We start from the raw sequence: 57,671 nt of genomic DNA, 5'->3' as shown, positions 1-57,671 counted from the left end.
TCCGCCACTCCGCAATTGATTGTGGGCGGTACTCCCACTTTAAACTGGATCTTTACAGATCCTGACGCTGGAAATACGCAATCTGCCTACAACATCGTTATAAAGAATGGAGCAAATCCAATTTACGATTCGGGCTGGGTTGGATCTAGTGGGACGTCATTCATTGTGCCGGGGGGAATTATGGCCCCAAATGTGACGTACAATTGGCAAGTTAGCGTCCAAGACAACAAGGGGGCGATATCACCGTATTCGGCTCCGAGTTACTTTAAGATAAACAGCATTCCGACGCTGGCTATTACTTCATATTCGGATGGACAACAAGTGACAAATAATATCCTTACCTTCTCTTGGAATTACGGTGATTTGGACGGACAAGCCCAAACTGCTTATCAAGTGGTCGGAACGCAAGATAATTGGAACACATGGGCCTATAATTCAGGGGAAGTGAATTCATCGGCCAATAGTCACGTGGCTCCGCCGCTGGCATTTGGAGGATGGAGTTTTGCAGTCCGTGTATTTGACGGTATGGAATGGTCAAATTGGGTGTTCCGAAGCAATATCAGTATCGTTTACTTGGATACCGAACCGCCGACTACACCGTCCAATATCAGTATGACTGCCAGGAGCGAAAATTCGATTACGCTAACTTGGAATGCGTCTACGGATAACAAAGGTGTAGTTAGTTATGACATTTACGACAGTTCGATGTGGATAGGGAGCAGCCCAACCAATACGATCACACTTTCGAATGTACCACTCGGTCACGCGTATGTAATTACAATTAAAGCAAAAGATCCTACGGGCAATGTCTCTTCTTCAAGCGAAGTGTTTTATTATACCCATATATTTGGGCCACAAAAATATTACTATGATTCTGCCGGAAAAGTGGATTATATACTTTTCCCAAATGGAAGAAAGATAGATTATCAATACGACGCCAATGGGAATCTGATCGGTACGACATTACATTTACCGAATTAGTAGTAAATCTATACGCAATATACTACTTACCCGAAAGGACCAAATAGATGAAAAAATGGAGTCTTTATACGTTACTTATCGTTATACTGGTCACAACCGTTGTTCCTTCGATGACTTATGCCAAGGAGTCGTTTCCAACACAATTCGAAACCGGCAATAGTGTAGTTTCTTCCGTGTATAACGAGACTCTAGGAGTCGGAGGGATACTTCAACCAAGCGGAGGAACGTTTACACCTACCGAACTGGAGGGAATCAAAACCAACTACTCGGTTGAAATGCTGCAGCTTGCGTCTTTTTATTATCCAACGCTTTCCGCTTTGTTACGTACCAGTGAGCTGGATACCGTTTTACGCTGGACGAATGAAGAAGTGAGCAGCAAAGTGGCTTCGCTAAGTAGCGAAGAACAAAGAATCATGGCCCAGTATACACCGGCTGTGATCAACATCATGAAGGCGAAGACGGAAATCCGAGTACCGAATTCCTCGGGACAAGGAATCTCGGTCGTACAGAGTTCGGTTTATGGGAAAGGATTGGAGTCCAAATCGACGGTAACCGGTTCTGTTTACAAAGCAAACTTGACAAATACCACCCAAATCGACGATGCGACGTATCGGAAACCGATAGAGCCGGTTGTGTATAAAACTACGACTGATGGAAGTATCGATATGATCCATCGAACTAGCACCCAGCAGGATGCGGATGTATCGTTACCGGGTTTACACGGTCTTGATCTCAACCTGGTTCGCAGCTACAACTCCATTAGCGCACAGACGACCTATCTTCGGTCCATCTATAGTGGTTCAGGACCTGTTATCAGTTGCACGGAAAGCGGTCCTTCATTTTTTGACCCCGTTTACAATGAAGAGGATCCGACCACAGACTGTGGGGTTATGCGAGAACAGGACGACTTGTATGCAGGTATTCGGCAAAATGCAATTGCGACAGGATGGACGCTGAATATCCCGACCATTACGCAATCGACGAAACCCGTGTTCGAACATCAAATACATCCGCAACTAGGCTACGGCTTCTACAACGCCCGTGGATACGATATCGTGACAACCATCACCTTGGAGGATGGACAGGTCTATCAATTCAAAGGCGGTTCGAATAAACCGTTCAATGTGGTAGATGAAAACGTAACTTTAAATTGGTCTTTTGATCATTCCTACTACTACTTGGTTGTCGATGATTCCATTACCTATACTTTTTATTACAACAGATTAGGAAGTTCGACGTATCAACTTGCTTCCAACGGAATCGTGTCCAAAAGCAATCCCTATGGCGATGTCATTCGCTATACTCGGGGGGACTTATGGTACGACGGCCATAGTTCTTATGTATCCGGAAAACTCATTATTTCCGATACCGTCGGGCGAAAAGTAACGATTGAAATGGATAGTTCGGGAATGAAAAGCATACTTGTGCAAGATCCGGCGGGGAACCAAACGCATCATATTCGATACGATAGGACACTTGTATACAATGACGAGTACGTGCGTGTATACGGATATGTACGATTAGATAAGGTCGTCGACGTGCAGAGCTCCCGGACCCTCAAATCGTATACGTATTACGATCCCAATGAATGGATGGCCGATGCGACGAACGAGGACGACATCAAATACAGTGTCAATGCAACCGGTCAACCGATCCTGGACGTCACCGTAAATGGGCAACCGGTAGAGAACTCCTTGGTCGACCAAAAGAAAAACCAAGTCTTTGCTACGATCAATTATTTGTTGCTGAAAGAGGTCAATGACGACATCGGGTTTAAAACAACCTATACGTATCAAGCTTACGATCCGAACTGGAATACGTATGGCTCCTTTGAAGAACGCTCGCGTAAACGAGGGACCGTCCGATCGTTCAGAGATGCTTTCAATGTGCTTTATACCGGTTATCATCCAGTCGTGAACGTATACTACGACTATCAAGCCCAAGATGGGACGCAGAAGCGATTATCTCGGACCTTGAGCGGCAAGGCCGATCAAGCGCCGGAGATTTGGGCCTATCCCAAAACCAGCGGTGTGCAAGGCAATTTTCACCTATCCCAAGCGGGGAGTTACCGCGACGGCAGCCAGCCTGCAACGATTATCCAAACCAACTACGATGGCTTCTCAGAGACGGAAACGACCGAATATTTCACAACCACCTTGGAAAGCATGGCAAAACGCTATACTGCCATAACGAAAAGCGCGTCGCCAACGCCTATTCAAGTTGCGGAGAACAACCAGCAATACCGGGTCACGGATACGGAAGTCGTATCGTATCAATACGATCCCGGCCAGACACGGCCTTATCTGATCAAGCAGTGGGTAGATGGGGGGACTAGCGATCCAAAACCTCCCGGGATTGCGGACTTTTTGCGCTACGGTAACAATCGTAATCTCCCGGCGAATGTAAACAATTATGCGACGCTGACTAAAGCCGAATACGATACGTACGGTTACGTCGTCTATCAAGAAGATGCGAAAGGGAACAAGACGGAAAACCAATACGGCGGCCCGTACCATGCTTTAACCTACACCAAAACAACAGCATCGGACGGAAGCCTGGTAGCGGAAAAGGTACTGGAATACATGCCACTTACCCGGTCGTATTCTTGCTACAATGAAGACACGATGCAAACGGAAACTTGCACGTTAACCTATTATGACGTTTATAAAATAACGAATACAAGCACGTATAGGGATGCGGCGAGCGGAGCATTCAAAACCGATACCGTTGTCGAGGAATATTTGAACTACGATCCCACCCGGAGCGTGCCGACTACGGTCAAAGTTACGACTTCCGGCAGCCAGTACGGCCTTCAGCCTACCGTTACTGAGAAAACACTCGCGTATGACAGCAAAGGGCTGCATGTCGTCGGCAGCTCGAGCCAGGTTACCTTGAGTGTCGGCCAGCCGCAACAAACGTCAACAGCGGGGTATCAATACAACAATAGAGATCAGCTGACCAAACGTACATATCCGGACAACAGTTATGTGGAGTATCGCTACGATCACAAAAACCGCCCGGTTGAAGAGACGTTTACGCCGGTAGGAGGAGCGGTTCGCAAGACGACCATACTCTACGATGATTTGAACCGAAAAATAACAACGATCAGCCCTGATGGCGAGCATGTGGCAACGACGTATACACCGTACGGAGAAATAGAGAAACAACAGAAATTCTATGATCCGTATGTCTATAAAGCTTCGACCGGTTTTTCCTCAACTCAGGGGAATTACCAATGGTCGTACATGTATAAACATACCGTAACCGATGAGGACGGTCAGACGCTTTACGAGGTGTTTGCACCCTTGCAATGGGATGCTTCTTCCCCCAAGCAGTGGGATGCATCAACGGCGACGGCGTGGGGGGTAGCTTACAGGACCATTACGGCGACTACCCAACAAACCAATGACACAACGACATCAAGACGATGGACGGCACCGTATGCAGGAACGATTCAAATTTCAGGAAACGTTACGCTTAAAAATAATGGACCGGTATCCATTTTCGTGATCAAAAACATTGCTCCCCAATTCAATTGGCCACCTGCAGGCGTGAGCGGACTGTCGATTGGGGCGAACGATTTCACGCCAAAACCGATGGTTCAACAAATGAGTGTCAATGCGGGGGATACGATTGATTTTACGCTCAGCGGCAACGGTACCGTTGAATGGGATCCGGAAATCAACTACGTGGACAAACAGCCTGTCACATCGGAAGTCCGTACGACGCAAGTCCAAACCTATGACAGTACCGGCACGTTAAAAATCCAGACGCTCCCCTATGGGCAAAACAGTTTGAAAACCGAGTTTGCCTACGGCCCGTACGGTCTATACCGGACAACCAATGCACTGGGGCAAGTTACGCAAATGTATTATGCGAATACTGCGACGAAGGCGGACAACTCCACCAGTTGGCGCCAACTCACAACCAGATCCATCGAGCCGGACGGGCGCGAAATTTGGACGTACAAGGACCGCTTTGGCCGAGACGAGAAAATCGTGGAGAAAAGCCCGACCAAAACACGTACGACCACGTTGGGCTACAACAGTCTGGATCAAATGATCGAGAAGCAAGTGACGAGTCAAGGGACGACCCAGACAACTCGTTACGGGTACGACGGAGCCGGTAATCTCACTTTTGTTCAAGACGATCTGGATCAAAAGTTTACGTATGCGTATAACGGTCAAGGCAAGCTAATTGCCCAGTATACGAATGGAGTGCAGCAAAAAGGAGTCTCGTACAACGAAATCGGCTGGCCGCTGATCAAGACCGACGCAGCGGGGGTGCAAGAAAGATATACGTACAAGGCCAACGGGTTGATTCAGACCTATACCGATAAGGCCGTACAGACATATCATTATACGTATACCCCGTATTATGAAGAGGATCGCACATCGGTTACGAATAGCGCAGGTACGGAGCTGTACTGGAAGCAACAGACATATGATGCCGGAACCCGGTTATTGACGGGAATGTCTAGCAGCGAAAATGAAACAGTCAACTATCACTACGATGTATGGAAACGGCTGGATGCACAGGTGGCGGCAGGGAAGACGTACGGCTTTACGTATGATGCGTTCGATCGCTTGCAGCAGTTGACGTTTCCGGACCAACTGAAAACTACTTACACATACGACAACGTCAACCGGATGAAGACTGTTGCGTATCCGGGGATGGGGACCGTAGAGTATGACTATACAATTGCTACAAACGAAAATAAGTATGAAATTCGTTACCCCAACAACCAGAAGCAAGAAAAACGGACGGATGCGTTTAAAGAACTGACGTCCCAGAAGCATGTCCAGGGCTCTGAACTCTGGAACGAGTCCTTTACTTATGACGGGATGGGGAATATTGCGGCGATTACCCGAAACGGTTCTTCGCTGACGTATCAGTATGATGGAGTAAATCGGATTAAGGCCGAAAGCGGTGCGCAAGGCTCTCGCTCGTATACATATGACGATCGGGGCAACCGGCTAAGCTTGCAGAGCGATCCTGCACTGAATTTTGGAGCGAATCAACAGTTTGCGTACAATGCGGTCAATCAATTGAAAACGTTCAGCGATGATACAGGAACTCATGCTTCCTATACCTATTATGGCGACGGTCTTCGTGCATCCAAGACGGTAAACGGCATTTTGACACGGTTTGTGTATCTGAACGGCAAAGTTATTGAGGAACTCGATGCGAGCGGCAATGTAAAGGCTCGGAATATTTGGGGGAATGAGTTATTATGGAGACAGGATAACACGACGGCGAAGGCAGGGTATTATTTTTACAACGGTCACGGTGATGTGGTCGCCATCAAGGATGCAGCAGGTACCCCCATTAACACGTATGACTATGATATATGGGGCAATGTTCTTAGCAAGATCGAAGGGATGAACAATCCCTACCGATACACGGGCGAGCCGCAGGATGACGAAAGCGGAATGATATATCTACGGGCTAGGTACTATGACCCGACACTGGGGCGGTTTATTAATAAGGATACGTATGAAGGGGATATTGCGAATCCTCTTAGTTTGAATTTGTATACGTATGTGAGTAATAATCCGTTGAGGTATGTTGACCCCTCAGGACATATCATGGAAGGTGATGAATATTTAGGATTATCAGATGTCGATGCTTCACTACTCTACTCCTATACAAGTCAGTTCAGGACAGCAGAAATAGTTAACGATAAAAAGGCGATGCAATATTTTCATGACAGCGCCAATGCCGTAAGAGCAAAGTATACTTCTGATATCTCAAGAAGCGTATTCTATGGAGAAGCAGACCACCTTGATCCAATAGCAGAAAGTCTTACTTATGTCGGTAAAGGATTGGCGGATTCACTCGGTGCCAATACCCCGAATATTGGTGATCCTCAGTACATTTCAGGCACTGCTGCTGGTATAGCTTATGGCAGTGGTTTTGTAGCTGGGTTTGTTACGCCCGGTCCGGGCGGTAAGATGAAGACGATGTACCATGCAACTACAAAGGAAGCAGCAGCATCTATCATAGGGACCGGTATGCTGGGTGGCAGTACATTGGAAGCACAGAAAGTATTCGCATTTAATCGAAAGCCAACACTTAAGGAGGCAATAGATGCAGGCGCAAGACACGAAACGTTAATTGAGTTTCAAGTTCACGTAAATAGATTTGGTGTAAAAGATACTGGGGTTACCGGAGCTCTATATGAAATTGCTGAAGTTGAATCCAGAGGACCTGTGTTTATTACGAATGCTAGGGAAGTGGGGTTTAGGAAGGTATGGAACGATCCGTCGACTTGGTTCAAGTAATAATAGCTGAACTAACCCATGCATGTGAACCGGAATTGTTCAGTTATGGAATGATGAGAGATAGTTGTGTGAATTTTTCCTATTCTTTTATGGGGGGAAAAGCCTATGGAATTATTTCAGATTGCGGATCTGGCGGATGGACATTATCATACGTACTTTCTGGGAGAACGGATTCGTATAATGGTAAAATAGAATACAATAATATGATGGCTAGTTCATCTTTGTTGAGAAAAAATGTTTGTTACATTGGCGACGATAACGACTATAGAAAGAAGTATTTCTGGAACAAAAAAACCAAAACAATTCGTCAGCTTATTCAAGACGGCTTATTTTCAAACCCGAGTCATTCATTCGATGAAATTGTAGAACTTTTTAGACTAACACCTGAAAGATTAGACAGGCCCATACACAGCATCAGTACTGAACGATATAGTGCTTCAGCTGCTATTGGCTTTGCTTGTGGTAAACAAGTGTACTGTTTCCCTTGGTTGAACGATTATTGGGTAGAGCGGTTAACGTTAAGAATTGAGAATATCATTGGCAACGTAAAAAAAATAGGAGGTATTGTCATTCTTCCAACAAGTCGAGAACAGTATGTTCAGCATCTGGTTGATCAAATGGTTGAGATCGGAAATACTAAAAAGTTTCTACCGGATTTAGAATTATAACCGGCATTATTTGGGTAGCAAAAAGTTCAATTTGAAACTGAGAAATTGGACTTAAATATCCCGTATGCTCCCGTTGACGACGATATGGACGTAGAACGTCCCATAGTCTGACGGGGGCTTTTCGCGTATTCGGGAAGTCTTTCCCAATTAACAAGAGTTCTTGATTTACTTGGAAAAACTAAACATGACTTAGGGATTTCCTAGTCACTAAGACCTTGAGGGCTCATTTCCTTAAGGTTTTTGTCCCTACCCAGTGGTAAATGAATCAGGCCATAGGCGATTGACGGTTTAGTGGACCAAAGATAAGCTAGGTACTATGTCAGCGGTCATCTGAATGACTTCCACCTCATAGCAACGAATGGGCGTAAAACGCCCGGAAATCGCCGTAGGTGGATGCTGCAGTCCTGCGTGATCGTTCGCCTGTTCTGCGGATAGAAATGGGAATTGCCCCGTTTCTATCGCCTGTAACTACTCGGGGTATCGGATTTTCGACCTGCGATATGGATGAGAGCTACGGATGAATGTTATGGAAAACGTGATATACGGTCCTATGTGGGAAATACAGGGGATTTTTATAAGGGCACTTGAGAATCGTTACTCTGTCGGGTACTTTACTGTACAAAAGTCCCCAAGAGTCCATTGTGTTCTTTATCACGTTAACGCTTTAAATAAAAGGGGGTGCGATATTCAGAAGTGAAGCTGAATTCACACCTGAACATCTGGCTCTCCCCCGAAGACCGAAGGGAAAGGAAAGGGACGAAGCGAAGCGAGGAGGTCACAAGCAGGAACGAGCAGCTTGAATATCCGTGGGCAGCCCATGCCCATAGAAGCCTGGGTTGTTTTCGGACTATGGAGAATGGATGTGCTCGCTCCTCGCTAACGCTCGGAGGACTTCGCTTCGCTCGTCAGCTTAGTGATATTAGGAATTTATGCGAGGTATCTGCTTATGATTGAAATGCCCTGATATTCCGTTGTTCTCTGAATGATCATATTCCCCACACGCCCCCGCTGGCGACGACATGGACGTAGAACGTCCCGTAGTCGCTGACGGGGGATTTTTTGCGTATTCGGAAAGGTTTTCCCCAGCCCCTAATGAACAGCCTGCTACGACTTGTTTAAACGGGCTGTAACCATACTCCCCCGCGCCCCCCTTGCCGGATATGCCGGGCGTATTGAAGAAATCACTTCCCCTTCTGGTATTTTCATATGAACCCCACGGAGTACACATGTATCCCCCCGGTTTATTTACGGTAAACGCCTCAATGGGGCGCGAATAAACCGAGGAGGGCTGGGCGATGGGATATAACTGCCAGATGACGAGAATTGGAGATTGCCTGCGAGTGAAAGTATACGGACGGGAGATATCGGAGGGAAGCAGCCGTAAATCGAAAAGCCAGCGTTTAGCGGAGATTGAAGCGATTCAATCCGACCGGAGTCTGACGGACTTACAGAAACGGGTCTATTCGGCTGTTTTAGAACCGCCGGATGAGGAGGAGCGCACACGAAATCGCTCTGATCGAACGCCTAAGCCAGGACGACTTAAACTGGCGGAGCGAGATCGCTTCTGTCACCTAATGGATCGGAACTTTAGCCCGGGCCATAAGTTCATCACCTTGACCTACGCGAAGCCGGACGTGACGCTGGATGAAGCGTCGAAGGACTATGAGAACTGGGTGAAGCGGATGCGGGAGCGGTACGACGATTTTAAGTATCTCGCTGTTCGTTCCTTCCAGCAGCGCGGTACGCTTCACTTTCACCTGCTGGCCGACCTGCCTACGATCCCGAGAGCGGAACTGGCGGATGGAACGTTTCGGGATATCTGGGGATTGGGGAGCGTCGAATTGAAACGGATTTACAGCCTGCCTATGGTGGAGCGGCGGAACAAACTGAAGCTCGACCTGATTAAAAATCTGCGGGATTTTAAGGCGGATGAGCGTTCGTATGGGAAGCGCTTGTTCCTTCAAAGCAAGAACCTGATTGTCCCGAGAACGGTAAAAGGCGATTTTCACGACATGATAGAGCAGTTGAAGGAAATCGGATATACGATGAAGCTGGTGGAGTCTCGCCAGTTTCCTGTGGAGTACCTGAACTATATCCAGCTCGAAACGTACCGCCTGACGAAGTAAGGTCACCTTTATAACGTTACCAGATTAAAGCTCATAGACCCTTTGTCCGCGCTGTGGAAGGGCTGGATAAAGGTGGCTGCACTTTAATTTTGAAACGAGAATTAAGGTTTTAGCCCTCAACTGGCCATAAGACTCTTGTCCCGACTGTGGAGGGGATGAATAAAGGTGGCTGCACTTTAATTTTGAAAAAAATAAAGCTTGAACTCCTCCATGCTCGCGTACTATGATTGCCGCTAGATGGAATTACCAAAATCTAGTAACTTCGTGGCACTAAGGAACGTGGTCATGGGGAGAGGGTTAAACGTGGAGGAACAGCGTGACCGGTATGAATGGTACGAAGCGTTAATTGAGCGAGAAGATCGGCTCCTCCGGCAAATCCAAACGGGGGAAATCTGTTTATTCGCGGTACTGGAGACGATGTACCGAAAAGACCGCGAGATAGATCTGGAGACGGCGAAAGTCATCGTCCAACGGATTTACGGTTATACCGATGAACATCGAAGCGAACTTTGGCAAGTGCGAATAGAGAAAACGGTACTCGCGGTGCAGTTGAAACAGGAAGGTCGATAAGGCGATGGGGGAACGTAGGACTTTGCTGGCGTGTCTTTGCGGTTGATCCGCTCGAACTGACGATGCAAGCTTACGTGTCCGCCTATCGCAAACCCTATTCTGCTGGAGAGGGTGCTTATGGACTTGACTGGTGACAGCTGTATAGCGAGAAACGTTCATCAATTCGGCACAACGCGATAGAAGGAGCGGTTAGAATGACGAAGCCTGATCGAACGATCTATGTTGGCGTTAACCTACATAAGCAGCACCATACCGCCGTAATGATCGACTGCTGGAACAAGAAGTTGGGCGAAATTAGGTTCGATAACAAGCCGTCTGCGTTTCCTCTGCTTGTGAAGGAAGTGAAGAAGCACACGAAGAAAGGCATGTCTGTCGTATACGGCTTAGAGGACGTGGGTGGATACGGCAGAGCGTTGGCGGTGTACTTGACCGAAAGTGGCTGACGACCGACAACCATCCGTTCTAGGTGGAAGGAAAAGAGTGGCTGTTTGAAGATGAACTGCAAGTAGGCGATAAACTTCAAAAGGCTGATGGAAGCAGTCTGACCATTGACAAGGTTGAGTTCATTAAACTGGATGAGCCAGTTATGGTGTACAACTTCACGGTTACTGACTTCCACACCTATCATGTAACGGATATTGGGATTTGGGTTCATAATACTAATTGTATTAACACAGGAGATAAAACTCCTGGTGGTCATTCATTTAGTGAGCATGGCGCTCAACCTGCAAATGAAAGAGGCTTTACTCCTCAAACTATTGATAACATCATCATTAACAACAAAAAGAACAGAACAAGTAGGGTTGATGATCAAGGACGGAAAACTTGGGAGTATACAGACTCACGTGGTAATAAGGTTGTAACTAACGAAAGTGGAGGAATTGTTTCTGTCCATTCTCCTGCCGAGGGTGGTATATATATTCCTAAACCCAAAAAATGATGTTTGGAGTGATAACGAGAAATGAATAAGGATATTTTGCTAAAATTATCAAAAACGTTAAATACAGAATATGAGATAGGGATTTGGTCTGAGACAACTGATTTTTTTGAAAGACAAAATAGTATCGCGGATTTTTCAGTTAATTATAATGACAATCAGTTCAACGTTGCGATTAAACTAAAGGAGTTTAGCTTGAACGGGGCCAAAACCATTTTTGCTTTATTGGTGAGGTTTGTTGAATATCAATCAACATTCTATGTCAGGGAAGATAAAGAAAATTCAGTCGAGTATTACTTGCTCTCTTCAACTGACAATAAAAAAGCGTTCTTGTTTCATATTGTTTTTCAATGAATTTCTTTCTGACCTTGGGGCAATAATCCTCAAGGTCTTTTCTTTTACCCCCACCCAGTACCGAATGAATCAGGCGGCTAATTGTTGGAGCGGGGCTTATCTGTGCTTGATCACACCCTGAGCGTTTCTCTGGATTTAATAATACATAGCGAGTTCTCTCGGCGGACGGTTGGGCGTCATCCCGCTCCCCGTGAGCTTTTATACGCTTTCGCTTGAACCCCAAATGAAGGTGATGGTGGATTGATTCCCGTAATCCGCCATCTGGCGACGAATTGGGCGTAGAACGCCCGGAAATCGTCGTAGGTAGGCGCTACTATCCTTCGGAGACCGTTCGACTGTTCCGAGGATAGAATTGGGGATTTGCCCCGTTTCTATCGCCTGTAACCACTCGGGGTACCGGGTTTTCGACATGCGATATGGATGAGAGCTACGGATGGATGTTATGGAAAACGCGACATGCGGTCCTGTGTGGGAAATACAGGGGATCTCCCATAGGAGCATGTGAGAATCGTTACTCTGTCGGGTACTTTACCGTACAAAAGCCCCCAAGAGTCTATTGTGTTCTTTATCGCGTTAGCGCTTTAAATAAAAGGGGTACGATATTCAGAAGTGAAGCTGAATTCACACCTGAACATCTGGCTCTACTCTGAAGACCGAAGGAATGAAAAGGGACGGAGTGAGCGGAGCGAGCTATAAGACACGTATTGTGTTTATCATAAATGCTTCGCCATTCATTCGTATTGAGATTGCAGACATGGATCAAATTATGGAATGGTCAGATCTGAAGAACTATGTTGTCTTTAATTAAATCGGGGTATTGCAAAAGCTACTCGGTGCTTGCCTGTCGTTGCTTCTTTCTTCTTATGTCGCCGTATCCATAGTTGACAGCAATCCCCCTTTGCTGTTATTGTATTAAACAAACGTTTAATTAAAACGAATGTTTAAGATGAGCGAATATGGGGGAAACGGCGATGGGAAACGCCTTGAGAGCATTTTGGCAAAAAACGCCTACGAAAATCGGCATCGTGACGGCGATTATGTTCCAGCTTATTTTTAGCATCGTATGGATGACTGGCTACAGCGGGGTTACGGAACGTGCGTCCAAACTGAAAATAGCCATCGTCAATGAAGACGCGGGACTCGGCAAGCAACTTGCCGACCAGCTTCGCAGCAACTTGCCTTTCCAGCTATCATCTGAAGCGGCTCTGGACGAAGCGAAGCGCCAGTTGAACGAACGCGACGTGCAGATGGTGATTCATATTCCGGCGGATTTCTCCAAAAAGCTGCAAGCGCCGGGACAGAAGGGCGAGCTGGAATACTGGGTCAACGAATCGAATCCGGCCTTGATCAAAAGCATCATGACCGGTGTATCTTCCAGCGTGACGGCTATGGTCAATAAGCAGGCTGTTACGGCGGGAGCCCAGGCGGTGCTCACGCAAATGAACGTTCCGGCAGCACAGGCGCAGGGAACGGCGGAGGCACTTTCGGAGAAGGTGACCGGGGCGGTTCAATCGATGAACCCGGTATCCGGGATGAACAACCAGATGGTTCCGATGATGCTTGTGCTCGCCTCGTATGTCGGCTCGATGATTATGGGGATGAATTTTCAGCAATCCTCCCAGATGATCGGAGTGCAGATAGGTCGGCTGTACAAATTCGGCGCGCGCGTTATACTGAACGCTGCGGCGGCCATCGTAACCTCGCTCGTTGGAGCTTCCTTCGTGCTGATGCTCGGCGGTCAGACGGTTCACGGTTTTATGGAGCTATGGGGATTTGAGGCGATCTGCCTGTTTACGTTCATGTTGTTCTCGCAGTTATTCGTTCTGCTGCTGGGCAATGCAGGCATGCTGATTAACATCATCATGCTGTCCGCACAGCTCGTATCGTCTGGTGCGATGGTGCCGAGGGAGCTGCTGTCCGGGTTTTACTACACGCTGAGTCAATATTTGCCCGCTACTTATGCAGTTGAGGGAAATATGGATCTGCTGTTCGGCGGTCCTGGCATCGGGGGAGCCGTCTCCGGGCTGGCCGCTATTGCGGTTGTGTCCTTTGTGCTCGGCTCGCTAATAGTCGGCCTCAGAAAAGACAAAGCACCCGCACATGCCCCCGCCGCTCCGAAGCTTGCGAACTGAACGGATAACCGCCATAATAGGCATAACGATGCCAAAGGGCGAGTAAAGACAACCGTACGAGGGGATGCACATGTCTGCTTCGGAACAAGATATGAAGATGAAAATTTTGCTGGCCGCCAGGCGCCTGTTTGCAAGACAAGGATTCGACGGCACCTCGGTCAGACAAATATGCGAGGAGGCGGGGGCCAACGTGGCTCTCGTCTCGTACCATTTCGGCGGGAAGGACAATATGTTCGGCGCCATGTTCAAGATGTTTTTTCCAGGCAATCGACTTGAGACGTATGAGCCATTTCTCCGCGATCCGGTCATCGGCATCAAGAAGCTCGTGGAAGAGGTAACTCGCTTCCGGCTGAACGATCCGGAGCTTGTGATTATTATTCAACAAGAAATTTTCAAGCAATCCCCGCGAGTGGCGACGATACAGGAAAATATTTTTCCGGTTTGGCTCAAAATGCGCGAGCTGCTCGAGCAGGGCAGGCAGTCCGGCGTGTTTCATTTCCGCTCGCTGGACAATACGATGTTTTTCATTATGGGAGCGCTGCTTTTTCATAAAAATACTGACTACTTCCTGCCTATCTTGAGCGACGGTGTTCCGACTTTCGATAACATGTACCGCGATGCCGCCGTTTTTATTTTGCGGGGGCTGGGTGTACCTGGAAAAGCGGAGGACTATATATGAACGATGTAATCAAGCTGTTGCAGCGGCATCGTTCCATTCGCAAGTACAAGCCGGATGTTGTATCCGAGGAAGTGTTGGAAGCGATCGTTCGCTCCGCCCAGATGGCCTCGACCTCCAGCAATGTGCAAGCGTACAGCGTAATCGCCGTGACCGACCCGGAGACGAAGCTTGCGCTATCTGCCGTTGCGGGCAACCAGCAGCATGTTGAGCAGTGTCCGGTGCTGCTTATATGGTGTGCCGACTTAAGCCGGGACCGGCTTGCGTGCGAGAGGGAGGGCGCTCAGATGATCTCCGGCACGATGGAAAATTTCATCGTGGCTACCGTCGACACCGCCTTGGCCGCGCAAAATGCCGCCGTCGCAGCGGAATCGCTAGGTCTTGGCATCGTTTATATCGGCGGCTTGCGCAACAATTTGCGGGAAGTGACGAAGCTGCTGCGCGTGCCGGAGCTCGTGTATCCGCTGTTTGGCATGTGCGTGGGCTACCCCGATCACGAGTCGAGCCTTCGGCCCCGTTTGCCACTGCGGGCTGTGCTGCATCGGGAAGTGTATCAGGCTGAGAACCAGTCGGAAGCGATTGCCGAGTATGACGCCACGGTGCATGACTATTATATCGAACGTACGAAGGGCAAACGAAATACGACATGGTCGAAGGAGATGGCGGATAAATTCAGCCGCCCCTCGCGAGCGTATATGCGGGCTTACTTGGAGGAACAGGGCTTCCGGTTCGACTAGGTTCTTCTTAGTGTTAGGCAAGGACAGAAAGAGAGGACTACCGTGATACAAGAATATTTCCTATCGATCGGGACGATGCTGGACAAGGTGCTGGCCGCCGAACAAATCCATATGCAGGGAGCTGCAGTAAAGGTTGCGGATTGCATCGACGGCGGTGGCATCGTGCACTTATTCGGCTGCGGTCATTCGCATCTGCTTACGGAGGAAGTGTTTTACCGGGCGGGAGGACTCGTTCCGATTCGGCCTATCTTTTACGAGCCGCTTATGCTGCACGAGGGGGCGGTCCGGTCTTCGGAGCTGGAACGGCAAAACGGGCTTGCCGCTACGTTCATGGAGGGGCAGGATATTCGCGAGGGTGATGTCATGTTCGTCTTGTCGACGTCCGGGCGTAATCCGGTACCCGTTGATGTGGCGCTCGCGGCCAACCGGAAAGGGGCGTATACGATCGGAATTACGTCCATTGCTTATTCGCATAGCCAACCATCCCGGCATACAAGCGGCAAGCGCTTGTCCGATGCGGTCGATCTCGTGATCGACAACCACGCTGTTGCCGGCGATGCCGCGCTGCGTCATGAGCGGGTTCCGGTACCGTTTGCTCCTACCTCTACAGTTATAGGTGCGGCCGTACTGAATGCTGTCTTCGCAGAAGCGATCGCCGAGTTGGCCGAACGGGGAGTGGAACCGCCGGTTTTTCTGAGTGGCAATATCGACGGAGCGGATGAGTTTAATGCAAATCTTATCGCCAAGTACCGGGAGCGTATTCCGCTTTTGCGATAGAGACGTGTTGCTTTTGGGGGTATGGTTTTGTAGGAAGTGCTTGACACTACTCATGTTATGTGTTAAATATTGGAATATATGATTGTATGCGGAAGCACCGCCATTATGCTGCGTTCGAAGGGACGCGGGTAGTGGCGTTTTTTGTTGTTTGGGGCTAATCCGCTTCAAAGGTTGGCTGTTGTGGAAAATTGTGGACGGAGGTGGGGATTCCGTGTGATACTACGGGTAAAAACATGACCAGGAAAAGGGAGATGAATGATGTAGAAAAAATAGCCGCTCCTGTACTGCTCGCCAATCTGGCTGGAACGGAGCGGGCGTCGTTTGCAGACCGTTCGCCCCATTGGGCGAAGGAATCGTAAAAATACGGGCAATCGTGGGAATACGGTCAGTATCTACTTAAAAAGGGGAAATGCTTCATGAAGAAGTCACTTATTACCGTTTTATCAATCCTGCTGCTGTCCACGGCTTGTGATGCCCGGCCAGCTCGGGCCGTTTCGACGGCCCCTACGAATCCGACGTCAGCTGCTGCACAAGTTGCGCTGAAGGACATTTCCGGCCACTGGGCCGAAGCTACCATTCGCCAGTCGATACAAACTGGCTATGTGGACGGATACGAGGATCAGACGTTTCGTCCGGAGCGAGAAGTCAGCCGAGCCGAGTTTCTCAAAATGGTATTGACGGCAGTCGGCAGCAAAACGACCGCTATTCCTGCAACTGCAACTTCTGCTGCCGCAATGGCGAAGGCATCTTCGAATTGGTACGACACCTATGTGAATCAGGCCATCGAGCTGGGATTTCAGCGGAAGGACGAATTCCAGGATGAAGGGATGGACCGCGCCATGACGCGGCTCGAAATGGCCCGTATCGCCGTCCGTGCGACCGATCCAGCGCTGCAGAAACCGGAAGTCTCTATCGATGACCGGTCGGTAATGTATAACGCCACGAAAAAGGGGCTCCTGCAGGGACTTGATGCTGGGGAGCTGGGACCCGATAAAACGACGACACGGGCGCAATCCGTCACCATCATCGAACGGATATTGGCTGCAAATAGCGGCATGAATCTCGAAATCGATAAGTATGCTGTCGCAAATGCTGAGCTTGCCTTAAAGCGAACGAATATTTTCACAGTGATGCCGGAGTTTTTTGGAGGGAAGGGCCGTCCGTGGAATGTCGACAACTTGACCAACGAAACGCCGGACGGCTTGTATAAAGCCGTTGTCGATCGCGTCGTCGCCGTTGATCTCGAAGATCCGAATGACCCGAATCGAAATATCCTGGGGGATGTGGAGTCCCTTGTTTGGTGGGGCGGAGGGAATAATTATTTCAATGTATCTGATTATCCGCAAAGCTACTTGTTCATCGTTGAATCGCATACGGAGTTCAATAAGGATGAGAGTAAGACTATGTATAGCGGTGTTATAGGTGGTCTTAATTTTTATTTAAACGGTTTGGAGTCACGCGATTCAAAAGCAGCACGGGAAGGAACACTCAATCAATTTGCATGGGTTTATAAGCCGAATAGCCAAATCTCTAACGCGATGATAATTCCAAAACATGGGGTGCAGACCCGTGGTTACATATCACTAAGTCTAATGGTTCCTGCAATTCCTCCAGTTAACTCCAATTCAATAGAAGTCTTTGATTTGCTCGCTCCTAAAGTTATTGAGTAGGCGGTGTACATGTGCATCGCAGAACATACAAAAGATGGACTGCCCTATTCTGCTTATTTCTGGTTGCCTTCGGATTAATCCCGCTGGATTATATGATACCGGGATTGCGTTCTAAAGCATGGGCAGCAGGAGAGACTACCGATACGGCTGCATTGGATTATGAGGGAAAAGCAAACTGGCAGTTCTATTCTGTAGAACAAAATCTAACCCCTAGCGTTACCATAGATTTTGTTGCAGGAAAGAAAATACAGAAAGTGGAGTATATCGATGGTGACGGCACAATGAAAACCATTGCCGAAGCCGTTGGAAAGCCAAGTTGGTCTGGTAGTATACCGACAAAAGGCAAATCTTTCGATGTCTTGTCAAAGAACAATTCTCACACACTTACATACTTTGCTTGGTATCGCTACAGCAATACGAGTGCGAAAAAGGGCTGGTATGCGAAGCAACCTGACGAGTTTGGTGGAGAAGAGGAAGTCTATTGTGAGTCAGGCCCGACGGAGAGTATCGGCGGGGTGTCCATGCCGATATTCCCTTCCTGTTCTGCAACCGTCGTCTTTGGGGCTACGCGTGATAAAGGGTACTACCGAACTGACGATAGCAGTTATGTTGACGATAATTATGTCACGGTTACTGGTTTTAGCAATCCAACAGTACAAGATAATCAAACCAATATTACTGGTCCGGAAGGCACATTCGGGACCTCCGAAGGACCATCATCAACCAATCCAATTAGTAATGCACAGTTACTTCAAGTCGGTAGTGGTTTTAAAATCAAGTACAATCAAACTTTCAACGATTATCCAAACGATGGTCAGGCTCCCCCAAGTTCAGCTATCAAAGATTTAGCTATGCCGGGAGCACGTCTTATGGTGTATTTCGGGAGTTTCGCTTTCGATATCTACGGCAAAACCTACCTTCATCCAAGCCATATTACCGTAACCTACGAGGATAATTTGGTTCCAGAGCCAGATGTATCGGATCTCAAAGTGGTACCCGCCGCCTGTATCGAAGTTGGCAAAAACATGAGCTTTTACGTTAGTTTTACGAACTACGGTGCGGCATACTCCGGTCCATTTAACCTGAAAGTAACCGTCGATGGAACGGTAATTGAAACGATCCCCTTCTCCGGGTTTGCAGCAGGAGAAACGAAAAAAGGGGAGTTTTTGTACAAGTTTACGGCTGCGGAGTCGAAAACGTTCGTCGTTACGGTGGATAGTCTTCCTGGAGAGAAAAACACCGCGGATAATAGCAAATCGTTTTCCTTTACAGCTAAAACCTCATGCTCGGGTGGCGGCGATCCAGATCCAGGCGGGAATGATGGACCGGAAGTTATTACCGGGGATTTTAAGTTTTTTTATCCAAACTCGATGACCTACGGGCAAGCTCAAGTATATCTGCCGGAAAATGTAACGGTAAAAGGAACGAAAAACGGGAATACGTGTACGCTGGCTCAATTGCTTTGGACTTCGACGCAAGGCAGCAAAGTGTACAAGGATAATGCCGGGGCCAATGTGTACGCTGGCGGACTGAGCGGCCCTCCGTACCCGGCCGGGATCGGCGGCGGCCGTGTCGATGTGACGATGCAGATCACCACATCATGTGAAACTGTGAAGGTGGTCGGTCCGAAGTCCTTCGAAATTATTGTGCCAACCGATAACCTCCCTCCCGTCTTTAGACCGGGATGGTTCGCTGGCGGCAATTCATTCGGTTTTCCCGAAATTACAGAGGTAATTGTCGGCAGCTATGTGGATCTCGGTATTGTTCACGATATCACGCAGAATCCTCCAACGCCGTACGATCCGGACGGGGACGGCATTATCTACTATTTTGATTTCAAGAATAGCCCGAGCGCCTGGATACGACAGCTCAAAGTGGATCGGGATTTTTGGGAATACGATGAGCATTATAGACTGATAAAGGCGGACGTGCTCGGGACGCATCAGATCCAGGTGTGCGCGCAGGATACTCGCGGAGCGGATGCAGGCTGCAAATTTGCATCGCTGAACGTCGTGTCACCGGACCCGATCCCGGTTATCACCGGGGGCGACGGGGCCATCGAAGGCAGACCGATTCCGCAGCCGTTCAGCTGCGCAAATAGCTATACCCCGTTCAAGGATCGTACGATCTCCAATTGTATTTGGGGCGGCGATAAGCGCGATATGTATCCGGTAACGGGCTATTACACGGTAACCCTTGATGTTGTCGATAGTGGAGGCTTACATAGCCGGCCGGAAGCCCAGGCCAGCAAAACGATATTCGTCAAGCCGGATTTGCCACCTGTCGTTTCCGTCTCGTATCCCTCTGCGGGCATACGCGGTGTTCCGATGACATTCATCGACAGCTCGTTTAGTCCGGACGGAGACGTGATCGTTCAGCATTCGGACGTGATCCGATGCGACACAAATTTGAACGGCAGCTATGACGGCCCGGCCTACAATGTCACTCCAGACGGTTCCGGTATGTTCACCTTTTCGGCGCCGATCGTCGGCAGCTGCAAATTGAGCGTGTTTGTGAAAGAAGATTGGGGCAAATCGGCAAGCAAAGATTTCTACTTTTCAATTTCCAACCAAGCTCCTACTGTACAAGCTTCGATTTTCGGTGAGCAGCCGCAGCCTCCGGACGTTGATGTTACCAACTACAATTTGCAGGACATGGTAATTAACAGGTCGCTTTATTCGGTGGAGGATCATTATAGCCAAAATCGGGATACGGATATGTATTTTAACGCAGCGGAGGGGGCGCTGGCCGTACCGGATCGCCCTATGCTCTATCGTGCGCCTGATCCGAACTCGATGTCGATAGGAGCTACCATTCCACCATCCGGCGGCCTAAACATAAGCGAAGCTATCACGCATCGGGTTGGCCGAAATTTTTGGGCCGGTTACGGGTTCAATCACATGATGTGTACGGGGGCCTGTGTCCCTTATGGGTATAAGTTACAGCTCTACGATATCCGGAGCAACACCATTAAAACCATGTCCGATTCGAACAGCAAGAAAATATACGAGATTCAGTTTAATTCAACATCGGAAATGTTATGGCTACGATCCTATGCGTCTCCTGAGGGGATGTGTAACGGTTCCTACATGGGATGTTCGACCGGCGATAAAAACGTCACGGACAACTATTACAGGCTATCGGATGTTGCTGCTGGCAATTTTACACCCTTTTACACGGAAGTAAAGCCCGTCCAGCAATGGCTGTCTCCTTATCAATATGCACAGTATATGCTTCCGAGCAATCCCCCTCCTGGGAATTGGGTGGACGATTCCGGAATACAAGAGGAGCCGGCAAACGTACCGTATAACTTTGATGTGAACGGGACCCGATCGACAAAACCGTATATTTCACAAACTCGAGATCGGCAGGGCAACTTCTACGCGTTAGCTTGTACAAGCTATGAGTATCAAATCGGTTGGGAGGATGACGGCAACGCATGGATGGTCACCGTTTATAATTGTTTTTTGCAAAAATTAAGTTCAAACGGGACGGTCATCTGGACCAATTACGCTAAAACATATACAAACTTGTATAACACGCCTTCTCGTATCGAGCATAAGGAGTATCCGATGCTGCGAATCGCCTATATCAGCGAGGATAATTCCAAGCTCATTACAACGGATGGGATTTACGACAACAACACGGGCACTTACTTAGGACAGCTCTACCAAAAGGACTTCTCCGGCTATAACGGCATCGAGAGTTATACATGTTTCCCAAGCTGCGCAACGCCAGCCGAATGGACGAATGGGTACGGCGGAATGAACTTCAAGAACAATTATAACGAAGTCATCTATTATTACTATTGGACCAGCTACCAGGATGACGGATGTGAAAGTGATTGCACTACGTATTACATCTATCATCATGTGCTGTATAATCTGAAAACCTTGCAGGCCGTAATGGAGATAACGACTCCACCGTTTGGAGATGGGGTGTATGAATTTACTCCAACGGGAACACTCGCAGCAGACGGTAAATTCATTTTGCCTGTATCAAGCGGCACGGCAAATGTATATGACGTGATGACCGGTCAGAATCTATATACAATGTCTCTACCTCCTGCAACGAACAACTACCGGCCCATTGGCGACGGAAAGGGTTTTGCCATAATCCCAAGCGGTAATAAAGTGACGACTTCGAACCTGTCAGCAAACACGACGTACGACGCCGGAAGATTTTCTTTCGGAACTCTTGTCGACAGGTATAAAGACTTTTACGACGGCTCTATCTCGCTTTCCGTACGCTTTTACAAAAACAGTTTCAGCGAGTATAACGGCGCAGGCGTCGCCTTCCGGGAGCAGGATCACCGGAACAAATTCGAAGCCGAGCTGACAACGGAGGGCGTCATCCTATCCAAAATCGTCAATGGAACGAAAACGATTTTGGGCAAGCAGACCAACCCGTTACTCGCTGGTCAATACGCGAACCTGAAAGTGACAGCAAAACGGGATCACATTCTGGTATACGTCAACGGCGTACCGTTAATCGATGTATACGACGGCTCCTATTCCAGCGGCAAAGTCGGGCTATTCTCCAATGTACCTAACGTTTACATGAAGAATTTCCGAACGGAATCATACAAGGCCGCAAGCGAGGATGTTGCTGGCATCGTGATCGTGGGAACGACGATCAAGTACAGCTCCACGTACACTGATCCGGAGAATGACCCTTCGATTCCGGACCTTCGGGAATGGATCTATACGAACACGGCGCCGGAGAAGTTTTTGAACGCGGGGGATGGCTATTCCGATTCGAATGCAGCCAACTCCTATATCAATTACAAATTGACCGGCACGCTGCCTGTATTAAACAAGGTGGGTCTTTACAAAATCGATTACTCGGAAGTCGACGATCCAGCTCCACTCGGATATCAGTACCCGAATTGGTTGTATCAGAGCTTCCGGAAACGTTCCGATCCGGCTGTCAATTACGTAATCGTACATCGCCGACCGATCGCATCGTTTACGATCAGTCAAAATCCGGATTATACGTTCGCCTGGAATGATACGAGCTACGACCCTGACCGCTGGCTCGCGCCGTGGCATTATTCGACGGAGCCAACCGGGATTGACTATGCCGCAACTCGGGGTGTTGTCGAAAGACGTTATGGCTATACCGATCCGGATGGGAGTACACAATACGGAAAACTGACGCGGCCGGCGAAGTCGGGAACGTACACCGTGAGACTTTCCGTAAAAGACGAATACGGCGCATGGTCGGATTGGGCCGAGCAAACGGTTACGGTCACGATGCCGTTCCCGAATACGCCGCCGACCGTTGCGCTGACATTCCCGAACGGCACCGAGGCGAATCCATCCTTCATCGATACGGTACGGCCGGTTATCAAGTGGAATCAATACGATTCTGATCCAGGAACGACATTCGCGGCTTACCGGGTCATTGTAAAAGACGAATGGGGCAACGTTTTGCGTGACAGCGGTATTAAACCGCAAAACACGACGCTGAATTATGCAGAGTGGCAATTAGATACGAGTTTAACGCCTGGTCAAAAATACCAGGTACAGGTGCAAGTTAGTGACGGAATTGACTGGTCGGGGTGGTCGAATATCGGCTGGATGATCGTCAACAGCCCGCCAAAGGCTGTGCTCACATTCCCGAACGGGCTGTCGGCAGAAGCGGCGAACTTGGTTCAGGATAACCGGCGCCCAGGGATCTCGTGGAATCAGTACGACCCGGATCTCGCCTACGGTGGCGTATTCCAGCAGTACCGCGTTCAGATCATGCAAGAGGACGGAACGCTCGTCTACGACTACAGCACGGCCCAATGGACGCAGGCGACGAGCCAGAGCATGACACCGACGTCTGATTTGCCAAACGGCATACCCTTACAAGTGCACGTGCAAGTATTCGACGGTTTCGTCTGGTCGGACTGGTCGAACATCGGCTGGCTGCGTATCAATATGACGCCGATTGCTGACGTCACGTACCCGTCCGGCACGCAGGCGAACCCGACGATTGAAGGTCCGACGCCGACGACGATTACGTGGAACCAATGGGACGTTGATCCCGGCACGGTGTTTTTGAAATACCAGCTCCATATCGTGAACGAAGCGAATACGACGATCGTCTACGATTCCGGAGAAGCTTCCCAGTATACAAGCGCGACGACGCAAAGCCATCTGGTGGCCATGGCTCTTCCGGCCGGACAGAAGCTGCGCGTCCGGGTAAGAGTCTTTGACGGGTACGTATGGTCGCCATGGTCCGGTGATAAATGGCTGCTTACGAACCGGCCGCCAGTGGCCGACTTCGATTGGATGCCGAAGCCGATATGGGAGGGAGATACCGTATACTTGGATAATTTATCGACGGACCCCGATGGCGATGCCTTGACGTCGGTGTGGGAGATCCGCCTGCCGGACGGTCAGGTTCGTACTTATGGGACGACAGACGCGACTCAGCTGTTCCCCGAGCCAGGCTCGTATACGGTCACCTTAACCGTCTCCGACGGGTTTGCGATAAGCCGCGTAACAAAGGTGCTTGAAGCGCTTCCGCTTACGATCACCTCCGAGGTGCATCATACGCCGCAGTGGCGAGCCATTCACGAGCAGAAAGGACATAACACGACGACGGTGCCGAAGGATTTCTATTCCGGTGAAATATTCGTGGTGAGAACGTTCAGCTCACCCGCGCCGGTCAGCGAGGCGAAGGCCTGGATCGAGACGACCGGAATCGACGGGAACGCGCTTGCGGCGTCCATACTGTTGGATATGTCTGGCGACGATCTTACCCGCTTTGACGGCAAACTGTTCGACGACAAGTTTATGTCAGCTACGGAAGGCATCCCCGAAGGCATATTGCCGATTCACTTTCAAATCCGGTATGCGAACGGCGTTGTGAAACGGGAGGATGTACCGGTTCGAATCATCGGCAACATCAATGAAGCGGTCGAAGTGCACCGCAGGCAATGATAGTTTAATAGTTTACATTTTAGCTCAATTATGGTATTATGTAGTTAAATAAATCCAGCAACGTTTGCGAAGGACGCAGGCGATCGGGCAACCGACCGTTTTGCGTCCTTTTTCGTCGTTACGGAGAGAGGGGGCGAACAGGTGAACAAAAAACGAAACTTGCTGATCAGCTTCTCGGCGGCGCTGTTGGCGGCTTTTCTCGTTTACGGCGTATACAAGCTGCAGCTGAGGCAGGTGGAGTTGCAACAGACGGTTAACGTCCTTGTACCGAAAGATTTCATTCCCGCCGGGACGATGATCGAGGCCGGGATGCTTGCGTTTCGGCCCGTGCTGGCCGGTTCGCTGGAGGAAGGAATGTTTATGGATGCGTCGCAGCTCGTCGGGCTGGAGTCCGTCGTTCCGCTCGGAACGAACGAGCCGATCTTGTCCTGGAAGGTAGACAAATACCATCTGCTTCCTTCGCGCGGTCAAGCGACGTTCCAAATTCCGAAAGATTATATTTTGTCGTTGTCCGGAGGGATCCGGGCGGGGGATAAGGTGCGGCTGTACTTATCCGGGGGCGAAGGCGAGTCTGCTCGTCTGTTCGATCAGGAAATTACCGTCGCCTCGGTGAAATCATCCGCCAACGTGGAGGTCGACAATCCGAAGTCGCCCAACCTGTATTCGCGGGTGAACGGCGATACGGAGAAAATGTATGCCTCCCGCCGGGAGGCGAACGGGACGATCGATCAGATTAATCTGAATTTGACCGAGGAGCAGTGGCTTGCGATCGACAAGGCGTGCCGGACGAAAAAGGCCAAGCTGGTCATCGCCGTTTCGGCCACGTCGCTTTCGGATGATGCGGTATTTAGAAAAGAAAAGAGGTGATCGGGGTGCGGATCGCATTCGTTACTCAGGATGAAGATCTCGTTCAAGAATGGCTGTCCGGCCAAATCCGCGACGGCGACGAGGCGTTGTGGTTCCAGCAGCCGGAGGCGCTGATCGCCTCTCCCACTGCGGCCGAAGTAGAGCATATTGTGTTGTCCGACCGGTATTTCGGGCTTTCGCTTTTTTGCGATTACGTCGAGCAGTTCAAGGCGCATTGTCCGAAAGCCGGATTAACCGTGCTGCTGTCGGACAAACACGATGTCGCTGAGAATGGCCGATGGATCAAGGCCTGCATCGTTAGCGGCGTGCAGTATGTTCCTCCACATCGGACGAAGGAAGCGATATGCGGCACACTGTATCTCAACTGTTACGGAGAGGCGCGGGATCTGAACGACAGCGGAGGGCAAACCTTTGTATTTGTCGGCTCGACGCCGAACATCGGCACGACATTCGTCGCCTTCGGGGCGGCTGTAGGTCTGGCATGCCGCACAGAGCGGTCCGTTGCCTATATATGCCTTAATCTGAAAAGCTCGAAGTTGCACCGTTACATCGGCATCGAAAAGCCAGAGGGCAGCCTCGACCATCTCCGCGCCGAGATCCGTTCCCAAAGCTTGCGTCCGGAGCGGCTCCGCTCTTATTGCGAAGCGGTTAAGGGCGTACCGAACCTGCGCGTGTTGTTCGGCAACCAGCTGCGGGAGCAGGCGGAATTTTTTACGGCCGAAGATATCGAGCATCTGCTGCAAACGGCGAAACGGGCATTCGACCTATGTATCGTCGAAGTAAACGCCTATTGGGACAACGCGGCAACGGTATGCTCGCTGCTCGGGGCCGACTCCCGCATTATGGTGACGACGCCCGAACTGACCCACTTTCAGGAGGATGCGAACCGGTGGCTGCGCGGATTGTGCCCGGTGATCGGGCTTGACGCCGAATCGTTCGATCTCATCCTGACCCAATCCGACAAGAGCGGCGGGCCCGCCGGCATCCGGCACCAGGATATTCGCAAGGAAACCGGGCTTTCCCTGATCGGCAAGGTCGGCAAATATGCGGACTTGACCGATACGGTTAATCAAGGGAAGCTGCTGGACCTGCTGCTCGGCCCGCATCCGCTCGCGCGCGATTTGAATGAAATCGTTACGGTACTGGCGGCTTTGGGCCGCATCGAAACGAAGGCGATAGTGAAGGCGCATCCGCTCAAACGATGGCTCGGCCGCTGGACAGGCAAAACCGGAAAAGCAAGGAGGACCTTATGGGAGAGCTGACGGAGCGCAAGTTTTCGGTGCTCGCCTATTCCATCGCGAGGCGTGGAGACAGGCAGCCGGCCGGCGGTTCATCCGAGTCCGAGTCGTTCGCGCTACAGGAAGACGAGAACCCGGCGTTTCAGCGCTGCGTCGAGGATATCCGGACGTATTTGGTCGCTTCCCGCGGGAAAACGGAAGAGGAGCGCTTGCAGTACAGCGAATCGTTAAACCGCGCGGTGCTCGGCTTCGAGGAAGAACGGATCCGCTTCGTAGCGATCATCAACGATCAGCTGGCGAAGCGGAGAATGAACCATATCGTGCCCTCGAACCGGCGTTATGCGACGCTTGCCGAAGCCGTATTCGCAGAGGTAATCGGTTTGAATGTGCTCGAGCTGCTGCTGCGGGATCGCGACGGACTGGAGGAAATCCAGGTCGTCGGCAAAGACATTTTCGAGGTGAGGGGCGGCAAGGCGACCCCGTCGCCGCATAAATTCCAGCATCTGAAGGAGGTTGAACGGATCCAGCAAAACCTGGTGCTGTTCAACAACGAAGTGATCAACCCGCGCAAACGGTGGGCGGAAGTTTCGCTGCGGGACGGATCGCGAGTGACGTTGACTGGATTCGGCTTTACCGCCGAGCCGACAATGACGATTCGGTTCTACACGATGCGCTACTACAATTTGCAAACGCTTTGCCAGCCCGAATACGAGACGATCGATGAGAAGATCAAAACGGTGCTGCTGTGTTTGCTGCGTAGCTGCTTCAATATGGTCGTCATCGGACCGACCAACTCCGGCAAAACGAATCTGATCAAGGCGCTCATAGCCGAGCTGCCCGACCACGAGCGGATCGTCACGATCGAGTCCAGGTACGAGCTTATGCTGAAGCGAGATTTTCCGAACAAAAACATTATCGAATACGAGGTGAGCGAAGACGACGAACACCACTGCGGCAATCAGGCGTTCAAGCTTGCGCTGCGGCAATCTCCGAAACGAATCTGTCATGCCGAAATTCGCGACGACGACGCCAACGTTTATGTGCGGGCGTGCACGCGGGGTCATGAAGGGAGTATCACCTCGGTGCATGTTAACGAGCTCGAGGATGCGCCCGATGCGATTACCGATATGTGCATGCTGGACGGCCGGGGGATGAACCCGGGGCGGCTGACGAAGCGAATCACCGAATATGTGACCCAGATCGGCTTCGAGATGGGGATGGCGGGCGGCAGGCGGAAGCTGCTGCGAATCGGAGAATACGGTTATGAGAACGGGGAGGTGAAGGTTAGGGATATCGTCCGCTACGATTTTGCCAGCGGGGCTTGGCAGTTTCCGGAGCGCTTTTCCGGGCGGGCTGTTTTGCGGATGATGAAATACGATCCGGACGGCTGCCGAATCCTTCGTGAGATGGGGATGGTCGACTCATGCTGATCGTGATCGTCAAAAGCTCGTTTCTGCTGCTGTTGTTTATGCTGGCGTATTTGTTTCTGAACCGGCTGCTGCAAACGATCGTGCGCCGATCGGTGGCGCGTTACCGGCTGAATTACGTGCGCCGCGGCTCTTTCGCCAACCGAGTGGCGCAGCTGGCCATGCGGTACAACTGGCTGTACCGGCATTTGGCCGATCTGTTGGAATCGATTCAGGCGCGGGTCCACATCGGGACGTTTCTGTTTGTCTCCGTGCTGCTGCTGCTCGCTGGTATCGTCGGCGGATTCGTTTGCTTCGGCAACGCCAAGGGCGTACTGTCGGCGGGAGGCATGCTCGGATTGCTGCCTTATTTGGCGCTGCGGATGCGTTTGCTTAGTTTGCAGATGAAGGCCAGGCTCGACTTTTTGCCGGCCGTGGAGCTGTTCTACCAATACTACATTGCGCTCGGGCAGAGCAACATCCGGACCGTGCTTAAAGTAACGCTGGAGGAAAACCGGATGCAGCCGGCAATGAAGCCTGTATTCGAACAGTTGTACCGGAATTTGACCACAAGCCGGGACACGGAGGACAGTCTGCGAGTGTTTTCGCTCAGTCTCGGTCATATGTGGGCGGATTACTTTACGAACATTTTGCGGGTAGGGATTCTGGAAGGAAACGATTTGTGCGACAGCTTGAAGGATTTGATAACGGATATGCGAAAAGCGCAGCGCTCGGACCAGGCGGAGCGGAACCGGCTGCTGGAAATACGGCTCGCCAATTTTTCGTCGATCTTGTTTTTGCTCTTATTTCTATTTATTAATTTCAAGATCAATCCCGAGAACGCGTACTTGTACTACATCGTCGATCCGGCCGGCCGCAACATGCTGCTGGACGGGCTGCTGCTTATTTTCGCCTCGATTTTGATGGGCATTTATTTATCGATTCGGAGAATGTGAGGACAAGCCGCATGATTATGGAATCCCGGCATTTGTTATGGCTGCAGGCGCTTGCGCATGGCGCCCTGTTCGCCGCCATTTTTACTGCTGTACTGTTTACGCTGCGTTCACTGCCCCGCCGGAGAAGACGCTGGAGGTTCGCCGCCTTCAAGCGTTTTGTTCAGCGCCGGACGATACCGGCTTTTGTGCTGAAGATAGCGGGCATATCGGAGAGGTGGATCGAAGCGTCGGGGAAGGAGCGGCTGCTACTGGAGAGCGGACTTCGCTTCAACCCGCTGCTGTACGAATTGATGCGCAGAGTGCTTCTTCTGCTCGGCGCAGCGCTTGCGGCGCTCGGCTATTCCGGGCTGCGGAGCGCGTGGGGATTGCCTTGGATCGAGCCGGTGTACGTGCTGGTGGCCGGTTTAATCGTGCTCGTGCTGTTTGCGATGGACCGGGTACTGCTCGAGTCGCTCGGCAAACACCGCACTTACAAGATCATGCGGGAAATCTACACGCTAAGCAATCAACTGCTCTACTATAACGGCTCCAAAATGAATCTTCATGCGAAGCTCGGCTGCTGCTTGCCGTTCTGTCATAAAATCCGGCCGGATCTGCAGCTGCTGCTGAACGAATGGTATGAGGACGCGGAACAGGCGATCAAGCGGTTTAAAAGGCGGCTCGGTACGGAGGAAGCGTACAGCTTTGCCGAAACGATCAACTCGCTGCGTCTGAACGAGCACGACAGCTACTACATGCTGCTGCGCGACAGAATCCAGGACTATAAAGAGAAGCTGGATATGGCGAAGGACAGCCGGAAGGAATCGACCTCGTACGTACTGTTCGTCATCGCCGGCATTCCGATTTTGAACACGTTTCGCATTTTTATTTATCCGTGGGTTCAGGAAGGGCAGAAGCTGTTCGATTCGCTCCACTAGGACGGAGACACCAAAAACCAAAGGAGAGAATGCATCTGTGAGAAATATATTGATAACCGTTATGATGCTGATCGTCGTTGCCTTGCTGTTTACGAACATTGTGAACAACGGCAGTACGGGAATGCGCAACAACATCCAGACCAAGGGAGAAACCGCCAATACCGACATTTCCGCGCTGAGAGCAGGGCCGTGATCGCCGCCCGGAGGAAACGCCATGCGACATATTTTGGTTACGGTCATGCTCGTTATAACTGTCATCGCCATCTATTCGGGGACGATCGGAGGGAGCGACGGAATGGAGCGGAAGGCAAGAAGCACAGGCGGCAGCATAAACGGGACGATTCAGTCGATCAATCCGTAATCGGGGTGCCCGGACTATGAAGCAAATTCTCGTGTTTGTGTTATTCGCAGCGATCTTGTGCTGGGCGATGTTCATGCCTACGTATAAGCATATCATCGTGTTCAGGCAGGCTATGCTGCAAAAGGAAGTCGACTACATGCTAGAGGTCGGGGCGAACGCCTCTCACGGTTATGTGGACGAGTCGGCTATCGAGGCGTCGCGTCAGCGGCTGCGGCAGCACGGATTTCAAACCGCTAACCTGGAGTACTTCGTCTCCTCCACGAGCGGCGTGAATGCGACCCTTCCCTCCTCGCCGGTGCATCGCGGGCATGGAATCGAGCTGATGATTACGTATCCGTACGACGGCATGTTCCAGATCGACCGTCTGATCGGAATCACGGTTCCGCCTGAAGGAGCGAGAATGGGAGCGTCCGGTCTGAAAATGAGCGAATATGTGCCATAACGGAAAGGGGGCGCATACTTGTACAAGCTGATCGTGTTTATGCTGCTGATCGTCTTCGTTATGGTGCTGCATGCGCTCCAGGCCGACGAGGAGATCGCTTTGCAGGCGCTTTTTCAAGGGAAGCATGCTGTGAACCGGGCGGCCCATGCGGCAGCTCAGCAAGTCGATAAGTCCAAGCTGAAAGAGGGGATCGTTTCGATTGATCCGGCAGCGGCTGCGAGGGAGGCACAGCTGTATTTCCAGCGCAATTTGCGGCTGGACGGCTCTAATGAACCGCTGCCGGGATCGTTTTGGCGGACAAGGGCGGACATCTTGGAGCTGAAGGTTTTGAATGAGGATCTGACCTATCCGTACACATATACGAATTCGGCTTACAATTACAGCGTTACTTTGGACAAGCCGGGGGTTGTGTTTATCGTCCGTCTCGTTTATCCGCGCACGTATTCGGTGCTCGGTCCGATCACTTGGGAAATCAAAGGCGCGGCGGAGCTGTATTATTGAAGCGTTTTTCGGAGGTTTGGCTGTGTATCCGAACAAATGGATTGTGCTGTCAAAAAAGGACCTCGCACCACTGCGGAGTGGATGCCGAGGTCCTTTCGTTCAGCTGCGGATCGTTACGTTTTCACGTACGATTCGGGTCAAACCGTTCTCGTCAAGGACGGACGTGCATCATCGTCCATTCCCGTCCAGGCTTGTCCGTACGGAAGCATTCGATGTTGCCGTGATCGGCCAAGGTCACATAACAGGTACGCCCGTCAAGGCCGCCGAAGGTCAGGTTCGTGCAGTTCGTGCCGTGCAGCCTTACTTCGAGCAGCAGCTCGCCGGCGGGCGATACTTTGGCGACCGTTCCTTTGCCGTGGCGGGTAATGTACAGATTGCCTTCGCTATCGCAGCGCATCCCGTCCATACCATAGTCGGGAAATTCGATCAGCAGCCGTTTGTTTGCGATTTCCCCGTCGTCAGACAGGTCGTACGCCCATACGCGGCGCTGTACCGTCTCGTTCACATACAGCGTCCGGTTGTCCGGGCTTACCTCGATGCCGTTCGTTGTGCCCATACCGCCTTCCAGCAGCTTGACCGTACCGTCCGTTCCGATTCGCCACAGATTGCCTGTTGATTTACCCCAATTCGGGTCGCTGGCGAATATCGTATCGTCGCCTGCTATGGCGATGTCGTTCGGCTGATTCATCGCCGGTTCGTGGGCGAAAACGGACAGTTCCAGCGTCTTCATATCGACTTTCAAAATATTATGCTTCGTGTAGTCGGCGATGAACATGTCTCCCGCCCGGTTAAACCGAATGCCGTTGCCGACGCTGCCGTCCGGCAGCTCGATGAACACGGCGGCTTCCCCTTCCGGCGTCACGCGCCCGATAGTATGCCGGCGCTCGTAGTTAACCGCGTACACATTGCCTTCACTATCGCAAGCAGGCCCCTCGATCCCGGACGTAAAACCTCCTGCCGTCGTAAATACCCGGCTTTCGTATAACGTTTCCTCCATATGCTGCTCCTCCTTCTTCCGGAGATGATCCGAAAGTGTTTTCTGCATACGTATTCGCCCACGAAGCCGAACTTCCTCCTTGCTTTTCTCTACCTGCTTCCGATTCGTGTATACTATAGAAAAGAGGAGGAATGATCGCGCAATGGATGAACGCAGCTCCCGCCGCCAGCGGCTTCAGCATAAAATGAAGGAAACGGGCATCGACCTTTGCGTCGTGACCCAAAATGTCGATTTGTACTATTTCGTCGGTTCGATGCAGACGGGCTATTTGTTCATTCCTGCCGAAGGCGAGTCGATCTTTTATGTAAGGCGCAGCTTTGTTCGCGCGTCGGATGAGGCGGATATCGCGGTGGAAGAGCTCGGCTCGATGAGAGGATTTGGCTCCCGGCTCACCCAGGCGTACCCGGAGCTATTCCGCAAGCCGGGCGGGGAACAGACGATTGTTGCAGCCGAATACGACGTGCTGCCCGTCCAGCAATTTCAGCGGCTGGAGGGCGCTCTGCCCGGAGTCAAGTGGGTCGACGGGTCGACGCTGATCCGCGAGCTGCGGATGATCAAGTCGCCGGGCGAAATCGCCGCCATCCGGGAATCCGCCCGCGTTATCGATATCGCGTATGAAACGGCGATCAAGGCGCTTCGGGTCGGCATGCCGGAAGTCGAGCTGATGGCGATCGTCGAGTCGGTAATCCGCCATAACGGCCATATGGGACTGATGCGAGTGCGCGGTTACAATCAGGAAATTATAACCGGCATGATCGGAGCGGGGTCCGCTGCGGCAATGCCGACTTATTTCGACGGCCCGGCGGGAGGCCAGGGACTCGGCCCGGCGAGCCCGCAAAGCTCGGGACGCAGGCCGATCGAGGCGAACGAGCCGATCTTGATCGATATCGGCTGCTGCATCGACGGTTATGTCATCGACCAAACGAGAACGGCCGTTATCGGCGAACTGCCTGCGGATTTGCGCGAGGCGTACGAGCTGTCCGAAGCGGTGATGAGGCGGACGGAGGCGATGCTGAAGCCCGGAGTCCCTTGCGAGGAGCTGTATACGGCGGCGCTTGAGCAGGTGCGGGTAGCGGGCCTGAGCGAGCATTTTATGGGCTTCGGCGGCGATCAGGTCAAGTTTCTGGGACACGGCATCGGTCTTGAGATAGACGAGCTGCCCGTACTAGCCAAAGGGTTTCGCTATCCGCTTCAGCCGGGCATGGTGATTGCGATCGAGCCCAAGTTCACGTTCCCCGGCCGCGGTGTCGTCGGAATCGAGAACAGCTACGCGATAACGGAGGACGGCTTTGAAAAGCTTACCGTGTCCCGGGAAGGGATCGCCGCAGCGGCCGCGCCATTTTGACCGCATATACGGCCTAGTTAAATCTATAATCCGGGGGTCTATAGAGGCGGCTCCCGGATTACACTATTTTAGAAGTAGTTACCGGCCTAAATGCGCTCCTCCGACTTCACTTTGCTGTCCGAATTTGGTACCATATATACCAAACCTATTAAACTACTTCAGCGATTACTTGCGAGAGCGTTTTCGCAGAAATGTTTTGCCTAGTCGGGCAAAACGGGGGAGGAACCGGCTATGCTGCGTCTAGGTCAAAAAGTCATTATCGTATCCGACAGTTTCGAACAAAATCTTCCAATCGGAGATTATGGATATATCATCGCTTACGACCGCAATGCGGATAACGCATTCGATTATGTCGTCCGCATCCCGAAGGCGAACAAAAACATGTTCGTCCCGGCCGTCGACATCGAACTGGAGGAAACGCTGCTCCAGCTAGAGGTGGACCGGATCGAGCGGGAAGCGCTGATCGACTATGCGCTCGCAACGCATAATGAAGCGTTGTTCCGCAGAATTTTGAACGGGGAGAGCGCGGAAGAGCCGGGGGCGGATAGCAGCAAGGAAATCCAGTCTCAACAGGACTTCATCCGGCAAATCAATTTGAAAGCCTGGATATGAACCGGCGGAAAAACGAGCCGGATCGATGCAAGACGCCTTCGTTCGAGGCGTCTTTGTGTCTTTTTCGGCAATTTTTTCTCTTTTTTGCTTTAATGCTTCAACGCGTAAGTCGTCGAATATTGACACGTTCTCTTTGCATAAGCTATGATTAGCAATATTCGGTTTTCGGGAGGAACATAAGGAAATGAACGACTCACACGTCAAAATACTCGACTGTACGATTCGTGACGGCGGCCTCGTCAATAACTGGGACTTCAGCGTCGACTTCGTTCGCGATCTATATTATTCGCTGAACGCGGCAGGCGTCGAATATATGGAGATCGGCTACAAAAACTCTCCGAAGCTGCTCAAGGGCGCGGAAGCGGGCCCGTGGCGATTTTTGGACGAAGCGTTTCTGCGGGAAGTAATTCCGGAGAAGGGCGACACGAAGCTGTCCGCTCTCGTCGATATCGGCCGAGTGGATGAAAACGACATTTTGCCGCGCAGCGAGAGCATGCTGGACATGATCCGCGTTGCTTGTTACGTCAAAGATGTGGACAAGGCGCTCGATCTCGTAAACAAATTCCATGGCTACGGCTATGAAACGTCGCTTAACATTATGGCGCTGTCCAACGTCATGGAGCACGATCTCGTCGAGGCGTTCCAGCAAATCGCCGACAGCCCGGTCGACGTCGTGTATGTGGTCGATTCGTTCGGAAGCTTGTACCACCGGGACATCGAACATCTGGTCGCCAAATTCCAGCGTTATTTGCCGAACAAGAAGCTCGGCATTCATGCGCATAACAATATGCAGCTCGCCTTCTCCAATACGCTTACGGCCGCTGAGCTCGGCGTTACGTTCCTGGATTCGTCCGTATTCGGCATGGGCCGGGCGGCAGGCAACTGCAACACGGAACTGCTCGTCAGCTTTTTGAAAAATCCGAGATATGAGCTGCGTCCGATTCTCGAGGTGATCGAGCGCCGGATGATTCCGCTTCGCGAAAAAGTGGAGTGGGGCTATATTATCCCGTACATGATTTCCGGCGTGCTCAACGAGCATCCTCGCGTAGCGATGGCGCTTCGCGCCAGCGACGACAAGGAAAAGTACGCCGAGTTTTACGACAAGCTCACTTCGCCGGAAATCGTCGTTACCTCTAAAAGCGGAGAGTAACCGGAACTGTTGTAACGTAGGCTCCCGAGGCAACTGCTGCCCCGGGGGCTTTTTTGCTGCTTGTGCGGGGCGTGCCTTTGTTGAGTTCCAGAGGGGTTGTACTATATAATAGGAAGGATACGAAAAAAACGTAACGTTGATAAGATTTCGAACAAGCAGCCATAGCGGGAGGTGTGAGCATGAGCATTACGACCAAGGATGTAGAGCATGTGGCGAAGCTGGCGCGGCTTCAGGTGAACGAAGCTGATATGGAGAAGCTTACGGGTCAGCTTAACGCCATTTTGAAATATGCCGAGAAATTGAACGAGCTGGATACGGAAGGCATCGAGCCGACCAGCCATCCGATGCCGCTATCCAATGTGATGCGGGAGGACGAGGTTCGACCGTCTTGGCCGATCGAAAGCGTGCTGAAGAACGCTCCGGATGAAGAGGACGGCCAGTTTAAGGTGCCGGCGGTACTCGAATAAGATAGCATCCAAACCGGCGTTCCGAAGGAAGGCTCGGTTATTTTACGAAGTTAGTATTCTTTACGGAATACTCAGCAAATGCTTACGAAGTCAGTATTCCTACGGAATACTCAGTTAATGCTTACGAAGTTAGCTTTGCTCCGCAAAGCTCTAGGGAGGTATTACTTTGTCTCTGTTCGACCTGAAGCTGCAGGAACTACATAGCCGTCTCGCGGCGAAGGAGCTGTCGGTACAAGAGCTCGTCGACCAGTCGCTGGGCGCGATTCAAAATGTCGAGCCCAAGGTGAAGGCGTTTCTTCGCGTGGACGAGGAAGGCGCGCGCACTAGCGCCCGTGTACTGGACGAGCAGCTCGCGAAGGGCGGGGACCGCGGACTGTTGTTTGGTCTGCCCGCCGGCATTAAGGACAATATCGTAACCGAGGGGCTGAACACGACGTGCGCCAGCCGGTTCCTCGAAAATTATAATCCGATCTATGACGCTACTGTCGTCAAGAAGCTGAAGCAAGCCCAGTCGGTGACGATCGGCAAGCTGAACATGGACGAATTCGCGATGGGCGGCTCAAACGAAAATTCCGCTTTCCACGTTACCAAAAATCCTTGGAACGAAGCGCACGTCCCGGGCGGGTCCAGCGGCGGCTCGGCCGCTGCGGTAGCGGCAGGAGAAGTGTATTTCTCGCTCGGCTCGGACACGGGCGGTTCGATCCGCCAGCCGGCCGCGTATTGCGGCGTCGTTGGACTGAAGCCGACCTATGGACTCGTATCCCGCTTCGGCCTCGTTGCCTTTGCTTCGTCGCTCGACCAGATCGGCCCGCTGACGAAAAACGTCGAAGACGCGGCCTACGTGCTCCAGGCGATTGCCGGTCACGATCCGCAAGACTCGACATCGGCGAATGTGAGCATTCCCGATTACATCAGCTCGCTTACGGACGATGTGAAGGGGCTTCGCATTGCGGTACCGAAGGAATATATCGGTCAAGGCGTCGATCCGAAAGTAAAGGATGCGGTTATGACCGCGCTCAAAACGCTCGAATCGCTTGGCGCCGTGTGGGAAGAAGTATCGATGCCGCATACCGAATACGCGGTGGCGACTTATTACCTGCTCGCCTCCTCCGAGGCGTCCTCCAACCTGGCCCGCTTCGACGGCGTTCGTTACGGCGTTCGCGCTGCCGACCCGGACAACCTGCTCGACCTTTACGTCAAGTCGCGCAGCCAGGGCTTCGGCGCCGAAGTCAAGCGCCGTATTATGCTCGGCACGTACGCGCTCAGCTCCGGCTATTATGACGCGTATTACTTGAAGGCGCAAAAGGTGCGCACGCTGATCAAAAAAGATTTCGACGATATTTTCCAAAACTACGACGTCATTGTCGGTCCGACCGCTCCGACGACCGCCTTCAAAATCGGCGAGCAGGTCGGCGATCCGCTGACGATGTATTTGAACGATATTTTGACGATTCCCGCCAACTTGGCGGGCGTGCCGGCAATCAGCGTTCCGTGCGGTCTCGCGGACGGGATGCCGGTCGGCCTGCAAATTATCGGCAAGGCGCTTGACGAAGCTACCGTCCTGCGTACAGCCCACGCGTTCGAGCAGCATACGGAACATCACAAGCTGCGTCCGGCGTTGTAGAAGGAGGACGAATACCTGTGGCGGATAAGCGATATGAAACGGTAGTCGGGCTCGAGGTACACGTCGAGCTGCATACGAACACGAAAATTTTCTGCGGCTGCTCCACCGAATTCGGGGCTCCGCCCAATACGCATACATGTCCGGTTTGTCTCGGGCATCCGGGCGTACTGCCGGTGCTGAACCGGAAAGCGGTCGAATTCGCGATGAAAGCGGCGATGGCGATCAATTGCGAAGTCGCCACGCACAGCAAGTTCGACCGGAAAAACTATTTTTACCCCGACTCGCCGAAGGCGTACCAAATCTCGCAGTACGACCAGCCGATCGGCCAGAACGGCTGGATCGATATCGAAGTGAACGGCGAGTCGAAGCGAATCGGCATTACCCGTCTCCATCTGGAGGAAGATGCGGGCAAGCTGACGCACGTGGACGGCGGCTACGCGTCGCTTGTCGACTTCAACCGCGTCGGAACGCCGCTGCTCGAGATCGTCTCCGAGCCGGATATCCGTTCGCCTGAGGAAGCGCGCGCCTACTTGGAGAAGCTGAAGGCGATCATCCAGTATTGCGACGTGTCCGACGTGAAGATGGAGGAAGGCTCGCTGCGCTGCGATGCCAACATCAGCATTCGCCCGTACGGTCAGGAAAAGTTCGGCACGAGAGCCGAGCTTAAAAACATGAACTCGTTTCGCGGCGTTCAGCGCGGATTGGAATACGAGGAATTGCGCCAGGCGGAAATCCTCTCGTCCGGCGGAGAAGTCGTTCAAGAGACACGCCGCTGGGACGAAGCGCAAGGGAAAACGTTCACGATGCGCGGCAAGGAAGAAGCGCACGATTACCGGTACTTCCCGGACCCGGATCTGGTCCGTCTGTATATCGACAACGAATGGAAAGCTCGCATCCGCGCTACGATACCGGAGCTGCCGGATGCCCGCAAGGCGAGATATACGGAAGAGTATGGTCTGCCGGCTTATGATGCCGAGGTCATTACGTCTTCGAAGAAGCTTGCGGATCTGTTCGAGCAAAGCTTGCAATATACGAAAGACGCCAAAGCGGTGTCCAATTGGATTATGGGCGATCTGCTCGGCTATCTGAACACGAACGGTCTCGAGATCGAAGCCGTCCGCATTACCGGTCAAGGACTCGGCGAAATGATCGGTCTGATCGAGAAAGGCACGATCAGCGGCAAAATTGCCAAAACCGTATTCAAGGAAATGCTCGTCTCCGGCAAAAATCCGGGGCAAATCGTCGAGGAGCAAGGACTCGTTCAAATCAGCGACGAAGGCGCCATCCGCGCGATCGTCGATAAGGTCGTCGTGGCGAATCCGCAGTCGGTTGCCGATTATAAGGCGGGCAAGGAAAAAGCGGTCGGCTTCCTCGTCGGTCAGGTGATGAAAGAGTCGAAGGGGAAAGCAAACCCGGGGCTCGTCAACCAGCTAATCGTCGAACGGCTGAAGCAGGAATAACGTACAAGTAGATTAACGCGGCAGGAGGGAACACCTCCTGCCTTTTTTCTCACCTGGCAAAACGCACAAAGGAGGACTTCGATTATGAGAAAAGTCTTGAAATCTTGTAAAACGCTGGCGGCAGCGTCATTGGCGCTTGCTCTGCTTGCCCCGGCTATTAATACGGTTAACCCCGTACAGGCGCTGGCTGCTTCTGCAACCGGGCAATCCCCGGCATTAACCCAAAGTACCGCCGCTTTGACCGAGACGGTGCCTTTCCGCGACTATGCGGAGTCGCTTGGAGCTGTCGTTTCCTGGAACGAAACGGACAGGACGGCTACTGCGCTTCGGGGGAAGACGAGCGTAACCGCCGCCATCGGCGAAGCGTATTTGACCGTGAACGGAAACAAGATCGCGCTGGGCGAATCTGTCCGGCTCGTAGGCGAAAAGACGGTCGTACCTCTCGGCGCCTTGAACGAAGCGTTTGGCGTAAGTGCGGGATGGGACAAAGAGGCTGGCGCCATTATTTCCGCCAAGGACGATTATCCGCTGCTCGCGAGCAATTTTATCGCGGCCTGGAATAAGGGCGATTTGGCAAAAACGAAAGGTTATATGAGTCCGTCGCTGCAAATGCTCATGCCGGATCAGCTGCTCGGACAGTTCTGGTCGAATCTGGCGCAAATGTACGGTCCGCTAGGTCAGCAGCTCGCGGTAAACGTCAGCTCCAGCGCCGTTCATCACAATGCAGCGGTCCTGTACAAGACGGGTGCGGCAGCCTTTGAAGTAACAGTCCGATTCGACACGTACGGCCTCGTGGACGATCTGTACCTGTCGCCGACGCTTCCGAACAACGCTTATGTGAAGCCGTCCTATGACGATCCTGCCAAGTATTCGGAGAAGGAGGTCGTGATCGGAGAGGGGCCTCTGGCTCTTCCGGGGACGCTTACGACGCCGGCCGGCCAGGGACCGTTTCCGGTTGTCGTGCTCGTTCACGGCTCCGGACCGAACGACCGCGACGAATCGATCGGAGCGGTAAAATCGTTCCGTGATCTGGCGGTTGGGCTGGCGGCGCAAGGCATCGCCGTGCTTCGCTACGAGAAGGTGACCCGCGAGCATCCGCTCAAATCGCAGATGATGATTCCGATGTTTACCGTACAAGAGGAAACGGTAGACGATGCGATTCGGGCGGTGGAGCTGCTGAGGAAAACGGACGGCATCGATCCGAAGCGTATTTTCGTTGCCGGGCACAGTCAAGGCGGAATGATGATTCCGCGTATTATGGACGCTGCCCAGGGGCTGGATCTGGCCGGTGCGATCGTACTGGCGGGCCCGTCCCGGCCGCTGGAAAATTTGATAGTCGAACAGATGAAGTTTCAAACGGAACTGGCTCGTCAGGCCGGACAGCCTACAGAGGCGATGGAGCAGCAGACGGCGGTTTACGAGCAGCAGCTCCAATTGATCAAAGACCCGAAGTATTCGCTTACGAACCCGCCGCAAGGCTTTATGCTCGGCAATACGGCTTGGTGGCTGGACATCCGGAACCTGTATGCCGGCGAAGCGGCCAAAAACCAAAAAGTGCCCCTGCTTATTATGCAAGGCGGAAACGACGCTCAGGTATTTCCGGACAATCTGGAAGGCTGGAAAACGGCGTTAGCGGCTCGAAGCGACGTCCAGTACAAGCTGTACCCAAGCGTAAATCATACGCTCGTCGAATACGAAGGGAAGTCGACCGGAGCCGAATACAGCTTGCCGGCCAACGTCCCGGACTACATCATTGCCGACATGGCGAAGTGGATCAAGCCCTGATTGCGATTATTCCCGATAGGAAGCGGACACCTGTAACGGGTGTCCTTTATTTCGCTTATATGTTTTAGCCCGTTCCGTGATACAATAGATCTAATAAGCTGCCAAACCTTTATTTCGGTTCAGGAAAGCGCATTCCGGGAGGTGACAACCGTGGACAGTCCTTGGGAGCTTGGTGAGCTGCAGCTTTCGCTTCGCCTAGTGCTGGCACTGGTGTTCGGCGGGCTTGTAGGGATCGAGCGCGAACAGAACAATCATCCGGCCGGTTTCCGTACGCATATTCTCGTCTGCTTGGGCGCATGTCTCATTATGCTGCTGTCGATATACGGCTTCAGTCAGTTTGCGGACGAACCGAACGTCCGTCTCGACCCGGCGCGTCTGGCTGCCCAGGTCATAACCGGCATCGGCTTTCTCGGGGCCGGTACGATCATTTTCAACGGCAATTCCATCTCCGGGCTGACGACGGCTGCGTCGCTATGGGTTGTAGCTGCGATCGGTTTGGCGACCGGCGCCGGATTTTATTATTCCGCTGTTTTGACGACGGTGTTTGTTTTGCTCAGTTTGTGGATATTAAATAAAGTTGAGAAAAAATGGCTCGGCGGAAAGAGGGCGAGAACAGTCCAGATCGAGCTGCCCGACAGCCCGGGCGGGTTGTCCTCCGTTACCGCAATCCTTGCGGAAAAGGGCGCGGAAATACGCAAGCTTGCCGTCGAGCAGGTACACCGGCCCGAGGCGGGGGAGGACCGGCTTCGAGTCAATCTGGTCGTCCGTACATCCAAGCCGGAAATGCTTATAGGAGCTGCGGAGGAACTGCGCAAGCTGCATGGCGTATCGAACATTTCGATTGAGTGAGAAAGGAGGGAAAGGCGATGGACGATTCGCAGCAGCGCGGTCCGGAGGGAAGCGGCGGCCGCCACGCGGAGAGCGAGAGGCGCGAGACGAGCTTGCCGGACATGGCGAGACCGCACGGATGGGACCCTTACAACCCGTATCAGAGCATGACGCCGAGAAAGCGGAAGTGGGTCGCCGTTCTGCTCTCGCTTTTTATCCCGGGCACCGGGCACTTTTATCTCGGCTTGATGCAAAAAGGGCTGATGATCATGCTGCTGATCATCCTCGATATTTTTGCGATCGTGCATTTCTCGATCAACATGTCGAGCATTCCGCTTATTACGCTGCTGGGGTTGTTTTTGCCGATTATTTACTTTTACAGCTTGTTTGACGCTTTGCTTCTGACCGATAAAGTGAATCGTCATGCGTTCATGCCGCCTGCAGCGGCGGATCGTGCGGGGGAAGCCCACGGCGAATCTTCTGCGAGGCCCGGTTCGGCTCCGCTCATAGGCTGGCTGCTCGTCGGGCTCGGCGGATTGTTCTTCGTCTTCAGCGCCAAACCGGACTGGATCCGATTGATGATGAACAAGATGGGGACGATGATCGGCGGACTCGTTCTGATCGGGATTGGCATCGTGCTGTTTTTGAGAAACTCGTCAAAACCGAAGTAGGGAAGGAGGGCCCGCCATGATCCGAGTAGGCAAAGCGACGGCCGGACTTATTTTGCTGGCCAGCGGAGCGGGTCTTCTGGCCGACTGGTCGATGGATACGAATTATTTGGGCTATGCGGAACTGGCGTGGCCGCTTATTCTCGTCGCTCTCGGTATGGAGCATGTATGGGTCCATTTCAAATACCGCAAACAAGACCGGCCCATCCGTCTCGATATCGGCGGTGTGATCGTGTCCACGCTGATCGCGGCAGCGATTGTCGCCTACTCGCGATATGGATGGCCTCCCTCTAGATGGTTCGAAGATTTGTCGCGTGAATTCGGCTCGCTGGGGAATTTGTAACCGGCGATTGCCGCTATAGAAATAAAAATGGCTGCCGAAGAACGGCAGCCTTTTTGTTTGGATCGATTGATCCTATTTGGCAAGCGTTTCCTGTATTTTTTTGTTGACCGCCTCTTCTGCATCCCGGACGGCGGAGTTCGCATCTTTGCCGGTTTGCACCATGAGCATCAACTGGTTTTGCAGCTCGCCCGTAGCAATATTGTCATACAACGTAGGCTGGAAAGGCTTGGCGACGTCGGTTTTAAACACCGCCTGGACGTTTTTCCCTTTCAGGAAAGAAGCATTTTCGCCGAATACATTTTTGAATTTGACATCCTTCATGACGCCAAGCTTCGCTTGTTTATACATATCCGTCTGAACTTCGTCCGAAACGATCGCCGACATGACGCGGAAGGCGTCCTCCTTATGTTTGCTGGTGGAAGCCAGCAGCATCAGATGCTCGTCGATTCCCATTCCCGCGCGTGGGGCTTCCGGCCATACCGGAAACGAAGCGATGTCCCAAAATTCCGGATACTGGTTCATGCTCGTGTTCGTAAGCAAGTTGACGTCGGCAAACATAGCCAGCGTCTGCTCCTTGTAGAACAGTTTTTCCCCATCGCCCTGGGAAAGCCATCTTCTCGTTTCCGGGAATTTTGTAGATGTCCGTCATCTGGGTCAGCACTTTTTTCCACTGCTCGGTATTCAGGGCGGCGCGATTTGTTTTCGGATCGACCAGAGGCAGGGAGAGCTGAGCGCCCACACGTTTCGGCACATTTGGCTCCAGACCGCGGTATTGAATGCCGCCTTCCGTGCGCGTCACACGTTTGGCGACGTCGGCGTACTCGCTCCAGGTCATGCCCTCTTTCGGATAAGCGACGCCGAATTTATCGAAAATAGTTTTGTTGTAATACAGCGCCGAGAAATTTCTCGTATAAGGAATCCCGATCAAGTAGTCTTTGCCTACAGCCATTCAGATCGCGTTAAGCGATTCGGGCTCGAAGCGAGATAAATCCATGCCCTGCGTTTTGATCAGATCGTCGATGGAAACGAGCAGCTGCAAGCTTTCGAAAGGCGCCAGTCCGCTAATATTGTTGGTAATGAAAAGGTCCGGCACATCCCCGGCCGCCACCATATTAGCCAAGTTCTCGGGTTTGTAGCTCTCTGCTTTAACGGTGATCCACGGATATTTCAGCTTCACCGGATCGACGATATACCGCTTCACTTCGTCGTCGTTCAAATATCGGACCCCGACCGAGATCGTTACCGGCTGATGCTCCTCCTGCTTTTGATTCTGGTTGCTTAGCGGCTTTTCTTGTTCTTTCCCGTTCGGAGCCGCATTTGGCAATCCGGAACATCCGGCGAACAAGGAGGAGGCGACGATAAGAGACATGGAGATGGCGGCGAGTCGCGGCAGCGAAGCTTGAACCCCAGTTGCATTCATTCTATACGTTTCCTCCTGAGTGTTAAGCGCTTTCTTCACTTGCTCGCAGCCTCTGCCGTATCTATTTTCTTATTGACTCGTTCAGCCGCCTCGCGAAGCGCTGTATTGATGTCCTTGCCGTTGTAGACGACATCTCTTACGATAGTTACCATCTCGCCGTTGTTGGGGCCGTTATACTTGTTAACGGAAGCTACCGGAGCATACTTGCTTGGCTGCAAGGCCTTGACATTTTTGCCCGTATAAAGCGGATTGCTCGATCCGAACTGCTTCCGTATTTCATTATCGCTTAGAGCCGTAACGAATTTGCCGTCCTTGATCTGCTGGATCTGGTATTCCGGGGTCGTTAAATACGAGATGGCGTCGAACGCTTGATCCTTATATTTGCTAGTCGAAGCGACGTAGAAGTAGACGGGATACGGTTGTAATCCCAGGCCGGGCGCTTCTTTTAAAGTCGGAGCCGAAGCCAGGTCCCAGTTCATATTGCCAATTTCCTGCGCCTGGTATTGGGCGGAAATGCCCAGAAACATGGCCATGGTTCTGTCTTTGAAGAAGCGGTTTCTTTCGTTCGGTTCCGAAATTTTGCCGGGGTCGACTTTATCGTAACCGGGAAGCTTGTAGAAACGAATCAAGTTGTCGGCAAACGATCTCCATTTCTCGTCTTTATCGAATGTCGATCTTTTCGTATCGGTGTAAACGATCGGGATGGACTGCTGGTTCAGCATAGCCAAATGGCCGTAGGAGGTGCCGAAGCCATAATATTGCACTCCGCCTTCGTTACGCGTCAACGATTTGCTCAGATCGTAAACCTGATCCCAGCTAAGCCCATCCTTCGGATAAGGGACTCCGAATTTATCGAAGAGGTCTTTGTTGTAGTAAATCGCTTGCGGCATTGTATAAACCGGTAAGCCGTACATGCCGCCGCCCGCTATTTGTTTGGCAGCGTCCACCATCGTTTGATCAAGATGGTTCGTGTTGTAATTGTTCTTTTTCATCATGGCTGTAATATCCGTTTCGAGCTTGTAGTCCATCAAGCTCTCCGCTACTTTCCCGATCGAAGCGAATACGATATCGATCTGTTGACCTGCGGCGATCAGCTCCGATAGTTTTCCCCCGGGGATATACTTGATCGTCATATGAGAATATTTTTTCATCAGAGGTTCCGCAAACGTTTTCATAAATTCTTCTTCTGGCCAATCGTTCGGATATTGAAAATAGACGGTCAGGGTTACCGGATCTTTTTTAACTTCAACCGGTGTTACTTTCTCGGGAGCCGCGGGAGTGTTGCTCGTGCCCCCGCAAGCGGACAACAGCAGCATAGGGCAAAGAATAAGCGGGGCAATCATTTTTTTTGACATGGCATACCCTCCGTATTTTTCAGCATGGTTTGCTTACAAATGGGAGCAGTGGGCATAGGATGTCTTCATGGAGTAGGGGAAGCGCTTTCTTAAAAAGGCTGGATGCAGCGGGTTCATCTTGGAAACGTGGTTTGCTTAAAGATTAAATAAATTTCAGATTCGTTGACAAAAGTACGGACCCCCCAAGGGTCTAAAGGAAGGACAAGAGCGCGAGCCAGAGCGGCTTGATCTGGAAGCCGCCAAAATACTGTCGTCGGTATCAAAACAAATCTGCTTTTTTCGGTGTTCCACCCCTTTCTGATTGGCCATGCTGTCTGAACATCGGATGCGATTTCATCCATATCCATATTGTAGGGTATGGGGCCGGGGAAACACAAGATATTTTCTTAAAGATTAAACAAATATTTTTTTCCCGTTTCTCTATATCGGAAAACAGCCTCCCGCCGCGCCGGATGGAGCGGGAGGAGGCCGATGTTTACTCGTTAGTTTCAGCGGAACTGGACATTACCGGTAAGCGGGCGTCCTGATGTTAACACGATCGGAGCGGCAAGATCGGCGCGGGAGACGGTCAACGAGGCGAGCGGGGCGTTTCCGGCCTGCTGCCTTAGTGCAAAGCTGACGACATAGTCGGCGCTATCCGAACCGCGGGCTATGCCCTGCACTTGCATGGCGGACGAATCGATGGCGAGCAGTTGGACGGTCTGCAGCTCCAGCTTCAGTCCGCTGTCCTGCATATGCAGGCTGAGCCTGTTTTTCGGTTCTCCCGGGCCGCCGAAGCCCAGCTTCGTTACCAGATGGATTTTACCGTAGGTGTTCCCTGTGACGGTGCCGGAGTCTGTAAACCAGCCGGCTGCGTTTACAGGTCCCTGAGCGGGATCGTAAACCGAGAAGACAACGGTTTGTTCGGCCTGATTGCCGGCATAATCGGTCGCCGTTGCGCTCAGCGTATGAATGCCAAGTGCGGTTACTGGCGTACCGGAAACGAACGGTTGCCCGTTCAGCAGTGCCGTCAGCGTCTTCACGCCGCTTTCCGCATCCGTCGCGGTAATGACGGGAATCGCCGAGCTTGCGTAGCTCTGATTGTAAGTGACTCCTGTGACAGTTAGGGTTGGCGGATTCCGGTCGGCCAGCTTGATTTCGAGATAAGGCTTATTCGACGAATTATCCTTGGAATTGAAGCTTGTGGCAAGGCCCGGCGTTACGTCTTGAATGACGGCCAAGCTTGCGATTTTATCCCCGGCGAGCTGGGCTGCGATGAATGCGGTAACGTCGAACTGATGCCATGCCGGACTGCCTACGTTACGGGTAGCTAGCGCTTCCTGATAGGCCGGCTTGTTGTTCCAGGTCAGCCCCGTTTCCGTCCAACTGTCGTCGGCTACGGCATGAATCGTATTGTCGATATTCGTTCCTCCCGAATCGTTCGTGGAACCGTACATAGTCAGCTTGGCGGAGACGAGATCGCCGGCAATGCTGCCGAGATCGAATTGCAGGAACGACTGTCTGTGGAAGCCGCCGCTGCTGTTTTTGACCATAAACGTTCCGTCCTTGCCGTAGTTGATGGCCGCATAGTCGCCGTCCCGGACGTACGCGTCCTTGATCGGCAGCAGTTTGGCGTTAAACGGATCGATCGCTTCGATCTCGATGACAGCGAATTTGAGATAGCCGTTCAGTCGGACCGAGGCCGCTACCTTCGCCGTTCCCGCTCCGAGTGCAGTGACATGGCCGCTGCTGTCTACCGAGACGACCGAAGGATTCGCGGAGAAATACTGGATGTCGGCCAGGCTCGTATCGAGCGGGGCTCCCGTAGTCAGCGTGCCGGACAGATGAAGCTGGGTCGTCTCGCTAATTTTCACCGCTGTTTTGTCTGCGGTGAGGGAGACGGTTTTCAGACTCGGCGGCTTGTTTTGCTCGGAAGCTACGCGATCGTAGATTCGCGCTTCTGTAATGCTGTTAAACAGATTGGCCGTATTGCCGTGGCCGATAATTTGGACATAGCGGGCGGATCGTTCTCCGATATCGTAATTTTCCAGTTCGTCCGACAATCCGGAACTGCTGCCCGAATATACGTTCGTCCAGCTTGTGCCATCCGTCGATATGGCGATATCGAACGAAGCCGATCTCGTTTTGCCGTTATACCACGCCAGCGAAACGCTGCGGATCGCTTGAGGCGCCCCGAGGTCGTACTGAATCCACTCGCCGTCCCCTAAGGCGGACCAGCGTGTCGTCAGATCGTCGTCGATCGTATTCGCCGGTACGTTGCCGTCATCGCTGCTTGCCGTTACGCCCATTATAGACAGGCCGGCATCACCCGCGCGAACAGGTCCGGGGAAGTGAATCAAATACCGGGCGCTGCCTGTGCCTGCTATCGTAACCTCGATCGTGGCGATACCGGGCAAGCTCGTCGCCTGCTGGACGGTTACCGCCGCATTCGGGTCCGCAGAAGAGGCGGTGACGGCAGGCGGAACCGTACTTCCGGCAGGAATTGTATGGCTGTACGTGAAGGTGCCGGTGTCAAAACCGGCCAGCGGAACGCCATTTAAGGCAATGCCGCTTAATAAAGGCGGGTTCGCCGGTGCGACTTGCCACAACGCAAGCGGCTCTACCGCAGGCAGCGATGCCGGAGGCGCTTCTCCTTCGCGGAGCGGAACGAGGAGCACCGCGAGACGCAAGTTTTGCACGTCCTCGATATGAATCGCCAGCTTGCGAATGCCGGTAGTCGGGTTTTGCCCGGCCGGATTCGGCGAAGTCGGCAGCGGCACCGCGTCCATTACACTGAATTTCGCTTGCGAAGGCGACAAAATGCGGGCCCACAGACGCTTGCCGTTTTTCGTCAAAATTGCGGTGCTGCCGTCCGGGGAAATTTCGTCCACCTCGGTGGACGTATGCATGAACCACCAGTATTCGGAAGACGCTATCGCCGTCACTTCGTCCTGGACGAGCATCATGCGGCGGTTATCCAGCAATTTGACGCCGCGTTCCGCTTTTGTTGCGTCTTTGGCGTAGGCGGCTGTCATATCGGTGATCGCCAGCGCCTCCTGCGGAGACGACTCGACCCGGCTCATCTTGATCTCGGGGGCGTCGCTCTGCTCCGGTCCGAGCCCCGGATTGATCACCAGCACGTTCTGCCCTTCTCCGCGCATCCGGTAATAATCCCAGCGCTGTGCGCCGAAGTAGCCGGGCAAGTTATAGTTGTCGGCGCCTAGCTCCTGAGCCCAGCGAACGCCGAGCGCGTCGAGCACGAACGTGCCTACGTCGAGATTATGGTGATTTTTTTGCAGACTGGTTCCTTTAAAGCCGACGAAAAGCGCATTCGGGTCTTCCCAGCCGCTGCGGAATGTGACCGCCTCCACACCGCGAAAATATTTGTCCAGCGCCACCTGCTCGGCGCGCGGTCCGGCATAGCTGTTCGGCACGTACCAGAGCAGGTCGAGCGGAGACGGGTTCTCATCGACCCGCTGCGTTTGCCACCAGCCGTACTCGGGTTTGCCGTACTGCGAACCGAACCAGTGAAGCGAAGGCGAGTTCGGCACACCTGCGCCAGCGTCGGCGAAGTTGAACGTTTGATTGGTCGGTCCCGTCGTGAAGATCGGGAAATCACCGTTAAGCGGCAGGCCAGGACTGGCCGACAAGCCGAAGTCTGTGCCAAGCGCCGTTTGCAGCGCTTTGAAATAAACGCCGATATACTGAATCGAGTAGCTCCAATAACCGGGGCCTTCGTACCAGCCTCCGTCCGGGGCCCATTGGGGCAGGGCGTTCGGAAGCGATGCGAAGCCGCGCTGCAGCAGATCTTCAGCGGTTTGCTTCACGGCGGGCTCATCTCCGAGCGCCAGCGCGCCCATGCCGATGCCGCCGTTGACAACGAAGTTCCAGTTGTTGGTCGTTGTCACCCAGAAATCGGGACGGTTGTATCCGGCGAGTGCGGGCGTAAACCCTTTATTCACGATCGCATCGCGTAAAAACGTTTTACGCTCCGCCGTCCAGTAATCGTACAGCCAGTCGTATCCGATCGCGAACGCGTGGGTCATTTCCGCCGTATCGAGAAAATGTCGCGGATTCCAGTCCGGGAAGTTGCCCGCTGCGCTAAGCTCCGTCCAGGCCCGCTCCGCGTACCGCGAATCGAGCGTAAGACGATATTGCATGGCCAGCGTGTAGGTGCGGTCGAGCACTTTGCGGCTGGTCTCGAGCAGCCGGAGCCCGTCCGGAATTTCATATTGGGAGGCAGGCTCGGTGAGCAGCTTATCCGCTTTTGTTTGAATGACCGCCGCCCATCTGGCGAGCCGGGTATCGGTCGCTATGCGGCTTTGCAAGGCGGCAAAATCCGCCGCAGTTGCGAGAAGCCGGGGATGCTGCGCGTTAATCAAGTCCGTCACGATAACCTCCTTCGTTACTTTGGCGTCGTCAAACCATACCGTGCCAGTCGCATTCCATATAAACAGCTCGTACAGCACTCTCACGGCCCCGTCCGGGACGACCACCCGCTGCGTAATTTGCCCCCAATCGCTCGTTCCTTTTCGCGAAGCGGTATAGTTGTCCACTCCGACTTTCTGGTTGCTTGCGTTGTAAAATTGATAGCGAAGCACGATGCCTTTATCTGCCGATACGATGTTGTCCATTTTCACCCAGACGCTAAAGTTGTACGTTTTTCCCGCTTCGATGGAAACCGATTGATTCAAGCTGCTGCGGGCCGCCGCACTCGCTTCGATGCGCAGCGACTTCGAGCCCTCCTTGTAAACGGCATTGTCGACGGTAAATACCGGCGTACCGCTGGCGACCCACTTGTTCCAACTGCTCGGCAGATCGTTCGTAACGGAATCGAAGCTGCCATTCGCCAGCACGTTCGTTCCTTCGGGGAGGACTGCCGCCCCCGCTTCCGCTTGCGCGGAAGCGAGAGGGAGGAGACCGGCAATCAAACAGGCGATTGCAACAATGGCGATGTAACGGTGAAGCGGACTTCGGCGGTTTCGGATCCATGGCGTGATGGCATTCACGGGGGACACACTCCTTCTAATGGGATATGTCTGCGAATGTGCGGGCTTTAGATCGATCGGATACAACCTTACTTGGCTCCGGAGGCGGTCTCCAACTCGTCGATCTTCTTGTTGATTCGCTCGGCCGCTTCACGAAGTGCCGTATTGGTATCTTTGTTGTTGTAGATAACGTCGCGGACAACGGTGTTGAATTCGGCGTTATACAGACCGTTGTACTTGTTTACCGAGCCGGCCGGAGCGTATTTGTCGGGTTGGAACGCCTTGACGTTTTTGCCGGTATACATCGGATTGTTTTGTCCGAACGTAGCCCGGAGCGCCTTGTTGTTCAGCGTCGTGAGGAATTTGCCGTCTTTGATTTGCGGAGCCTGGAATTCTTCCGTCGTGAGGTAAGCGATTACTTCGAACGCCTGATCCTGGTGTTTGCTCATCGAAGTCACATAGAAGTAGGTCGGATATGCTTGAGGGCCGAGATCGGGTTTATCCTTGAATACCGGGAACGGTGCGAGATCCCAGTTCATATCGCCGATTTCTTTGGCATTGTGCAGAGCGGTCAGAGCCAGGAACATGCCGACCGTACGGTCTTTGAAGAAGCGGTTACGCTCGTTCGGCTCCGATATTTGGTTGTTCGGAATGTGGGAATAACCGGGAAGCTTGTAGAAGCGGGTCAGGTTGTCGACGAACGTTTTCCAGCGGTCATCCGTGTCGAGCGCCGCTTTTTTCGTATCCGTCTTGACAATCGGGATCGAGAGCTGGTTCATAAACGCCATATGCCCGTAGGAGGAGGCGAAGCCGGTGTATTTGGTACCGCCGTCGGAACGGGTTAAGCTTTTCGTCAGCTCATACATTTCGTCCCACGTAATGCCGGCCTTCGGATAAGGAACGCCGAACTTGTCGAAAATGTCCTTGTTGTAATACATCGCCGAAGGCGGCACGTAAACTGGCAAGCCGTACATCCCTTTGCCACCTGCCAGCTCCCTGATTGTATCGACCATCGTCGGCTCGAGCTGGGTCAAGTTGTAGTTGTACTTTTTGATCTGCGGGGTAATGTCGTATTCCAGCTTGTTGTCCATCAGGTGCGGGGGAGTGGCGCCGATCGAAGCAAACAAAATGTCGATCGATTGGCCCGCTGCGATCAGGTCGGCCACCTTGCCTCCGGTAATATACTTGATTGTTACATGGGGAAACTTCTTCATAATCGGCTGTCCGAACGTAGCCATGAAGTCCTCTTCCGGCCAGTCGGCGGGAAACGGAAAATAAACGGTCAGCTCGGCCGGATCTTTTTTGGCCTGGACGGTCATCTCCCCTCCGGTTGAAGGAGATTTGCCGTCTCCTCCGCTGCTTCCATTCCCTCCTCCGCATGCAGTAGTTCCCAGCGCTACACATAGAAGCGATGCAACAGCAAGTTTTTTGGACAATGGAAATACCTCCCCCATTTGTATGGATCGTGTACATTCCCGAGAAGACTGCGATCAGAAGAAGCTTTCTAAGCAGTCTTGGCGCCAACTCCTGGAAAGTAAATGCATTATAGCACGCATCCGATTGTCTCTTGTTTTGGGAAAGTTGCACTGTATTGCACACCTTTTGTAAGCGCTTGCCAGTAAAAATATTCCTGATATATAATGTAACTGTAATGAACTCCATTAATAAGACTGTAGACTCGCAGGAGAAGAAGGCTATTAAGGAGGGAATTCGGGAATGAGCGGGAAGTTTACGCGGACAAAACTTCATTTTCGCGATAACCTGTATTTTATGGTATACAAGACGTGGGAGAATAAGGCGCCGGACGAATATTACCATGCGCACGAAGGCATGGAATTATTGTACCTGCACGAAGGAACGGGAAGGCTTATCCTGAATGATCGCCTGTACCTGCTTCAGCCGCGGACGCTGATCTATTTCAAGCCTTACCAAGTCCATCTCCTCCGTTACGACATTCCCCGGCTAAGGTCGATCGTCAAAATCAACCTGCCGCTGGTGAAGTCTTACTTGCCGATGTTTCCCCAAATGTCCGCCTTTATTTCGCTGCTTGAGAAAAACCGGGAAGGTCCGCAGATGTTTCAATTGAACCCGAAGCAGGACCACGAGCTGAACAACCAGCTTGGCTTTCTGCACCATACGTTATCTAGCGTGCCGAACCATGAGAAGAAGGAGCAGTTCGTTATTTCCTGGATGCAGTTCATGTCTTATTTGAAAACTTACGTGTTTACCGAGCTTGCCGCAGAGGAGGGCATGATGCTCCGCCATTCTCACCATGCGGAGAAGGTAGTGGTGTGGATCGACGAGCACTATAAGGAGCCGTTCTGTCTGGAGCGGTTGTCCGAGAACGTACATCTATCGGCCAGCTACTTGTCCAATTTGTTCCGCCATTACACGGGCAGCACAATCACCGAATACATCATGAAGCGGAGGCTGGACGAAGCCCGGCATCTGCTTGCCCATACGTCGCTTTCGATCGATCAGGTCGGCAAGCAGTCGGGTTTTCCGAATCCGCCGTATTTCAGCCGCTGTTTCAAAAAAAGACATACGGTTACCCCCCAGCAGTATAGAGCCATCGTAGCCAGTCATCACGAATCGACCCAGTCGGAGACGGCGCTTACCGATTAGGGAAAACGAGCGGAAAATAAAGGAGGGAGGCGGCGGAACGGGGCGAATTCATTGACAAAGAGGTTCCAGCGACCGTACAATATAGAGATAACATAACTTATGATACCATGGTGGTGAGGAACATGACGTCCCGATTCGAGCAAGCGTTGGATAAACTCAAAACAACCGGAGTTCGAATGACGCCTCAACGACATGCGATATTGGCCTATTTGCTGGATACGATGACGCACCCGACCGCCGACGATATTTATCGCGCACTCGAAGACCGTTTCCCCAGCATGAGCGTCGCTACTGTCTACAACAATTTGAAAGTATTTATTGAAGCGGGACTCGTTCGCGAGCTGACTTACGGAGACGACTCGAGCCGCTTCGATTCCGATATGTCCGAGCACTATCACGCCATCTGCGACCATTGCGGCAAAATCGTCGACTTCGACCATCCGCCGCTCCACGCTCTGGAGTTGGCCGCAGCCAGTCAAACCGGATTTCGCGTCAAAGGCCATCGTCTCGAGGTATACGGACTATGCCCGGAATGCGCTTCTGCCGTAACGCATTAATGAACCGGCAGGGCGTTCGTTTCGTCGATTATTGTAGTATAATGGACGTGTCTATTTGGACACGTCTTTTTTTTCAATTATGGGCTGTTGCTGTAACAAGCTTCATAGCGATGTAGAGACCTGAGGAGTGAAAAGATGGAGTCAGTTAATCCGCCGCCGTCCGGACGGCCCAGAAAGCGCTCGCGTATCGTGTTCCGGCTGTTCGGTCTGCTCCTGATGACCGGAGCCGCAGCCTTGCTCTTCTACTATTATTATTTGACGTATTACCCGAACAAGGAGCACGTGGAACCGAATTACGGCGGACTGCAGAAGCCGGTCTTTTTCAGAGGAGAGCTGCTGTCGAAGAGCGCTTTGGGGGAAAAGGAAAGCTTGAAGCTGCCGCTCGATTACATCAAAGAGAAGGTTGATCCGTCGATCGTATATGAGGGGGCCAGCGACTCGGTCATCATTACGACAAAAGATAAAGTCGTGCGCATGAAAACAAATGTGCTGACCGCTATGGTTAACGAAAAGCCGCTCGAACTTAAGTTTCCGATTGTGAAGCAGGACAGCGATGTATATGTTCCGATCGATCCGGTCAAGCAATATTACGGAATCGATATACTCGAATCCGGGGAGACGGGTAATGTCATCGTTCGGCTGCAAGGGGACGTAGTGCAGTGGGGGAAAACGGAAGCGTCTTCGAAGGACGACACCGTTGCCATGAGGAACGAGCCTGGAATCAAAGCCCCGATCGTTCAGGATATTCCTTCCGGGGAAGAGATTATGATCTGGTCCGAACAGGACGGCTGGTATGCAGTGCAGCGGCAGAGCGGAGTGACCGGCTACGTCCGGAAGAAGGAAGTTGTACTGGATCGCGTGGAGACGATACCGGGGAATGCGGAGCCGAAAGCCTACGTGCCCTGGAAGCCGCTTGGCGGCAAAATCAATATGACGTGGGAGCAGGTGACGACGAAAAGTCCGGATACGTCCAAAATCGACCCGATGCCCGGCCTTAACGTTATAAGTCCGACCTGGTTTCATCTAATCGATGGCGAGGGCAATCTGAAAAATTTGGCCGATGCCGCTTACGTGAAATGGGCGCAGTCGCAAAATATCCAGGTATGGGCGCTGTTCAGCAACAATTTCGATCCGAAAATTACAACCGAAGCGTTGTCCACGTACGACAAACGAATGAAAATGATCAAACAACTGCTTGCCTATGCGCAAATGTACAAGCTGCAAGGCTTCAATATCGACTTTGAAAATGTCAATCTGAAGGACAAGGCGAACCTGACCCAATTCGTCCGGGAAATGACGCCGCTCATGCATGAGCAGGGACTGGTCGTTTCCATCGATGTGACAACGAAGTCAACCAGCGAGAACTGGTCGATGTTCTACGATCGCCCGGCGTTAAGCCAGACAGTTGATTATATGATGGTTATGGCCTATGACGAATATTGGGCGAGCAGTCCGATTGCCGGCTCCGTTTCTTCGCTCCCTTGGGTGGAGAAAGGGATCGTCCAGTTTCTGAACGAGGAGAAAGTGCCGGCCTCCAAGCTGGTGCTTGGCGTTCCTTATTATACCCGCATCTGGACCGAGCAAACGAAGAACGGCAAGAAAGAGGTAAGCTCACGTGCCGTATTTATGGAAACGATCGTAAAGCTGATCAAGGATAAAGGGCTCAAGCCAGTGTACTCGGCGGAAACGGGCCAAAACTATGTGGAATATACGGAAGACGGCAAGCTGAACCGTATCTGGATCGAGGATGAAACTTCGATGAAGGCTCGCGTGGAGCTAGTCAAAAAGTACGACCTCGCCGGCATTGCTTCCTGGCGCAGAGGGTATGAAACGCCGAATATGTGGGATGTCATTAAGGAAACGATGGAAAAGCGGCCCTAATTATCATTTTATATTGAAAAAAAGACCTCCAAACCGTGTCGGGTTTGGAGGTTTTGCCTTTAATTCAGTTTTGGTTCGGAGTGCTTGCGAGCTCGTTATCGGATTTTTCCGAAGGCGCATATCGGCGGTCGACCGTCAAAATCGTTTTACAGAACATGCAGCGATCCGTTTTGCCGATCATTTTCGTGACTTTGCCGCATTCCGGACATTGCAGCGGTACGGCGCTTGTGGACATCATGCCGGCCCAAAAATAAACAGCCATGCTTCCCAGCATTGCGATCATGCCGATTACCATAAAGATGCCGGCAATGATTTTGCCGATCGTTCCCCAGTTAAAGACGATCCCGGCCAGGCCGACGATCATGAGCGCCATGCCGCCCATCGTAAGAAGCAGGCCCCACAAGCGAAATTCGTTTACTTTGCTTGATTTGAAAATCATACAAGACTCCCCATTTCCTAAATTTGCGGTATCACGAGCAAATGTCATAGTTGAAGGCAGGAAAACCGGACTACGATGTAGAACTATTATATCGCGAATGTACTTGGCTAGATCAACATTCGTTGCTGAGGCCGGGGGGACGACTTGGAAACGATTCGGAACTATGTATACGCAATGTATGGGCGTGATCCCGAAGTGATAAGCGTTTCCGCTTATACCGTCGCAAGCGGGTCCCCGCCGACTGTCGTAACGACGGTTGTTCCCGACGTAGTATTGGTTGTGGTGCAAACGTCGCTCATGTCCGATATTACATCCTATTATATAAAAGACCATATCCGTATACAAGAATGCTGCCTGCATCCCGATCGGTTGGAACAGTGGATTCGAAGCGGTGCCAGACGAGAAGTTATCCATTGGATTTTGCAAGGGGAGATTGTAATGGACCGAAATTTGTACATGGAGGGGCTTCGCAACCGGCTGCTGGAGTTCCCCGAGGAAATGCGCGACCAGAAGCTGATCGTGGAATTCGACCGTTTTATGAAAAGCTTTTTGCAAAGCAAACAGTTTTTACTCGAGGGCCATTTGCTGGATGCTTACAGCAACATTCTTGATTCGCTCTGTCATTGGGCGCGTATTGCCATTCTGGAAGAAGGCATCTATCCTGAGGAGTTAATCTGGGCGCAAGTCAGGAAGATCAATCCGGGGGTGTACAAGTTTTACGAGGAACTTGCCTCCAACCATGAATCGCTCGAGAAACGCATTCAACTGGTTGTGCTCGCTTGTGAATTTTCCGTCATGTCTAAGATGGAAAGCTGCTGCAGAATATTGCTGGACGTGCTGCGCAGCCGGGAGGAAGCATGGAGTCTGCAAGAGCTTATGCAAATTCCGCAGCTGTTCGAGCTGCAGCTGGATTTGTCGCTGCTGCTGAACAAGCTGGCGCGCAAGTCGCTAGTTCGCGAAGTCGTGGAGCAGCAGGATGATCCGGACAAGCTTCTCCTACAATTAAAGTATACGGTTTGATGAAGAGGTACGGGATGGTCGGATTTGGCGCCGGCGATCCCGTATATTTTTGTGCAGTCTGTACGAAACTTCAAAATGTTCGATGTTTTCGAACTTTTTGAAGAGGGTTGACTTTGTTTGTCCGGATATGATAAATTAATTCTCGCCGCTTCAAACGGCACCGCCGCTTACCGAGCGAGTTAACAAAAAGGTAAGTGAGTACGAAAAAAAGTACTTGCAAAGTAGTGGGCGGATGTGTTATATTAAAGAGGTCGCTGCAAAATAGCGACAAGCAATGAAAAAGAACATTGCTCCTTGAAAACTGAACAACGAGCGTGCAAGTGAAGGTCTCGCAAGAGACCACAACAAGCTAGTTAAGTAATGAGCTATCAGCTTATCTGATCAGGTTTCACCTTTTTGGAGAGTTTGATCCTGGCTCAGGACGAACGCTGGCGGCGTGCCTAATACATGCAAGTCGAGCGAACCTTTCGGGGTTAGCGGCGGACGGGTGAGTAACACGTAGGCAACCTGCCCGTAAGTCTGGGATAACTATCGGAAACGATAGCTAATACCGGATACGAAGAGAGAATGCATGTTCTCTTTTGGAAAGGCGG

At 52.1% G+C, this 57,671-nt stretch carries 44 protein-coding genes, 1 rRNA gene and 1 pseudogene (1 of these 46 running past the window's edge); 38 read left to right on the top strand and 8 right to left on the bottom strand.

Annotated elements, in window-relative coordinates; translation table 11 throughout:
- The 23 genes and pseudogenes from D7M11_RS28950 to D7M11_RS28850 form a co-directional block, all read left to right on the top strand.
- Positions 1 to 981, top strand: the 3' portion of a protein-coding gene (locus D7M11_RS28950; RefSeq protein ID WP_158606884.1) for a DNRLRE domain-containing protein. It extends 1,857 nt beyond the left edge of the window; 981 of the gene's 2,838 nt are visible here — the last part of the coding sequence; the start codon falls outside the window, past its left edge; the stop codon is at positions 979 to 981.
- Between the two features lie 47 nt (positions 982 to 1,028).
- The gene (locus tag D7M11_RS28945; protein WP_120750758.1) at positions 1,029 to 7,265 is read left to right on the top strand and encodes an RHS repeat domain-containing protein; all 6,237 of its coding nucleotides are present in this window, start codon (positions 1,029 to 1,031) and stop codon (positions 7,263 to 7,265) included.
- A complete protein-coding gene (locus D7M11_RS28940; RefSeq protein ID WP_193556308.1) occupies positions 7,253 to 7,933 on the top strand; it encodes an ATP-binding cassette domain-containing protein in 681 nt (226 codons plus the stop codon). Before D7M11_RS28945 ends, D7M11_RS28940 begins: the two co-directional genes overlap by 13 nt.
- 1,574 nt (positions 7,934 to 9,507) lie before the next feature.
- Positions 9,508 to 10,059 carry a rolling circle replication-associated protein gene (locus D7M11_RS28935; protein WP_193556307.1) on the top strand — a complete coding sequence of 184 codons (552 nt, stop codon included), beginning with the start codon at positions 9,508 to 9,510 and terminating at the stop codon, positions 10,057 to 10,059.
- A 303-nt stretch (positions 10,060 to 10,362) separates the two neighbouring features.
- Positions 10,363 to 10,629 carry a hypothetical protein gene (locus D7M11_RS28930; RefSeq protein ID WP_120750755.1) on the top strand — a complete coding sequence of 89 codons (267 nt, stop codon included), beginning with the start codon at positions 10,363 to 10,365 and terminating at the stop codon, positions 10,627 to 10,629.
- A gap of 194 nt (positions 10,630 to 10,823) precedes the next feature.
- Positions 10,824 to 11,063, top strand: a pseudogene (locus tag D7M11_RS28925) (IS110 family transposase); the annotation flags it as partial.
- 32 nt (positions 11,064 to 11,095) lie between these two features.
- The gene (locus D7M11_RS28920; protein WP_120750754.1) at positions 11,096 to 11,569 is read left to right on the top strand and encodes a polymorphic toxin-type HINT domain-containing protein; all 474 of its coding nucleotides are present in this window, start codon (positions 11,096 to 11,098) and stop codon (positions 11,567 to 11,569) included.
- A gap of 21 nt (positions 11,570 to 11,590) precedes the next feature.
- Positions 11,591 to 11,920 (top strand): hypothetical protein, encoded by a 330-nt coding sequence (locus tag D7M11_RS28915; protein WP_120750753.1) that lies wholly within the window; start codon positions 11,591 to 11,593, stop codon positions 11,918 to 11,920.
- Positions 11,921 to 12,891: 971 nt separating this feature from the next.
- Positions 12,892 to 14,052 (top strand): YhgE/Pip domain-containing protein, encoded by a 1,161-nt coding sequence (locus tag D7M11_RS28910; RefSeq protein WP_120750812.1) that lies wholly within the window; start codon positions 12,892 to 12,894, stop codon positions 14,050 to 14,052.
- Positions 14,053 to 14,122: 70 nt separating this feature from the next.
- Complete coding sequence (locus D7M11_RS28905; protein WP_120750752.1) at positions 14,123 to 14,731, top strand: TetR family transcriptional regulator; 609 nt, start codon at positions 14,123 to 14,125, stop codon at positions 14,729 to 14,731.
- Entirely contained in the window at positions 14,728 to 15,465 is a 738-nt protein-coding gene (nfsA, locus tag D7M11_RS28900; RefSeq protein ID WP_120750751.1) for an oxygen-insensitive NADPH nitroreductase, read from the top strand. Before D7M11_RS28905 ends, nfsA begins: the two co-directional genes overlap by 4 nt.
- A 42-nt stretch (positions 15,466 to 15,507) precedes the next feature.
- Entirely contained in the window at positions 15,508 to 16,242 is a 735-nt protein-coding gene (locus tag D7M11_RS28895) for an SIS domain-containing protein (RefSeq protein ID WP_120750750.1), read from the top strand.
- Between the two features lie 416 nt (positions 16,243 to 16,658).
- A complete protein-coding gene (locus tag D7M11_RS28890; RefSeq protein WP_120750749.1) occupies positions 16,659 to 17,912 on the top strand; it encodes an S-layer homology domain-containing protein in 1,254 nt (417 codons plus the stop codon).
- 92 nt (positions 17,913 to 18,004) lie between these two features.
- Positions 18,005 to 24,847 carry a glycoside hydrolase family 78 protein gene (locus D7M11_RS28885; protein WP_338042519.1) on the top strand — a complete coding sequence of 2,281 codons (6,843 nt, stop codon included), beginning with the start codon at positions 18,005 to 18,007 and terminating at the stop codon, positions 24,845 to 24,847.
- A 141-nt stretch (positions 24,848 to 24,988) separates the two neighbouring features.
- Positions 24,989 to 25,714, top strand: coding sequence for an SAF domain-containing protein (locus D7M11_RS28880; RefSeq protein ID WP_120750747.1), 726 nt, complete (start codon positions 24,989 to 24,991; stop codon positions 25,712 to 25,714).
- Positions 25,715 to 25,719: 5 nt separating this feature from the next.
- Positions 25,720 to 26,976 (top strand): CpaE/TadZ family protein, encoded by a 1,257-nt coding sequence (locus D7M11_RS28875; RefSeq protein ID WP_120750746.1) that lies wholly within the window; start codon positions 25,720 to 25,722, stop codon positions 26,974 to 26,976.
- Entirely contained in the window at positions 26,964 to 28,382 is a 1,419-nt protein-coding gene (locus D7M11_RS28870; protein ID WP_120750745.1) for an ATPase, T2SS/T4P/T4SS family, read from the top strand. Before D7M11_RS28875 ends, D7M11_RS28870 begins: the two co-directional genes overlap by 13 nt.
- On the top strand, positions 28,376 to 29,314 hold the full coding sequence (locus D7M11_RS28865) for a hypothetical protein (RefSeq protein WP_120750744.1): 939 nt from the start codon (positions 28,376 to 28,378) through the stop codon (positions 29,312 to 29,314). Before D7M11_RS28870 ends, D7M11_RS28865 begins: the two co-directional genes overlap by 7 nt.
- Positions 29,315 to 29,325: 11 nt before the next feature.
- Positions 29,326 to 30,231: a hypothetical protein gene (locus tag D7M11_RS28860; protein WP_120750743.1), complete on the top strand. Its 906-nt coding sequence runs from the start codon at positions 29,326 to 29,328 to the stop codon at positions 30,229 to 30,231.
- Between the two features lie 37 nt (positions 30,232 to 30,268).
- Positions 30,269 to 30,424, top strand: a complete 156-nt coding sequence (locus D7M11_RS36795) for a hypothetical protein (RefSeq protein ID WP_168928330.1) — start codon at positions 30,269 to 30,271, stop codon at positions 30,422 to 30,424.
- A 21-nt stretch (positions 30,425 to 30,445) separates the two neighbouring features.
- The gene (locus D7M11_RS36570; protein WP_158606882.1) at positions 30,446 to 30,592 is read left to right on the top strand and encodes a hypothetical protein; all 147 of its coding nucleotides are present in this window, start codon (positions 30,446 to 30,448) and stop codon (positions 30,590 to 30,592) included.
- 16 nt (positions 30,593 to 30,608) lie between these two features.
- Entirely contained in the window at positions 30,609 to 31,034 is a 426-nt protein-coding gene (locus D7M11_RS28855; RefSeq protein ID WP_120750742.1) for a hypothetical protein, read from the top strand.
- Between the two features lie 18 nt (positions 31,035 to 31,052).
- Positions 31,053 to 31,535 carry a hypothetical protein gene (locus tag D7M11_RS28850; protein ID WP_120750741.1) on the top strand — a complete coding sequence of 161 codons (483 nt, stop codon included), beginning with the start codon at positions 31,053 to 31,055 and terminating at the stop codon, positions 31,533 to 31,535.
- Between the two features lie 151 nt (positions 31,536 to 31,686).
- Here the strand turns inward: D7M11_RS28850 and D7M11_RS28845 are convergent, their stop codons facing one another.
- Positions 31,687 to 32,532, bottom strand: a complete 846-nt coding sequence (locus D7M11_RS28845; protein ID WP_120750811.1) for an SMP-30/gluconolactonase/LRE family protein — start codon at positions 32,530 to 32,532, stop codon at positions 31,687 to 31,689.
- A gap of 142 nt (positions 32,533 to 32,674) precedes the next feature.
- Between D7M11_RS28845 and D7M11_RS28840 the strand changes: the two genes are divergently transcribed.
- From D7M11_RS28840 to D7M11_RS28795, 10 genes are all read left to right on the top strand, one after another.
- On the top strand, positions 32,675 to 33,877 hold the full coding sequence (locus D7M11_RS28840; RefSeq protein ID WP_120750740.1) for a M24 family metallopeptidase: 1,203 nt from the start codon (positions 32,675 to 32,677) through the stop codon (positions 33,875 to 33,877).
- Positions 33,878 to 34,108: 231 nt separating this feature from the next.
- On the top strand, positions 34,109 to 34,489 hold the full coding sequence (locus D7M11_RS28835; RefSeq protein WP_120750739.1) for an ATPase: 381 nt from the start codon (positions 34,109 to 34,111) through the stop codon (positions 34,487 to 34,489).
- A gap of 184 nt (positions 34,490 to 34,673) precedes the next feature.
- Positions 34,674 to 35,639, top strand: coding sequence for an aldolase catalytic domain-containing protein (locus D7M11_RS28830; RefSeq protein WP_120750738.1), 966 nt, complete (start codon positions 34,674 to 34,676; stop codon positions 35,637 to 35,639).
- Positions 35,640 to 35,818: 179 nt separating this feature from the next.
- On the top strand, positions 35,819 to 36,106 hold the full coding sequence (gatC, locus tag D7M11_RS28825; protein WP_120750737.1) for an Asp-tRNA(Asn)/Glu-tRNA(Gln) amidotransferase subunit GatC: 288 nt from the start codon (positions 35,819 to 35,821) through the stop codon (positions 36,104 to 36,106).
- Between the two features lie 166 nt (positions 36,107 to 36,272).
- The gene (gene gatA / locus D7M11_RS28820; RefSeq protein ID WP_120750736.1) at positions 36,273 to 37,730 is read left to right on the top strand and encodes an Asp-tRNA(Asn)/Glu-tRNA(Gln) amidotransferase subunit GatA; all 1,458 of its coding nucleotides are present in this window, start codon (positions 36,273 to 36,275) and stop codon (positions 37,728 to 37,730) included.
- A 17-nt stretch (positions 37,731 to 37,747) separates the two neighbouring features.
- Positions 37,748 to 39,190, top strand: a complete 1,443-nt coding sequence (gatB, locus tag D7M11_RS28815; protein ID WP_120750735.1) for an Asp-tRNA(Asn)/Glu-tRNA(Gln) amidotransferase subunit GatB — start codon at positions 37,748 to 37,750, stop codon at positions 39,188 to 39,190.
- Between the two features lie 84 nt (positions 39,191 to 39,274).
- The gene (locus tag D7M11_RS28810) at positions 39,275 to 40,975 is read left to right on the top strand and encodes an alpha/beta hydrolase family protein (protein WP_120750734.1); all 1,701 of its coding nucleotides are present in this window, start codon (positions 39,275 to 39,277) and stop codon (positions 40,973 to 40,975) included.
- A 150-nt stretch (positions 40,976 to 41,125) separates the two neighbouring features.
- Positions 41,126 to 41,824, top strand: a complete 699-nt coding sequence (locus D7M11_RS28805; protein ID WP_120750733.1) for an MgtC/SapB family protein — start codon at positions 41,126 to 41,128, stop codon at positions 41,822 to 41,824.
- A gap of 17 nt (positions 41,825 to 41,841) precedes the next feature.
- Entirely contained in the window at positions 41,842 to 42,474 is a 633-nt protein-coding gene (locus tag D7M11_RS28800) for a hypothetical protein (RefSeq protein ID WP_120750732.1), read from the top strand.
- A 16-nt stretch (positions 42,475 to 42,490) separates the two neighbouring features.
- The gene (locus tag D7M11_RS28795) at positions 42,491 to 42,814 is read left to right on the top strand and encodes a hypothetical protein (protein ID WP_120750731.1); all 324 of its coding nucleotides are present in this window, start codon (positions 42,491 to 42,493) and stop codon (positions 42,812 to 42,814) included.
- A gap of 72 nt (positions 42,815 to 42,886) precedes the next feature.
- On the opposite strand, the gene D7M11_RS28790 is transcribed toward D7M11_RS28795, so the two are convergent.
- From D7M11_RS28790 to D7M11_RS28765, 6 genes are all read right to left on the bottom strand, one after another.
- On the bottom strand, positions 42,887 to 43,267 hold the full coding sequence (locus D7M11_RS28790) for a type 2 periplasmic-binding domain-containing protein (RefSeq protein ID WP_147433513.1): 381 nt from the start codon (positions 43,265 to 43,267) through the stop codon (positions 42,887 to 42,889).
- Positions 43,218 to 43,763: an extracellular solute-binding protein gene (locus tag D7M11_RS28785; RefSeq protein WP_120750729.1), complete on the bottom strand. Its 546-nt coding sequence runs from the start codon at positions 43,761 to 43,763 to the stop codon at positions 43,218 to 43,220. Before D7M11_RS28785 ends, D7M11_RS28790 begins: the two co-directional genes overlap by 50 nt.
- The gene (locus D7M11_RS28780; RefSeq protein ID WP_120750728.1) at positions 43,764 to 44,234 is read right to left on the bottom strand and encodes a hypothetical protein; all 471 of its coding nucleotides are present in this window, start codon (positions 44,232 to 44,234) and stop codon (positions 43,764 to 43,766) included.
- Positions 44,235 to 44,269: 35 nt separating this feature from the next.
- On the bottom strand, positions 44,270 to 45,589 hold the full coding sequence (locus tag D7M11_RS28775) for an ABC transporter substrate-binding protein (protein ID WP_120750727.1): 1,320 nt from the start codon (positions 45,587 to 45,589) through the stop codon (positions 44,270 to 44,272).
- A gap of 488 nt (positions 45,590 to 46,077) precedes the next feature.
- The gene (locus D7M11_RS28770; protein WP_158606881.1) at positions 46,078 to 50,577 is read right to left on the bottom strand and encodes a CBM96 family carbohydrate-binding protein; all 4,500 of its coding nucleotides are present in this window, start codon (positions 50,575 to 50,577) and stop codon (positions 46,078 to 46,080) included.
- Positions 50,578 to 50,645: 68 nt separating this feature from the next.
- Positions 50,646 to 51,992 (bottom strand): ABC transporter substrate-binding protein, encoded by a 1,347-nt coding sequence (locus tag D7M11_RS28765; protein ID WP_158606880.1) that lies wholly within the window; start codon positions 51,990 to 51,992, stop codon positions 50,646 to 50,648.
- Between the two features lie 280 nt (positions 51,993 to 52,272).
- Here D7M11_RS28765 and D7M11_RS28760 point away from each other — a divergent pair, with 280 nt between their 5' ends.
- The 3 genes from D7M11_RS28760 (at position 52,273) to D7M11_RS28750 (ending at position 55,619) form a co-directional block, all read left to right on the top strand.
- Positions 52,273 to 53,181 carry an AraC family transcriptional regulator gene (locus D7M11_RS28760; RefSeq protein WP_120750724.1) on the top strand — a complete coding sequence of 303 codons (909 nt, stop codon included), beginning with the start codon at positions 52,273 to 52,275 and terminating at the stop codon, positions 53,179 to 53,181.
- Positions 53,182 to 53,303: 122 nt separating this feature from the next.
- Entirely contained in the window at positions 53,304 to 53,738 is a 435-nt protein-coding gene (perR, locus tag D7M11_RS28755; protein ID WP_120750723.1) for a peroxide-responsive transcriptional repressor PerR, read from the top strand.
- 135 nt (positions 53,739 to 53,873) lie between these two features.
- Entirely contained in the window at positions 53,874 to 55,619 is a 1,746-nt protein-coding gene (locus tag D7M11_RS28750) for a glycosyl hydrolase family 18 protein (RefSeq protein ID WP_120750722.1), read from the top strand.
- Between the two features lie 64 nt (positions 55,620 to 55,683).
- Here D7M11_RS28750 and D7M11_RS28745 read toward each other — a convergent pair whose 3' ends face one another.
- Positions 55,684 to 56,058 (bottom strand): DUF2614 family zinc ribbon-containing protein, encoded by a 375-nt coding sequence (locus D7M11_RS28745; protein ID WP_120750721.1) that lies wholly within the window; start codon positions 56,056 to 56,058, stop codon positions 55,684 to 55,686.
- 144 nt (positions 56,059 to 56,202) lie between these two features.
- Here D7M11_RS28745 and D7M11_RS28740 point away from each other — a divergent pair, with 144 nt between their 5' ends.
- On the top strand, positions 56,203 to 57,078 hold the full coding sequence (locus D7M11_RS28740; protein WP_240041351.1) for a nucleotidyltransferase-like protein: 876 nt from the start codon (positions 56,203 to 56,205) through the stop codon (positions 57,076 to 57,078).
- Positions 57,079 to 57,471: 393 nt separating this feature from the next.
- Positions 57,472 to 57,671: ribosomal RNA gene (locus D7M11_RS28735) — 16S ribosomal RNA — on the top strand; the annotation flags it as partial.

This window comes from Paenibacillus ginsengarvi (genome assembly GCF_003626695.1).
GTDB classification, from domain to species: domain Bacteria; phylum Bacillota; class Bacilli; order Paenibacillales; family NBRC-103111; genus Paenibacillus_AB; species Paenibacillus_AB ginsengarvi.
The sequence above is the reverse complement of the archived record's forward strand: the minus strand, read 5'-3'. Positions and strand labels throughout refer to the sequence as shown.

Coding starts and splice junctions, on each gene's coding strand:
- D7M11_RS28945 (WP_120750758.1), top strand. CDS start 1,029: ATGAAAAAATGGAGTCTTTATACGTTACTTATCGTTATACTGGTCACA.
- D7M11_RS28935 (WP_193556307.1), top strand. CDS start 9,508: ATGGATCGGAACTTTAGCCCGGGCCATAAGTTCATCACCTTGACCTAC.
- D7M11_RS28915 (WP_120750753.1), top strand. CDS start 11,591: ATGAATAAGGATATTTTGCTAAAATTATCAAAAACGTTAAATACAGAA.
- D7M11_RS28910 (WP_120750812.1), top strand. CDS start 12,892: ATGGGAAACGCCTTGAGAGCATTTTGGCAAAAAACGCCTACGAAAATC.
- D7M11_RS28905 (WP_120750752.1), top strand. CDS start 14,123: ATGTCTGCTTCGGAACAAGATATGAAGATGAAAATTTTGCTGGCCGCC.
- nfsA (WP_120750751.1), top strand. CDS start 14,728: ATGAACGATGTAATCAAGCTGTTGCAGCGGCATCGTTCCATTCGCAAG.
- D7M11_RS28890 (WP_120750749.1), top strand. CDS start 16,659: ATGAAGAAGTCACTTATTACCGTTTTATCAATCCTGCTGCTGTCCACG.
- D7M11_RS28885 (WP_338042519.1), top strand. CDS start 18,005: ATGATACCGGGATTGCGTTCTAAAGCATGGGCAGCAGGAGAGACTACC.
- D7M11_RS28870 (WP_120750745.1), top strand. CDS start 26,964: ATGGGAGAGCTGACGGAGCGCAAGTTTTCGGTGCTCGCCTATTCCATC.
- D7M11_RS28865 (WP_120750744.1), top strand. CDS start 28,376: ATGCTGATCGTGATCGTCAAAAGCTCGTTTCTGCTGCTGTTGTTTATG.
- D7M11_RS28860 (WP_120750743.1), top strand. CDS start 29,326: ATGATTATGGAATCCCGGCATTTGTTATGGCTGCAGGCGCTTGCGCAT.
- D7M11_RS36570 (WP_158606882.1), top strand. CDS start 30,446: ATGCGACATATTTTGGTTACGGTCATGCTCGTTATAACTGTCATCGCC.
- D7M11_RS28855 (WP_120750742.1), top strand. CDS start 30,609: ATGAAGCAAATTCTCGTGTTTGTGTTATTCGCAGCGATCTTGTGCTGG.
- D7M11_RS28845 (WP_120750811.1), bottom strand. CDS start 32,532: ATGGAGGAAACGTTATACGAAAGCCGGGTATTTACGACGGCAGGAGGT.
- D7M11_RS28840 (WP_120750740.1), top strand. CDS start 32,675: ATGGATGAACGCAGCTCCCGCCGCCAGCGGCTTCAGCATAAAATGAAG.
- D7M11_RS28835 (WP_120750739.1), top strand. CDS start 34,109: ATGCTGCGTCTAGGTCAAAAAGTCATTATCGTATCCGACAGTTTCGAA.
- D7M11_RS28830 (WP_120750738.1), top strand. CDS start 34,674: ATGAACGACTCACACGTCAAAATACTCGACTGTACGATTCGTGACGGC.
- gatC (WP_120750737.1), top strand. CDS start 35,819: ATGAGCATTACGACCAAGGATGTAGAGCATGTGGCGAAGCTGGCGCGG.
- D7M11_RS28810 (WP_120750734.1), top strand. CDS start 39,275: ATGAGAAAAGTCTTGAAATCTTGTAAAACGCTGGCGGCAGCGTCATTG.
- D7M11_RS28800 (WP_120750732.1), top strand. CDS start 41,842: ATGGACGATTCGCAGCAGCGCGGTCCGGAGGGAAGCGGCGGCCGCCAC.
- D7M11_RS28795 (WP_120750731.1), top strand. CDS start 42,491: ATGATCCGAGTAGGCAAAGCGACGGCCGGACTTATTTTGCTGGCCAGC.
- D7M11_RS28790 (WP_147433513.1), bottom strand. CDS start 43,267: ATGGGAATCGACGAGCATCTGATGCTGCTGGCTTCCACCAGCAAACAT.
- D7M11_RS28785 (WP_120750729.1), bottom strand. CDS start 43,763: ATGGCTGTAGGCAAAGACTACTTGATCGGGATTCCTTATACGAGAAAT.
- D7M11_RS28780 (WP_120750728.1), bottom strand. CDS start 44,234: ATGAATGCAACTGGGGTTCAAGCTTCGCTGCCGCGACTCGCCGCCATC.
- D7M11_RS28775 (WP_120750727.1), bottom strand. CDS start 45,589: ATGTCAAAAAAAATGATTGCCCCGCTTATTCTTTGCCCTATGCTGCTG.
- D7M11_RS28760 (WP_120750724.1), top strand. CDS start 52,273: ATGAGCGGGAAGTTTACGCGGACAAAACTTCATTTTCGCGATAACCTG.
- perR (WP_120750723.1), top strand. CDS start 53,304: ATGACGTCCCGATTCGAGCAAGCGTTGGATAAACTCAAAACAACCGGA.
- D7M11_RS28750 (WP_120750722.1), top strand. CDS start 53,874: ATGGAGTCAGTTAATCCGCCGCCGTCCGGACGGCCCAGAAAGCGCTCG.
- D7M11_RS28745 (WP_120750721.1), bottom strand. CDS start 56,058: ATGATTTTCAAATCAAGCAAAGTAAACGAATTTCGCTTGTGGGGCCTG.